A 57,671-nucleotide genomic window follows, 5' to 3' on the forward strand; every position below is an offset into this window, starting at 1 on the left:
AAAGCCATGCCACCTTTGCCAGCCTAAAATTAAAAAAGGTACGATCAGGAGACCTGTCGTACCCAAACCTCCTGATGGAGGGAGCGTTCTTACTCGCTTAACGCTAAGAGCGTCAACGGAATGGAACTATTGTAGAAGAGCCGGGGCTGGGATGCAAGGGCGGATAGGCTGGCTTCAATAGGCGCCATCCCGTGCCAGGACCACCTTGATGGTGCGCAACAAAATGACGATGTCATACCAAAGGGTCCAGTTTTTGACGTACCAGGCATCCAGATCGGCGCGGTCGGTAAAAGTGGTTTCCGAGCGGCCACTGACTTGCCAGAGGCCGGTGATACCCGGCTTTACCTGGGCGTACAAATTGATACCTTCGCCATAACGGTCTATTTCCCGGGACAAAAGGGGGCGTGGTCCCACCAGGCTCATCTGGCCGAGCAGCACGTTGAACAGTTGCGGAAGCTCATCGAGGCTGGTGCGACGCAGGAAGCTGCCGACGCGGGTAACCCTGGGGTCATTACGCAGTTTGAAGTTGCGGGCATATTCAGCGGCAATAGTAGGGTTGTTATGGAGATATTCCTTGAGTCGATCTTCAGCGTCATGCACCATGCTTCTGAACTTGAAACAGCGGAAGGTTTTGCCATTACGACCGACCCGATCCTGAATGAAAAAAACTTTTCCACCATCTTCGGATTTTATTTTCCAGGCCAGGATCAGTAACAGCGGTGAAATGAGCAAGGTGATGAGGCTGGCCGCAATCAGATCAAAAATGCGTTTCAGAATACGTGGACCCGGGCGGGCCAGATTGTCACGCACCCGCAGCATGAAAATTTCCTGGCTGAAAAAGTGCATCACCTCCAGGCCAAAAAGGGGCAAGCCCCGCAGCGGTGGCGCAATGGTCAGGCGGGGGTATCCAAAACCCAGGGTACGCACCAGTTTTTCCTGGGCTTCCCACTGGTCCATATCCAGGGCCAGAACGACATGGGGGCTACCCAGGTCTTCAAGCTGACCTATGGGATCATCGCTTAAAGGTTCCATCCGAACATGAGGATAATGACTTTTATCTTCAAGCAAAGTGGAGTTGTAGGGAATAAGGATCCGGTCGATGGAGTATCCCAACAGTTCTTCACTTTTCAGGGCACGCATGGCTTCTACGGCGTTCCTGCCGCAGCCGATGACAATGACGGGTTTAACCCAGGCGCCCAGTCGGGCAAGTCCCCAGCGTATGCTACGACGGGCCACTGGCAAAAAGACAAAGACAAGCCCCCAGGTGGAAAACAGCCACAAGCGGGAAAGGGGCCACTTGCCGATAAAGGCCACGGCCGCATTCAGGGCAATGAAAATGGTGAGAACTGAAATGATGTCGCCGGCCTCATCCCAGAAAGCTTTCCTTTGATTGTAATGCCCTTTGATGGCGAAGCTGATGATGACCGACACGGTCAGCAATAAAAAAAGCAACAAATTGATTTGCGCCAGACTTCCCCACCAGTGCTGCAAGACCCAAAGCGGGTTGAGGTCATAATAAATGGCGTGGGACAGCCGGGCAAAATAAAACGCAGCAAGAAAAGCCAGAATGTCACCCACGGCCATGATGGATGGGGTCCAGCTGGACCATTGAAATGTTGAACTTTTTCTCATGGTGTATCTGATAGTCGCCATTATCTATTTCCTGAGAAGACACTTGAGGAAGATGCTGGTCCTGATGGTGCGCTGCAGGACAGCATGATTTCTTAGTGAATCGGTCACAGGAAAACACTATTACAGCCAGCTTATCCTGTGCATGAAGGTAAGAGCAATGCTTTTCTAACCTATCGGACTTTCAAGCCGAGGCTCTCAGAAATCCTTGGGTTGGTGACAGAAAAGACACAGACATAATCTCGTCCATTTTTTTGTACATTACATCCAAGGAAAAGCGTTCAAGTGCTGATTCCTGACCCCTTCGGGCCATGAGCGAAGATTGATCAGGTGCGTTCAAGATCGCGCTCAAGGTGTTATGCAGCGCTTGTGAGTCTCCGGGGGGATACAACATTCCGGTTACCCCGTTTTCGATGATTTCATCTGGTCCTCCTGTGGCTGTGGCCACAACAGGCTTACCAGCAAGCATCCCTTCCACAATGACACGCCCGAAAGGTTCTGGGGCAACAGAAGTATGCGCAATTATATCGCAAAGTTGCATGAGCTCGGGGATGTCCTTTCTAAAGCCGATCATTTTTACCCGATCTTGTAGTCCAAGTTGCTGAATATCCTGTTCAAGCCGTTGGGCATAGGTTTCTTCTCCGAACATTGAACTACCTACAATAACACCTTGCACGTCTGGCATCAGAGCGAGCGCTTTCAAAAAAACATCCTGACCTTTCCAGGGAGCCAGTCTGCCAAATACACCGATAAGGGGACGGCTATCCAACCCCAGATGTTTTCTCAGAGCCTGACGAGAATCGGTAGTTGAATGATCTGTATAATGTTTTTTACAAAAAGCGTTATAAACCAGATGCACATTTTTAGTGCGACCAGTCAATTTTTGTAACGCCTTTTTTGTGGCTTCCGAGTTGACCAATATTTGCGAAGAGTTTCGAGTAATGTATTTTGCAGCCATAAGCTGCGCTTTACCAAAGTGTTCTGAAGTCAGAATATCATGTAGGTACCAGACAACGGGTTTGCGTGCGAGCTTGCCAGCCAGCACAGAAACCAGTGCTGCTTTTTGTGAGTTGGCAAAAATAAAATCATATTGTGTAGCCTCACTGGCAATAGTCCGGGATAATTTGATCAGTGAAGCGGCGCTGGACAACGGGATGCGCGATGATCTGCGGACATTCTTTATGCTGCTCGACATATTGACTATCTGGGTATCAATATGTCGTGACCGAAGTTCAAGGTGAAGTGGCCCATCTTCAAAAAGAATAACCTTACCTTCCTCACGATAGGGATATATAATATCTAGAAGGGCAAGTTCACCGCCACTGAGTTTTGCCGTCTGATCCACAAATAGAATCTTCATGATATTGTCTCCCGATAAATATCAGCAATCTTTGGAGCTATAACTTTCCAGTCAAAGTTTTTTGCATATGTTTGGCATTGTTCGAAGGATGGAGTTGGTATTCTTCCTAAAAAAATGTCAGTGATTGCTTCAGTAATGGATTCTGGTTTAGAGTTTTTGGTAACCCAGTCAGAATGGAAAGGTCTAATGGTCTCAGGCAGGCCTCCAACTGGTGTGACCAAAACGGGTGTTCCAGTTGCCAATGATTCCAGAGTGATTAGTCCAAATCCTTCGAGTGCAATACTAGGAACAATAGAAAAATCGGCAGCACGATATGCGGTTACAAGATCATTTTCGGAAACAAAACCCATGAACTGGATATTGTGTTCCACACCAAGATCTTTCGCCATTTCCTTTAGTTCGCTCATGATCTGGCCTTTCCCGGCAACCATGATCAGGATATCCGGGAATCTTTTTCGCAGTAGCGCCAGTGTCATTATCACATTATCCAGACCCATTCTTCGTGAGAGTCTGCGGACAGCAAAAATGATGGGTCGGTCCAGAGGCCATCCCAGCTTTTCGCGGGCAGTTTTTTGGTTGTATGAAAGAATGAATTTATCTGTATGAATAGCACCGGGAATGATTGATATTTTATGTTCATCAATGCCATATTTTCGGCATAAAACTTCTTTGAAAGCAGAAGAAAGGACTATGATACGATCCGCTTTTTGATATATTTTTTTTTCCAAAATGAATTTCAGGTCAGATTCTCGTTGGTTTTTTTCAACGGCAGATTCCTGAGCCCAAGGGCCATGAAAATGAACGACCAGTGCTTGCCGGGACAGTATGTCTGCCGCTGAAATTCCGTACAGGGCAAAATGGATACTTACGAGCTCGGGTTTAAATTCCTTGATGGATTTTTTTATAGCAACTCTGGCTTTGTACCAGCGCTGGAGCAAAGAACTGTCTGGTTGAGAAAAAGCGCGAATCTGACCATGTGTGATTTTTTCTATTTCACGGCTTCCAACCACCAGCCCTCGGCAGGACACATTTGTGGCAGGCAGGCTCATCATCAAATCATGATAATATCTTTCCAATCCACCTGAATGTTCCGGCAACCAGGAAGAACCCAGTTGTAAGGCACGTAAGGCCCTGGGAGTATTGGTTTCCTGGATCATAATTCGTCCCAATGTGCTCGATACCAGGCGATGGTTTTTTGCAGCCCTTCCGGTAAAGACGTAGTCGGTTGCCAGCCGAGTTGCTGTCGTGATTTGTTGATATCCAGGTATTTGATGGACGGCACGGCCCTTTTTTCGCCAGAAAAAATGGGGGTGCGTTCGGTGTCATCAAATACTCGGCTGGTCAAGCTGGTTACCTCTTTGGTAGAAACGGGAACGCCTGTCCCAAAGTTGAAGGCCTCGCCTGCCACTTCATCCAGTTTTTCAGCCAGGTGAGTATAGGCCTTGGCCATGTCACTGATATAAAGACAATCAATTTGTGAGCTGCCATCATCCCGTGAACCAAAATCATAGGTGTCATTGGTGATGAGATTTTTGATGGCCCGAGGCACGATGCGACTGAAATTGGTATCCCCGGGGCCGAAAGTATTCATGAAGCGACAAACGGCAGCTTTCATACCATATATATGCGCATAAGCTCTGACAGCTACATCTCCGGCCACTTTTGATGGCGCATAAATATTAGCCGCAGGTAAAGGCGGATGGGTTTCTGGAATAGCCTGATTGGTGGTGGTGGCTCCGTAATAAGCCCCGCTGGAAGCGAAAACCAGACGCTCTACACATTGTGCGGTCCTGACGGACTCAAGAACATTGTATGTCCCTTGGGCGTTGACGCTCAGTGTTTCCAGAGGGAGTACATTGCTGATGGGCACAATAGGCTGCGCCGCTAAATGAAATACCGTATTGATTTCGAAGCGTTGCAAGGTTAAGCGGAGTAAGTCCATATCCCTTATATCGCCTTGTATAAAGGTGGTTCTAGCCTTCATCCCCGAGAGCACAAGATAGGAATTGGCAGGTAACCAGCGATCCAGAATATAAACTCTGGCCCCCAAGCCGAGGAGTAACTCACAGAGATGAGCCCCTCCAAATCCAGCCCCACCCGTAATCAGGCATTTTCTTCCGCTCCAGAATGACTGCATCTCAACATCCTTCTGCCCGGGTTTGCATGTAACTGCGATAAAACTGGATGGTTTCGCGCAAGGTGTCCATGAAATCGGACTGGACGGTAAAGCCGGTAGCCTCTTCAATTTTCTTGCCATTCAAATGTTGTTTGGTGATGGCATGCACAGTGGATCCACTCTGGCGCACGCGAATGGATATGCCATTGTTCATAATTGTTTCGGCGCGTTCCGCATCAAAAGTTTTCTCTACTTCAGCAGCTTGTTCCACGATGGTTTTCAGCATTTGCGGGGTCGGCATATAGGTTCCGGCGGCCAGATTGTAGACATCCCCACGACATTTTTGCTGCTGGGTAAGCAGGAGGATGGCTGTTACCAGATCCTGAACGTAAAGGTAGTCGCGATGATGCTCGATGGCGTCAAAATAGAGTTCAGGCGCCTCTGGCTCTGCAGATCCGAATATACTGGCCATGGCCTTGGGCAGGAGACGGTAACCCATGTTGAAGTCGTATGGGCCATAAATGTTACACATGCGCAAGGTGACGGTTGGCAATCCGAAGGCCTCGTGATAGGTCCTGGAAAACACATCAGCAGCCAGCTTTGCTGAATCATACACACCTATTCCGCGTAACGGAGTCGAATGTTCACTGTAGGAATCTTCTTCCATTTCTCCGTAGACTTTATCGGTGGATGACAGAAAAATCATATTGGGTTTGTAGGGCGCGAGTCGACACGCTTCCAAGACATTGACCCACCCCATGGTATTGGCCATGATCGTGTCGTAAGGAGCGGATATGGCTTTTTCAATGACCGAAGCATAAGCCGCAAAATGGTAAATAAAATGAAAGCGGCCTTCATGGATGATTTCTTTCATGGCATTGGCGTCTACCACATCTGCTTCGTGGACAAGAATCTTCGAGCGGAGATCCATGGATGCACAATTCAGGATCGAATCGCGGTTCACATCCGTATTGATATCGATGACTGTTACATTGGCACCAAGCTCGACGAGCCGTTTTGTTACATGGCCTCCTACAAAGCCGAAGCCTCCGGTGACCAAGACATTCTTGGAATCAAAAAATTCGGTCAGGTGATCATAGCGGTTGAGGTGCTGGTTGCTGTTCATGTTTTATGTACTCCGGTGAATGGTTTGTTTTGCCTTGCTGGTCAATAAGCATATTATGTGCCACTCACATAAAAACAGTGAAAACAAAAGGTTGTGTTTTTATTGCAGGATCTTGCTGCTGGGAAGAGTGTTAGAATTTTGTTACATAAAAAGAGAAGAAAGCCTATAAATTTTACAACTTGATGATGGTAATAGAAAAAAATAATAGAGGGTGGATTGCGGAACTGTGCCGCACCCTCAATATTTCATTTGGTTGCTTGAGCACCTGAATAGCTTCTCAGTGGTTCTCGAATGGTGCGTAGTTGGTCAGTAAGGCAATTGAATTATATGGAATATTATAGAATTTATTGTTTGCGTACATAATTTTTAAGAACTTTACGGATGGCTGTTCTATCTCTTAGGATGGGATCATTTACGTGTGTAACTTATTTGTAACAAAAGTCCAAAACTTAGAGTTTGCTGATAGCAAAATCAGAGGTTGTGCGCGTGGGGCAAGAATTTTTGGGAAGGCCTGCTAATACTGCTTCAAAAAAATTAGTGTAGAATCATATGATAAAAATATTTACGGAAATACCCACATCGGGCATGAAATGTGCTTATTAACTGTATTCTTTGATGTTGCGACAGTGGCGTGGGGATTATTTGCAAGAATATCTGGACGAATGCACTTGTATTGTTTATCTGTGACACGTAGTGAAAGATGTAAAGGGAACTGGCTAGTGGGGATAGTATTTTATGTATAAGAAGCTTTACAGATTGATGGTTTGGGTATTGCTGCCAATGTTACTGGCGGGTTGTGCTACCGATGGGCTCAGCCAGCAAAAGGTTGCTTATCGTAAAATGCCGAGCCCAGTCCTTACCAGTCAACCTGTCGCGTTGTCGCCAAAAACGGTAGATCAACTTTTGCACCGACCATTGGCCTATCATCTGGGACCCGGTGATGTAGTCTCGGTATCTGTGTATTTGCACCCGGCTCTTTCCGCTACTGCAGGATCTGGTTCGGTGGGTATACCTGGAGCCTTGGTGACTAACGGTGGCAATATTCAGTTACCCATGGTGGGGCTTGTGCATGTGGCTGGACTGACAATGGCAGAATTGCGTATCAAACTGGAAAAGCTTTATAGCCAGTACATTATTCAACCTGATGTTTCCGTACAGCTTCAGGTGGCGCATAGCATTCGCTATTACCTCCTCGGTGAATTCACGGCTCCTGGACTGAAGTTTTCTGATCGTGCCTTGACTTTGCTGGATGCCATGGCCCTTGGAGGGTCGGTTAATTTTGCAGAAGCCAATCTGCGCAGTGCCTATGTCGTCCAGGATGGCAAGAAGCTGCCCATCAATTTTCATCAATTACTGAATGAGGGTAATCTGGGCGAGAATATTGAGTTGCAAAGTGGTGATACGGTTGTAGTGCCGAGCATAGCCAGCATGCGGGCTTTTGTGTTTGGCGCAGTGGATAAACCCGGTCCGGTGCCCTTCGTTGACGGGAGACTGAGCCTGCTCCAGGCCTTGTCATCTGCAGGTATGAATACCACGGCATTGACCAACGCGCAGTTGCGGGATATTCGAGTCATTCGTTCAGAAGGGACCAGCGGACAACTGATCACGGTCAACGCGAATGCCATACTGCATGGAAAAGCTGCGCCATTTTATCTTAAGTCGGGTGATGTGGTTTTTGTACCGCAGACTGTAGTGAGTAGCTGGAATCAGGTCATACAGCAGATTTTACCCTCTTTGCAGGCGATTTCAGGTTTACTGAATCCCTTTGTATCCATCAAGTACTTATCGCAACCGAATAATTAGGAATAAATATCGTGGCTGATCAAAATGATAGAATGCTTTCACCGGATAATGTGGACACCCTATGGCGCCCATCAATTTCCAGTCATCTCGATAGTGGAGATGAAGGAGAAAAAATTGATCTGTCTGCACTGCTTCGTTTTCTAAAAAAACACTGGAAATGGCCAGTGGGGTTGGCACTTGCCGGAATTATTCTGGCAGTTTTGCACACCCTCTTTTCAGTGCCAGTATTTGAATCTTCCGGTTCAATCTATCTGGGAAATGCCGAAAAAGATCAGGCAGCAGTTTCATCTGCCACTGAAGGTTTGTCGCTCGTCCCCGGTTTGGTGCAGGCACCCAATCTGGAAACGCAAGTACAGATTATGCAAAGCCGCCAGGTAGTGGAAAAGGCCATAATGCAATCCGGAGTAAATGTGTCCATCATGAATCCAGACCAAAGTGCTGTGATCCATTTCTGGTACTGGCTAATCAATGGTCATTCCTTTGGTGTTTATGAAAATCAAAAAACCGGATTGCATGCTACTATGGCTGAAGCAGTAAATCCTGACCTCTATGGCCAACACCTTGAGCTGAAATTTGCCGATGCGGGCCGTTATCGGATTTTTGCAGGAAAAAAATGGATACTGAGTGGTCAGCTGGATGAGACGGCCGTTAGTCCCTATCTGCGGATCCTTATTAAAGCTAATGCTCCGGGATTCATCCCCAAAGCCAATCGTTCCTATCGCTTGACGATCCGTTCCCCTTTGTCGCTATATAAGGCCTTTGCAGGAAACATTGCGGTCAGCCAGTCTAGCAAGGATAGTGGCGGCACTGCTACTCTGAGCTATCTGATCTACCTGAGCTTCCAGAATCCCAATCCCTTCGTATCGCAAAGATTTCTGAATGGTCTGATGTTGAGCTATCTGGAACAAACCCATGCCTGGGCTACGGGCCAGTCTTCATCGACCTATGATTATTTGAATGGGCAACTGGAAAAAGTGCGTTCTGCACTGGAAACGGCCGATAGTAATCTGGCCAAATATCAAAGCCATAGCGGTCTTTTGTCGGTGACTTCCAACGCCCAGGCGATGATTACCCAGATGGCCAATTATGAAAGTCAGCGCAGTGCACTGGAACTTAAGTTGAAAAATCTGCAGCAAGTAAGCTCAGAGCTCCGTGCGCAGGGCGAAAAAAAGGTCGACCCCTATTTGATGAGTTCGCTCAACGACTCAGTGCTTAATGGTCTATCCGACAAGTTGGTGACAGCTCAGAATCGTAAAGCTTCCCTGGAGACCATGTACACGCCCAAAGCCCCGGAAATGCAGCAAGTAGATAAGGAAATATCTGCCATACGTTCGGCCATTGCCAGTGTAATATCTAATCAGGAGACGCAAGCGCATCAGCAGCTCGACTCTCTGGATACGGTGATTGAACAGTATAAAGGCAAGATGGGGCAATATCCCAAAGAAGCTTTGCAGGTACTCTCGTTAACACGTTCTACAGAAGTTCTGGGCAAGTTATATATGTTTTTGTTGGAGAAGCAAAAAGAGGCGGCGATCAGCAAAGCTAGTACCATCACCAAAAACCGTATCCTCGACACTGCAATGGTGCGTCATGTGCCGGTTTCTCCAATGGCGTCTAAAAACATTCTTATTGGCGGTTTTCTTGGGTTATTGTTTGGGCTAGCAGTGGTTTTTGCACGTTTTCTGATGCATAAGGGCTTCCACTCAGAGGAGGAGATCCTGCGACGCTACGTTGCCACGCCAATGTTAGGCACCCTGCCTGAATACAATGGATTTCCTAATGCTGATATCAGGGCAAAATTCCCGGCAATTTCAATTTCTGACCCTCGTTCTGGATATGGGGAAGCCATGCGTTTGTTGCGCAGTAAACTATATCTGTTCGCAAGAACGAATGGCGCAGGAAAAATCCTGATGTTTTCTTCTGCTGATCAAGGTGCAGGAAAAACAACAATAGCCAGTCAGTTGGCCATGACTTTGGCGGAAGATGGAAAGAAAGTACTACTCATTGATGCTGACCTGAGAAATCCGCAGTTACATCAGATATTTGATTGTAAACAAACTCCAGGATTGTCTGAGTATTTGATGGGTAAATCCGATCTGGAATCATGTACCCGAGTTATGACGCGATTCAATGTTCCATTGAACCTTATGACTGCGGGTCAAATCCCCGGGGCTCCGGTAGAGTTGGTTGGTAACAGCCGCTTTACAGATCTGATGCAGGATGCTCGATCGCAGTTTGATTTTGTGCTCCTGGATACGCCATCCTATCCGTTGGTGGCGGATGGGCTGATGATTTCCCAATGGGTTGATCGTCTGATTTCAGTGGTTCGAGTGGGTACAACACCACGAAAGGCTTTTCAGGATCATATGCAAGGTGTGGCGCAAATTGGTTGCCCACTAGCTTTGGTGATAAACGGGATGCGATCAACTCATGGAGTCACTTTTCATGATCATTCGAGGCCGACTTTCTTTGCTGTCCTGGATGATCGGGTGCGCGGATTTGCACGTTCATACCTGATAAAACGCGGATAGAAGAATGAAAGTTTCTATGATTTTTACGGCGTCGGCAGTTCAAGGAATGCCGATATGGTAGCAAGCCTGAAACGGAATACCTTATATAACCTGATGGGTAGTCTAGTGCCTGTGGCCGTTTCTCTGATCACGGTTCCCTTGTTTCTGCATTTGATTGGTGTGGATGCATATGGTGTATTGGCTATTGTCTGGTTGTTTCTGGGATATTTTGGGGTTTTTGATCTCGGCTTGGGAATGGCATCTGCCAATCAGTTTGCAAAGCTGGATGATCACAGTCAAGTTGTCAGTGTATTCTGGACAGGAATATGGACCAACCTGATTCTGGGAACGGTTGGAGCTTTAATTCTCTTGTTTCTGGGTGAGTTTCTGTTTGAAAATCTGTTCAAGATGTCTCCTTCTATGCATGCATCAGTGGCGAGTGCTCTACCCTGGCTGGCGCTGGCTGTCCCAGTGATTACCGTGAGCGGAATTTTTTCGGGATTTCTGGACGGGCGACAAAGGTTTTTCATGTTGAATGCCTTGGGCGTTGTCGGTACCTTTTTTTTACAGTTGATGCCTTTGTTGACGGCATACTTACATGGCCCTGACCTTACCTGGATTATAGCAGTGACGGTCCTTTCCAGGCTGGTTTTTGGCGCTATCCCCATGGGTCTCGTAGCCTTTTACCTCTTAGGCATGGCCAAGCCAGAATTGCCACAGTGGCGATGGATAAAAACGCTGTTAGGTTATGGTAGCTGGACGACCCTGTCTGGTATGGTGGTGCCACTAACCGGGGCAATGGACAAATTTATGCTGGGAAGCTTGGTAGGGCCTGCGGCTGTCACTTTTTTTGCTATTCCTGAGCGCTTGGCAAGGCAAGGTGCTGTAGTGCCCGGCGCAGTTACCAGAGCTTTGTTTCCAAAATTATCTGCAGGAAATGAGCAGGACGCCAGAGATGCGACGGCGCAGTCCCTAGATTTGTTGCTTATGATTCAGACTCCCATGATCTGCGCGCTTATTCTTATCCTTAAACCATTTTTAGGTATTTGGGTAGGTTGGACTGTAGCTGATAAAGCTGGTTCAGTTGGCTTGATTATAGCTGCGACGATCTGGTTAGCTGGCTTGAATTATTTCCCTTCTATGCTGTTGCAGGCCCGCGGCCGCCCGGATATTGCCGCAAAATTGCGCGTCTTGGAGGTGCTTCCATATCTCCTGGTTCTGTGGATATCAATTCATTACCTCGGCCTGATCGGCGGTGGTATCGGATTATTGTTTGTAACATCCTTGGATATGGTGTTTTTATTCTGGGGAGCCAAACTGGCCCTATTTAGAAATTGGACATTTTGGCAATCATTGGCCTGGATTTTAATCTCGGAGTGTCTGGCTTGGAATTTTTTCAGAAGCGATATGATTTGGTATGTGGCTTCACTGCTTTTGGTTGTTATGTCTGGAGGGTGGGCAGGTTATCGATCATCGGTTATCAGGAATGTGCTTCGTTCTTTTTTGGACAGAATTAATATCCGCATGTTGAAAGCTGTGGAAAAGTGATGCTGGGTATTAATCTATGCATTATGTTAAGAAATTAAAGGTTATGATAAAAGGATGTTTTTGAGATGAGCATGAATGCTAAGATAACTGTTGCCGGGAATTTGAGTGTGTGTGTATGCACCAGAAATAGGCCAGAAGAATTGGCAAAATGCATTGCCTCAGTTAGGGGCTGTGGCAACTCTATATATGAAATAGTTGTTTCTGATGATAGTACGGATAACAGAACTAAAGAAATGGTGCAAAACTATTTCCCAGATGTTGTATATATTCGAGGGCCCAAAAAAGGCTTGGGTGCCAACCGAAACTGCGCTATTGAGCATTCCTGCGGTGAGTTTTTGATTTTTCTGGACGATGATTCTGAGATAGCTAAAAATTTTGTATCTGCGGTTGATAAGTTTGCTGATGAGAATAATCTTGATTTGCGCAAAACCATGATTACGGGCAATCAGGTGGAGGGCGGTGTGAGTATTCAACCTCACGATCAGAGTTTTTTGGGTTTTCAGAACGTGCCTTATATGGATGGTGATGTAATTAATACGGTAAATATTATGGCTACTGTTTTTCCACGAAAACTTGTTAGTTCTGTTCGATTTGATGAATTGCTTGTTTATGGTTATGATGAAGTTGATATTTGTGCCAGATGCAGACAACAAGCTGCGGTTGTCAGATATTGTCAAAAAGCCAATGTTTATCATTATCCTTCAGCTGTAAACAGGGACTATTACACCCCATATACTGAGGCTTCAAGAATATATGTTACTTTTAAACGCTATAGAATCGAAAATGATATTAAGATTAAATCCTGGTGTTTTTTGGTGGCGGCCATGGTCCATCTGTTGCTTTCAAGGGTTAAGCGTGAAGGTTATAAAGGTGTTTCAAGTTTTTTATCCATCGCGACAAAAGCTCTGGGTTATATACGAACAAATGAAAAGTTATCGAGTTCTGTGAACGCAGTAAATAAGTTTTCACACTGAATCTTGGGGCAACTTGATGAGAATTGGCGTTTTGATTAATGGTGGAAACAGACCGAAAGACCTGGAGCGTCTTCTGCAATCATTGATGGCCCAGATTCGCAGACTGGAAAGTCTGTGTATTTTGATTCACCCCCGCGATACCGAATCCGTTAAACTCTTAGAAACCCTGGTTGGTTCGGCTATTTCCTGGACCCTAGTTTATAAAGATCACTCTGGGCCTATGGCTGCCATGCAAAACGCACTGCAGATGATGACTTGTGATGTAGTGGCTTTTACCCACGATGATGCCGCGCCTCGAGTAGATTGGCTGGAGAAGGTTGCAAGTACATTGATAAGCAAGCCTGAATGTGCAGGAGTGGGGGGTAGAGACCTGCCAGTATCTGCATTCTCGCAAAATCTTCCGCCTGTCCAAATAGTAGGAAAGGTAACCTGGTATGGCAAGATCATCTCGCAATACCATCTGCCTTGTATCGGTGGCCGAAATGTGGATTTTCTTTCCGGCGTTAATATGGCCTATCGGCATGATATTTTGAGGACTACAGGGCTAAACCAATGCTTGCAGTGGCAACAGGATACCTGTTGGCATTGGGAGCTGGCACTGGGGATGGCGCTTAAGGAGCAAGGTTGGAAACAATGGTATGATCCTGAGATGGTTGTGGAACATTATCCAGGCAAGCTGTTTTCAGAACAAAAGGATAGTTACTGGTCTGCTGCTGCACGAAAACGTGCCTTCAACGAAACTTACATTCTTATGAAATATCTTTCTATTTTTGGACGTTTCTTCTGCATGTTTTACGCTTTACTGATCGGTAGTCGTGACAGTTATGGTTTTGTGCAGTGTTTCCGCCATTGGCCGCAAGAAGGGAATTTGGCACTTCGTAAGTGGATGGATACCATGCGCGGGCGCTATGCAGGTATGGCGACATGGTTGTATCCCGGTTCATGCCAAGGCCTGCAGGAGTGAGCATGCAATTATCGGTCATGATCCCCACATACCGCCGGCCGAAGGATTTGGCGCGATGCTTGCAAGCGCTGAGTGAACAACTGCGACCTGCCGATGAAGTCATCGTTGTGGCGCGGAGGGAGGATCAGGACACGCTTGATGTGCTGAATGGTCGTGTGGCTGCTAGCTTACCTTTACGAGTTGTTATTGTGGATCTGCCCGGCCTGGTTACGGCGATGAATCTGGGTCTGGAGGCGGCACGCGGGGATGTCTTGGCCATTACGGATGATGACTCGGCACCTTTTCCAGATTGGTTGCAACGTATAGAGCTGGCTTTTGAACGGGATGAGACGCTGGCAGGAGTCGGGGGCAGAGATTTGATTAGCCCGAATGGGGTACTGATTGATCATTCGGTTCGCAGTGTGGGAAAAGTACTATGGTATGGGAAGGTGATCGCGAATCATCACTTACGCCTTGACCATGCGCAATATGTGGACTTGCTCAAAGGTGTCAATGGAGCCTACCGTCTTTCCTTGCTCAAGGAAATCGGCTTTGATCGACGTTTGTATGGACGTGGGGCTCAGTGGCACTGGGAACTTTCACTGGGGTTGACTTTGCGTCAAAGTGGTTGGCGTTTGTTATACGATCCAGAAATACGTGTCAATCATTATCCGGGTCAGCTTTTTGGGGATCGTTCCCGCGATGCATATAATGTCGAGGAAACACGAAATCGCTGTCATAATGAAACCTTGGTACTGCTGGGCTATTATCGGAATATTAACCGGTTGATATTTATTTTCTGGGCTACATTGGTTGGAACCAGTGAAAGTTATGGTTTCGTGCAGTTGCTGCGTTATGCGCCAAAAGAAAAAATGCAGGCCTTGGCCAAGTGTAGGGATAATTGGTATGGTCGCTATATGGGAATACGCTCATGGCTGCGACATTGAAAAATTTTGGCCCCGGTGTTGATACGAGTCAGTCAGGGCATGAAGTCTGGATTTATATTCTCCTGTTCTGGACTTTTCCATTTGCATTTTATTTTGCCCATTTAAGCTCCTTAACCAATTATTTGTTCCCGGTTTTAGGTTTTCTACTGGGCATAAAGTTATACCGCGATTTCCCTAATCTGTATGTGAGTCATATGTGGTGGCTTTGGTTTGTGACACCGGAAATCAGACGGCTGGTGGATTACCAGATTGGTTTTCAACCGGTGGATCCCATTATGCTCACCCCTTACTTGGTAACGGGCTTGGCTTTTTTTACCGTGTTAAAGTCTTTGCCGGCATTACGTCGAAAAACCCTGTTTCCTATGGCTCTGGTAGTTTTGGGCGTGCTCTACGCCTACATTGTCGGGTTGGTTACGGCAGGTATCATGCCTGCTACCTATGGCTTGCTGAACTGGTTATTGCCGGTTTTATTCGGTTTGCATATGGCGATTCGTTGGCAGGATTATCTGCGTGTGCGTCGTACTCTATTCCATACTTTTGTATGGGGAACTTTGGTCATGGGTGGCTACGGACTGATTCAGTATGTTCATCCTCTGCCATGGGATACCTACTGGATGACGGCTTCAAAATTGTTGAGTATTGGTCGTCCTGAACCATTCCATGTACGTATTTTCAGTACGATGAATTCGCCTGGACCTTTTGCCTTTGAACTGATGGGGACCTTGTTGATGCTCTTCGCCGGCGGTGGTTTCTGGCGAATTCCTGCGGCTGTTTTTGGTTATCTGGCTTTTTTGCTGTCTATTGTGCGTGCTGCCTGGGGAGGGTGGTTTATAGGATTAGTCTATATTCTGTCTAGATTGAAGCCGGTTCATCTGCTGCGATATCTCATGGGCATCCTGGTCATTATTATCTTGGCAATGCCCATGTTGCTTTACAAGCCCGTTTATGAGCGTTTGGAGGCACGCTTCAATTCCATTGAGAATGTCAAACAAAATGCCAGCTATCAAGCCAGGGTAAAGTTTTATGGCGAATTTTTTCTGAAGGCATTTGAAACGCCTTTGGGAAGTGGAATAGGCAGCACCGGTACGGCCGCACGCCTCAGTCAAAAAGGACATGTGGTGAATTTTGATAGTGGAGTCATGGAAATTCCTTATGTGCTGGGCTGGGCTGGTGGAACCCTCTTTTTCCTTGGAACCATCTGGACACTGATTTATATATTAAGTAGTGAGTGGGCCAAGAAGGATCCCTTTATAGCGATCTCATCTGGGATAAGTCTCGCGGTATTCTCGACCTTGATATTTGTGGATACATTGATTGGCAGTACCGGCATGTTGTTCTGGGCATTTGCCGGTACGGCCATTGCCGGAATTCATTACCGCCAGGTGAGAGGAATGGAAAATGCCTGAAGATAACTTTCACGCTTGTGCAGGGAAGTGGTAAGGGCATGCGCATCCTGCATATCACCAATCACGTTCTTGAGATCGGCAATGGGATTGTCAATGTCGCCGTGGACTTGGCCTGTACCCAAAGCGAGATGGGGCATGAAGTGTTTTTTGCTTCCGGGGGTGGAGAGTATGAAAACCTTTTGAATCAACATGGGGTCAAACATCACGCCATGGGGTTCAGCAAATCTTTGTTGCGAACTCCGAAAATGCTAATCAATCTACGTAGAATCATGGCAGAAGACCGACCGGATGTGGTGCACGCCCATATGATGACAGGCGCGCTGCTCAGCAAACTGTTGCGTTTAGGGCGACGCTACAGGCTGGTAACACATGTCCATAACGAGTTTCAAAAAAGCGCCAGGGTCATGTCCGTAGGTGATGCAGTGATTGCGGTCAGTGCTGCTGTCAGCCGATCGATGGCAGAACGGGGTATTCCGGTCAAAAAATTGCATGTCATCCGCAATGGAACCATCCACAGTCCGCGCGTGTGCTCGGTGGAGGCCAAAACATTGCAGCATCCAGCCATTGTTTCGGTTGCTGGAATGTATGAAAGAAAAGGAATTCGTGACCTGATTGAAGCATTTACCAATCTGCCGAGTGAAATTCCTGGCCATCTATATCTGGTTGGTGAGGGTCCAGATCGGAAGGTTTTTGAGGATCTGGCAAAAAAAAGCTCCCGCAGAGATCAAATTCATTTTGAAGGTTTTCAGCCGCAGCCACAGTCCTACCTGAAAAGTGCAGATATATTTGTGTTGGCCTCCCGCAAGGATCCGTTTCCTCTGGTGATTCCTGAAGCACGAGAAAACGCATGTGCCATTATTGCATCAAAAGTGGATGGCATACCAGAAGCGTTGGAAGATGGGCGGGCAGGACAATTATTTGATCCTGGAGATGTCAATGCGCTGACTAGCTATCTTTACCAGTTTCTGTGTGACCAGGACTTGCGAGCACAATTTGCCGAAAGATCCCATACCCATATTGACTGGCTTACGGTTCAACGTATGACTGATGAAACTTTGAACTTGTATGAGAAGGTCATGCTGTTATGAAAACATTATGCATGATAACCCATAAGTTAAAAAAAGGAGATGGTCAAGGCCGGGTTAACTACGAGATACTGTTGGCTGCCCATGCTGCAGGTTATATCATCACGCTTCTCGCCAGTGAGTGTACTCCAGAAGTGCAGGGGTTGAATGGAGTCACCTGGGTGTCTATATCTGTAAGGGGTTGGCCAAGTCAGTTATTGCGTAATCAGATATTCGCGCTGAGAACCTGGTGGTGGTTAAAACGCCATGCTCATAAATACAATTTGATACATGCTAACGGATTTATCACCTGGTACCCGGCAGATGTTAACTCTGCACATTTTGTTCATGGGGCATGGCGTCATTCTCCATACAATGAATCTAATACGGAAAAAGGTTTCAAAGGACTTTATCATCGCCTATTTACCTGGCTTAACGCCAAGTTAGAACGTCGCTCCTATCGACAGGCGCGTTGGGTTACTGCAGTTTCGCCGAAAGTTGCCGAAGAATTGATGGCGATCGGCGTTGATTCAGAGAGAATTATGGTCATACCCAACGGGGTTGATATTCAGGAGTATTGCCCTGGAACGAGTTCACGGCAGGTCCTTGGTTTAAAAGATAAAATACCAGCTGCTTTGTTTGCGGGGGATTTGCGTTCTTCGCGGAAAAATCTCGATACCGTTTTCCATGCATTGGTCATGGCAAAATCTTGGCATCTGGTTGTGCTGGGTTATCTCGAACAAAGCCCTTATCCCGAATTGGCAAAGGAGATGGGAATTGCTGATAGGGTGCATTTTATGGGTTATCGCGAAGATGTGCCACAATTCCTGCGATCTGTGGATTTGCTAGTCTTCCCATCTCGTTATGATCCTTGGGCCATGATTGTTTCTGAAGCTTTAGCTTGCGCTGTACCCGTAATTACCGCCAAAACAGTGGGTGCAGCTTTTCAGGTCCCGGTAAATGGCGGATGGATACTGGATAATCCGGATGATTTTAAGTCTATCGCCTCCATTCTTGAAAAGTACGCGCAGTTGAACGCGGATATTAAGGCTGAAATGGCGAGTGTGGCACGAGCATCTGCAATAGAGTTCGCATGGCCCTGCATCACGAAAAAATATTTGCAAATTTATGATGTCTGTCTGCAACTGAAGTGTGATGTAATTGTCAATAATAGGAATTGATATGAACGCAAAATGTTCTAAAAATAACAATAGTAATCCGATAGCTACTATTATTATTCTGGCGTGTCGTCGTACTAAATTTATCGCCAAGGCTATTAGTTCTGTTTTGGAACAAACCAGAACAGATTTTGAGCTTATAATTGCTGACGATTCTAATTCAGAGGAAATCAAAAAAATATGCTCCGGATTTTCTGACCAAAGATTATCTTATTATGCTAATAATGAATGTCTTGGCGTACTCAAAAATTGTGAGAAGTCATTATCAATAGCCAGTGGAAAATATGTATCTTTTCTGAGTGATGATGATTTTATTGATCCGGAATACTTGGCCATAATGGTCGGAGTTATGGAGAAATATAAAAATATTGCTCTTGCTTTTTGTGATAATTGGATTGTTGATGAAGACGGCATAAGAGATTTAGAAAAAAGTGATAAGCATGCGATTTATTGGAAACGAAATGTTCTTCTCGGTGGTGAGCTGAAAAATCCGGTTGGTGCCTTATTTGATGGATCTATTATAATAGGAACCGCAAGTTTATATAGAAAATCAATGGTCAACTCTTCAATGGCGTACAAAGATGTTGGAGTTTGTGCAGATTTGTGGGCTGCCTGTGTTTATGTGCATTTTGAATTGCCAATTTACTATGTCAATAAACGCCTGCTCAGTTATCGGGTGCACAAGGATTCGGAAACCAACCGTGGTAATTCTGCTCTACCAGATTCTGAGCGGTTTATTTATAACTTCATTCTTCAAGAAGGATGGTTTCAGGAAAAGAAGGACCTTATTTATAAAAGGCTTGATGATGCGACCTTTAGAAGCGCAAAATCTCGCTTGATTAATGGGCAGCGTGATGAAGCGCGAAAAATCTTTCGTACTGGTTTACGCAAGTACAGATCTTATAGATGGATTTTAGGGTACGCCTTGTCCCTCATGCCGAATCGCATGGCTTCTGCCTTACTTAACTGGATGCAGAAGAAGGATTTTTATAGAAATGTGCGTGTTTCTTAACTATCCTATGATCTCGTGAAGTGTCGAGATCTGTCTCCCATAATCACCGTACACACGCTTGTTTAATTAAGGAATACAGTTTGAGACGTGTTGCCATTGTTCATGATTGGTTAACAACATACGCGGGGGCTGAGCGCGTTTTGGAACAGATGCTGCTGATTTTTCCCCAGGCCGACTTGTTCAGTGTCTGTGATTTTCTTTCCGATGAAGAACAAAAATTTTTGCAGGGGAAAGTACCCCGGACTACCTTTATTCAGCGGTTGCCTGGCGCCCACAAGCTCTATCGTCATTACCTTCCGCTCATGCCTCTGGCTATTGAGCAGTTGGATATGTCCGGCTATGACCTGATTCTGTCTAGCTCCCATGCTGTAGCCAAGGGAGTGCTGACCGGACCGGACCAGTTACATATCAGTTATATCCATACACCGATTCGCTACGCCTGGGATTTGCAGCATCAATATCTCCGCGAATCCGGACTGGAAAAAGGCTTAAAAGGTTGGATTGCCAAGTGGCTTTTACACAAAATCCGTATTTGGGATGTGCGCACTGCCAATGGTGTGGATCAATTTGTTGCGAATTCTGCGTTCATTGCCCGCCGTATCTGGAAAACCTACCGGAGACAAGCGGCAGTGATATTCCCTCCGGTTGATGTGGAAGCCTTTGCTTTTCGTCCAGATAAGGAAGATTTTTATCTCACGGCATCGCGCCTTGTGCCCTACAAGCGGGTCGGCCTTATCGTGGAGGCGTTTACCCGGATGCCTGATAAGCGGCTGAAAGTCATCGGCGATGGCCCTGAACGGGAAAAAATCGCACAAATGGCTTCCGGATCTCCTAACATAGAAATTCTCGGATACCAGTCAGCACAAGTCTTGGCGCAACTGATGGGAGCTGCTCATGCTTTTGTATTTGCCGCCGAGGAAGACTTTGGTATTACTCCCGTAGAGGCTCAAGCCTGCGGCACACCGGTGATTGCCTTTGGCAAGGGCGGAGCGTTGGAGACTGTCGTGCCATTAGCAGCGGAAGGTGCAGCGACCTCTGCTGCAGCCACTGGTTGTTTTTTTTATGAACAATCAGTTTCTGCCATCATGGCTGCTGTGGAGCGCTTTGAGATGGTTAGAGAGGCCATCACCCCGGCTGCTTGTAGAGCTAACGCTCTGCGCTTTGCCCCGGAGCGTTTCCGTAAAGATTTCATGAGCTTGGTGGAGCAGGCATGGACCCGATTTCATGATGGTACATAAAGCACTTTCCTGAAGCGCGCTGCTGCAGGATGAATCTGCTATGGCTTTCTATGCGAAAATCCATCAGCATCTTCCACACCCATATATGGTAATATAATTCTATCGTCAAAATTTCAGGATCGTCATGGTAACCAACGCTCCAACTCCACCCCCCACCCCCAAGCGTCGCCTCGAGCCCCTCTGCGATAAAATCTCCCTGCCAGTGATTCGCGCCGTGGTGGATGATTTTTACAACCGCATTCAGGTCCATCCTACCTTGGCGGAACCTTTTTCCATTGTGCAGGATTGGGATTTGCACAAGGATCGTCTGGTGCATTACTGGTGGACGGTTTCAGGTGGGCTGCCCTATAAAGATTATCGCTATGCTCTGGGGGACAAGCACGCGCCGGTGGGGGTGACCAACCCTCTGGTGGATGACTGGCTTGCCCTGTTCCATGAGACCATGCTGGATCACATGGATGCCGATCTGGCCAAACGCTGGCATGGCATGGCGGCAGGCATTGGCGAGTCCCTGCGCCTGATGTTTGCCCCACGGGAGTCTTAAGCCCGCTTCAATCGGCGCGCGCGTTATCCAGAAAAAAGCGGTAGGCAGGATTGCCGCTTTCGGAAACATGCGAATAACCCACCTTGGACAGCATGCTTTCAAATTGCGGCAGATCACTGTCGGGTACTTCAAATCCCGCCAGCACCCGCCCCAGATCGACGCCATTATTGCGATAGTGGAACAGACTGATGTTCCAGTGCCCCCCCAGCTTTTCCAGAAACGCCATGAGGGCGCCCGGCCTTTCCGGAAACTCAAAGCGGTAGATTCTTTCGTTCCGGGCTTCCCGGGCATGGCCCCCGACCATGTGGCGAATATGGAGCTTGGCCATTTCATCCTGACTCAGGTCCAGAGCTTCGTGACCGGTATCCCGCAATTGCTGGAGGAGGGCTGCAGCATCTTCCCGGTCGCGAATGGCGACCCCTACAAAAATATGGGCGCGATCGCGGCGATGCAGACGATAATTGAATTCAGTCACCACCCGCTGGCCAATGGCGGCACAAAAGTCGCGAAAGGCGCCGGGGGTTTCGGGAATGGTGACCGCAAACAAGGCTTCCCGGGCCTCGCCCAGTTCGGCGCGCTCGGCAATGAAGCCCAGCCGGTCAAAATTCATGTTGGCCCCCGAGAGCAGGGCGACCCAGGCCCCGCCCTGACCGGGGTCTTCGCCGGCCTTGCGTTTGAGTCCGGCCAGCGCCAGGGCGCCGGCAGGTTCCATGATGGAGCGGGTTTCATCAAATACATCCTTGATGGCAGCGCAGATTTCATCATTGCTGACGCGAACAATTTCATCCACATAGCGCTGACAGAGAGCGAAAGTATGTTCGCCGACCTGTTTGACGGCTACGCCATCGGCAAATATCCCCACCTGGGGGAGTACAATCCGCTTTCCGGCCGCTAAGGATTGAAACATGGCATCGGCCTCGAAAGGTTCGACGCCAATGATGCGGATTTCCGGAACGATGGACTTCAGATAAGCCGCCACCCCGGCAATCAGCCCACCACCACCCACCGGTACAAATATCGCCTCCAGACCAGTACCGCGCTGCCGCAAAATTTCCGCACCCACGGTTCCCTGACCGGCGATCACCAGAGGATCATCAAAGGGCGGGATGAACACCATGCCGGATTGCTCGACCAATTGAAAACAGTGACTTTGCGCGTCGGAAAAATTGTCGCCGTGCAAGATGACCTCCGCGCCCCGGGCCCGCACCGCCTGGACCTTGATTTCCGGCGTGGTGGCAGGCATGACGATAACGGCGCGAATGCCGAGCTTCTGGGCGGAGTAGGCGACACCCTGAGCGTGATTGCCGGCGCTGGCGGTGATCACCCCGGCGGCCTTTTCGGCAGCAGAGAGCTGGGCAATCTTGTTGTAAGCCCCGCGCAACTTGAAGCTGAATACCGGTTGCAAGTCCTCGCGCTTGAACAGGATTTCCCGCTGCAGGCGCGCGCTCAGTTTGGGGGCGGTTTCCAGCGGGGTTTCCCGAGCGACATCATACACCCGGCTGCACAGCACTTCCCGAAGCAGGTTTTTCACGATTTGGAGGGCTCCCGGGGCTGAAGTTGCATGAGTTGGCGAAATTCGGCGATGTCCGGGGCCAGGGCGGCATTGGCTTTGGCTTCCATGGCTTCATAGCGGCGCAGTACTTCTTCCCCCATTTCCGTCAGGTGAGCCCCACCACCATGACTGCCACCGGTGGCGGTGCTGACCAGGGGGCTGAGGAAGCTGTGATTCATGGTGTCCACCAGTAACCAGGCGCGCCGATAGCTCATCTGCATACAGCGGGCCGCCGCCGAAATGGAACCGGTTTCGCGAATGTGACGGAGCAATTCGGCTTTACCGGGACCCATGGCGATGGCTTCCGCCAGTAAAACCCGCAAGCGTGGCTGCAACTGTTCGCTCATGCGCTGTTCCTCCCCTCAAAATAATTCAGCAGTGTGTTCGGTAGCCAGTCCAGATGCCCGGGAAAAGGCCCGGTCATAAAGCCCACATGGCCACCATGCTCGGTGACATAAGGTGTTATGGCCGGACTTAACACCGCCGCACGGACACTGGCGATGGGCACAATCGGGTCATCCGCGCTGTGCAGGAGCAAGGTAGGCACCTGGATGTAGCGTAACAGCGGCGCTGATGAGCCTTTTTCCCAGAACACCTGCGCGCCGGCAAAGCCATGCACGGGTGCGGTAAAATATTCATCAAAATCATACAGGTTTCTGGCCAAAAAAACCCGGGTCCAGTCGGCCATTTCCGGGTGACGCTGCTGAAAACGGCGAGCCGTTTTTTTCATGTTGATCAGAAAGTAACGATTGTAAAAACGAATGGATCCCTGTTGCAAAAATTCCGCCGTGGCAGCCAGGTCAACGGGCGCGCAAACCCCCGCTGCTTTACTCAGGACCTGTTCGGCGCTGCTACCCTGTTCACCCAGATATTTCAGCAGGGCATTGCCGCCCAGGGAGACCCCCACGCCATAGCGCTGGCGGTCGGGCAGGAGTGCGGCGACCTTTTCCAGCATCCAGGCGATTTCCGCACTATCGCCGGCATGATAACTGCGGGGGAGGCGGTTATCGATGCCGCCACAGCCCCGGAAATTGATGAAACAACCCGCCCAGCCCCGTTGCTGCAGGGCCACCGCCAACGCCAGGGCGTAATGCCCCCGGGAACTGCTACCCAGACCATGAAACAGAATGACCACAGGTGCTCCTGACGGCGCATCAATCCAGTCAACGGCAATCTGGTCCTGATCGGGGGTGGTCCAAAGCTCGCGACGGAAAGATACCTTTCCAGAGTGTGCGAAAAAGGGCGCCCAGATGGTTTGCATGTGGCCGCCCCGGGCCCACCAGGGTGGCTGAAAGTCACAGAACAACGCTAGTCTTCGATGTAAGCGTCGTGCTGACGGAGGTAAGCCTCAAGCTCATCGATGCAGCTCCCGCAGCCACCGCCGCATCCCGCATGGACCATCAACAATTCCATGAAAGGAAGGGGCTCAGCGCGTTGGCGCTCCAGAATTTCCATAAATGTGGCCGCCGAACAGCAGCAATAAGGGCTGTCATCGACTTCCTCGGGTGCGGCAGACATGGTAAAACTTTCACCTCTCGGCAACTGATGCTGGAACAACCTCATACAGTAGCCATTGCGCGCATAAGGTGCAAGACTTGCAACATGATTTTATCGATAGTTTTTCGCTGCTGTGGTTTTTTGGGCTCTGGGGCTGGTAAACTTTGAATCATCCTATAAAATGCGTGTATTGGCTGAACTGGAGCAGTGGTTATGGATGAGGCAGGACTTTGCGGATGAGCACTGTCATAAAAAGTTCATAAAACTGCCGCACTATTGTCACATTTGTGAGTCATAATAAGGAAGGTTTGCTATCGTTTTTGCACGGAGAGTCCTGCATGTTAAGCACTCAATCTCACGGCAGTACTGATCACTTGACCAAGAAAAAAGATCGTTCCCTGCGACTTTATCTGGCCCGTCATCAGGACGAAGTGGAGGCGGCGCAGCGTTTGCGTTATGAAGTATTTAGCGCCGAATATGGCGCCCAACTCAGCGGCGGCCCTGGTATGGACCAGGATGAGTATGATCCCTTCTGCGAACATCTGATTGTCGAAGATGAGAACCGCCAGGAGGTAGTCGGGACTTATCGCCTGTTTCTCCCCGAAAAAGTCCCCTCGGTGGGTCGTTATTATGCCGAAACCGAATTTGACCTGTCCCGCCTGCTCGCTCTGAATGCCCGTATCATGGAACTGGGTCGCTCCTGCGTGCATCCCGACTATCGCCAGGGAGCGGTGATAGCTTTGCTCTGGTCGGGATTGGCCGAGGCCATGTCCATGTGGCAGATCGATTATCTGATGGGTTGCGCCAGCGTCCACAGTACCGATGGCCCGGCGCTGGGCGCTCTCTATCAGCAGCTGCAGCAATATCTGACCCCCCAGGAGCAGCGGGTGTTTCCGCTGCGGGCAGTGCCGGGCTTTGATATGCAGGCGCAAGTCGCGCCTGCCTCTCTGCCCTCCCTGCTGAAGGGTTATTTGCGGGCGGGAGTTCGGGTGGGGGGAGAGCCTTTCTGGGATCCTCAATTCCACTGTTCCGACTTTTTTGTCTGGTGTGAATCGAGCCTCATTACCCCCCGTTATCAGCAGCGCTTTCTGGAACCGGTGGGTCCCAGAAAATGAGATGGCGTAAACAAACGCCCGCACCGGTGCTGATTCACTATCCGGGGCGGCGTTTGCGGCGCTTGCGCCCCAATGCCATGCGCCGCTTCTGGCGTCTTCCTTTGCTGGTTTTTTATCTGCTGCTAGCCTATCCGCTGGCGCTGTGGACCTGTGCCCGCAAGGCGCAGCCTGATGCCATGAGTTATCGGGCTTTTGCCTGGTGGAGTCGCCGCGCCCTGCGGGTTTTGGGTATCCGCCTGCGGGTGGACGGTAAAATCCCGGAGCAGCCGGTCATGGTGGCAGCCAATCATGTCTCCTATCTCGACATTCTTGCCCTGGCGACCTTGATTCCCGGCCGTTTCGTGGCCAAAAAGGAAATGCGCAACTGGCCATTTTTCGGAATCATGGGCGAGTGGTTAGGGACTCTGTTCATTGATCGCAGTGACGCCCGCGCCAGTCAACGGACCATGCGCCAGGCCAGCGACATCATTGTGGCGGGTACCAGTGTGGTGCTGTTTCCGGAGGGGACCACCAGTGATGGTAAAGCTGTGGGTGAATTTTACGCCGCGCCTTTTGAAACAGCGGCTGTTGCCCGTGCCGAGACCATTCCGGTGGCACTGCGCTATGAGGATGTGCTGCGCCCGGGACAACCCGATGTTTTGTGTCCTTTTATTGGCGACGACAGCCTGTTTGGGCATCTCTGGCGACTGGCGGCGGCGGCTCCCTTGACCCTGCGTGTGGAGTTTCTGCCGGCCCTTCCACCTGAGCTGGGACGTCGGCAGTTGGCTCAAAATGCCCGTCAGGCCATCAGTGATGCCTTGCAGCGCATGGAGCAGGGCGCTTCCGTCACCTATCTGCCGAACCACCGTTCCCGTCGCCATCCTTTCCGTGATGCCTGGGCCGCCTGGCGGCGCGGTCATGGGGCCTGAATGTATTCTTGCCCCGACGGGGATGGCATAGGGGATTTTTGCTCCAACGTTCCTTGCCTGTTGTTCTAAGGCTCATCCCGCTGTCAGGCGAAAACTCGCCCTACGGGCTCAAACAGTTCGCCTGCCGGGCGCGGGATTTCACCAAGAACAACAACGGCGCGGAACAAAGTCGCGGCAAATCCCCTATGCCATCCCCGACGGGGCGCGACTAGATCACTCAGTATCAAACGGTTTGTTTTGCTTGACCCCAGTGGTGGACCGTGTCAATCAGGGTGCTGACATTTTCGATAGGAGTTTGCGGAGTAATACCATGCCCCAGATTGAAAATGTGCCCGGCTCCGGGTCCGTGACTTTCCAGAATCCGCAGGGCTTCCTGGCGCACTCCGGAGCTGCTGCCATAGAGCGCAATAGGATCCATATTGCCTTGCAGGGCGACTTTCTGCCCCAGACGCTGGCGGGCTAAAGCTAGTTCCGTGCTCCAGTCGAGACCCAGCACATCAGCACCACTGTCGGCCATGGCTTCCAGCCAGTTACCGCCGCCCTTGGTGAAGAGGATGACGGGAACGGTCCGACCCTCGGCCTGCCGGTGGAGTCCGGCAATAATCCTGGTCATATAGGCCAGTGAAAATTCCCGGTAGGCAGGAGTGCTGAGGCTGCCGCCCCAGGTGTCAAAGAGCATCACCGCTTGGGCACCGGCAGCAATCTGGGCATTCAGATAGGCGGTGACTGCATCGGCAAGATGAGCCAGCAAGCGATGCAGGGTCGCCGGGTCGCTGTATAGCAGTCCCTTGATATGGATGAAATCCCGACTGCCACGCCCTTCGATCATGTAGCAGGCCAGTGTCCAGGGGCTGCCGGCAAAACCGATGAGGGGTACTCGTCCGTCAAGTTCACGACGGATCAGGCGCAGGGCATCCATGACAAAACGAAGTTCCGTTTCCGGGTCGGGCTGGCTGAGGCGGGCAATATCGGCCGCCGAGCGCAGAGGATTCGCAAAAACCGGGCCTTCGCCTTCCTGAAAACTCAAGCCCAGCCCCATCACATAAGGGATAGTGAGGATATCCGAGAAGAGAATGGCCGCATCCAGGGGAAAACGGTCGATGGGTTGCAGGGTGACTTCGCAGGCCAGTTCCGGCGTGGTGCAGAGGGTCAGAAAGTCACCGGCCCGGGCGCGGGTGGCGCGATATTCGGGCAGATAACGCCCGGCCTGACGCATCAGCCAGACCGGTACCTGATCCACTTCCTGCTGCAGGCAGGCGCGTAGGAAACGGTCATTGTGAAGGACTTTAGTCACGCCTTAAACGCCCAGGTGGTCGAGAATCCCTTCGGCCGCCTTTCTGCCCTCATCTACGGCAGTTACTACCAGATCCGAACCGCGCCGCATGTCGCCCCCCGCAAAAATCTGCGGATTACTGGTCTGAAACTGAGCATTGGTGCGAATCCGGCCGCGCTCGTCAATTTCTATCCCATGTTCGCCAAACCAGGTAGCCGGGGAGGGGTCGAAACCAAAGGCAATGATGACCACATCGGCGTCGAGGATCTGTTCGGAGCCGGGCACCAGTTCAGGATGACGGCGTCCTTTGGCATCGGGTTCGCCCAACTGGGTTTCCACCATGCGCACCGCCTTCACACTACCTTGTTCATCCCCGATGATTTCCACTGGTTGGCGATTGAAGAGGAACTTCACCCCTTCCTCCCGGGCGTTCGCCACTTCCCGACGGGAGCCGGGCATGTTTTCCTCATCACGCCGATAGGCGCAGATAACACTGCTCGCTCCCTGGCGGATGGCGGTACGCACACAGTCCATGGCGGTATCGCCGCCCCCCAGTACCACGACTTTTTTACCGGAAAGGTTGAGATAGGGCAGGGTCGGGTCAGGCAGCTGCATCAGATGCCGGGTATTGGCAATCAGGTAGGACAACGCCTTGATGACGCCGGGTAACTGCTCGCCGGGAAGATGTCCGGTTTTGGCGGTGTAGGTGCCCATCCCGAGGAACACTGCATCATAGTCATTGAGCAGTTGCCCGAGAGAAATGTCTTTACCGATTTCCGTACCCAGTTGAAACTGGATACCCATTTCCTGAAGCAGATCAGCGCGGCGGGCGATGACTTCCTTTTCGAGTTTGAAGGGCGGAATCCCGAAGGTGAGCAGCCCGCCCACCGCTGGATAGCGATCATACACCGTCACTTCAGTGCCCGCGCGGTTGAGGATGTCGGCGCAGCCCAGACCCGCAGGTCCGGCACCCACCACGGCCACTTTTTTGCCATTGGGACTGATTGGGCCGATTGCGGGACGCCAGCCGCGCGCCAGGGCTTCCTCGCTGATGAATTTTTCGAGGTTGCCGATGGTCACAGCGCCATAGCCGTCATTGAGAGTACAGGCGCCTTCGCAGAGTCGGTCCTGGGGACAGATACGTCCGCAGATTTCCGGCAGGGTGTTGGTTTGGTGCGAGAGTTCAGCGGCTTCTTCAATGCGGTTTTCGACAATGAGCTGCAGCCAGTTGGGAATGTAATTGTGTACCGGACACTTCCATTCACAATAGGGATTACCGCAATGCAGGCAACGGTCAGCCTGCAGTTTGGCGCTGTCCAGGTCAAAGCTTTTATAGATTTCCTTGAAGGCCTCGCGACGTTCTTCCACGTCCAGCTTTTTCGGATCCTGCCGGGGGTCTTCGATGAAGGCAAAATGGCTCATAATGGTTCCTCGGTTGGGCGCGGAGAATCAGCTGGCTTCTTCCAGCAGGACATCGAGCTTCGCCGCCTTGGGCACGACGAGCCAGACATCACGAATGAAATGGGACCAGTCCTTCAGCAGGCTGGCCGCGTACGTGCTGCCGGTTTGCGCCACATGGGTTTCCACATGACGGCGCAGCAGGGCGGCATAACCGCGCATGGATTCGGTTTCGATACGATGGCAGTTGACCAGTTCGCCATTGACCTGATCCGCGAACTGCCGGGCCTGATCGCGCACAAAAGCCAGACCGCCGGTCATGCCTGCACCGAAGTTGACACCCACGGAACCGAGAATGATGACCTGACCACCGGTCATATACTCGCAGGCATGATCTCCCGCACCTTCAATAACCGCTACGGCACCGGAGTTGCGCACTGCAAAGCGTTCTCCGGCGCGTCCGGCAGCAAACAGGTGGCCTCCCGTCGCACCATAGAGGCAAGTGTTGCCCATGATGGCGGAATCCTGACTGGCATAATGGGTGCCTGCGGGCGGGGCAATGACCAGGGTGCCGCCATTCATGGCCTTGCCCACATAGTCATTGGCATCGCCGTGCAGTTGCAGGGTCATGCCCTGCACGCAGAAGGCACCAAAAGATTGGCCAGCGGTTCCGGTCAATTCGACATGAATGGCATCGTCGCGCAGTCCGTTATTGCCATAGCGTTGGGCAATTTCTCCCGCCAGACGCGCACCGATGGAACGGTTGACGTTGCGAATGGGGTAATGCAGGCGCGTAGGTATCTGCTCTTCGAGAGCCGGTCGGGCATCCTTGACCATCTGTTCGGCCAGTTCGCCTTTGTCAAAGGGCGGGTTGCGGTCCTGGGTGTGATAATTGACATCGGCATTTTCCAGCTGGGCATTGGCGAGCAGGGGCAGCAGGTTGAGGCGCTCCTGCTTTTCTGTCTGGGCTCCACCGACTTCCAGTAGCTGGCTGGCGCCAATGAGTTCATCAAAACGCCGGATACCCAGCTCGGCCATGATCTGCCGCGCTTCTTCAGCCACGAAACGGAAGTAGTTGATGGCCATTTCTGGAAGGCCGGTAAAATGTTTGCGCAGGGTTTCATCCTGGGTGGCAATGCCGGTGGCACAATTGTTGAGATGGCAGATACGCAGATATTTGCAACCCAAGGCAATCATCGGCGCGGTACCAAAACCAAAGCTCTCGGCCCCCAGCAGAGCGCCCTTGATGACGTCCAGGCCGGTTTTGAAGCCGCCGTCGGCCTGCAGACGTACCCGGTGGCGTAACTGATTGCGGCGCAGGGTGACCTGGGTTTCGGCGAGTCCCAATTCCCAGGGCGATCCGGCATATTTGACCGAGGTCAGGGGGCTGGCGCCGGTACCACCATCATAACCGGCAATGGTGATGCGGTCGGCATAGGCCTTGGCAACGCCGGCAGCAATGGTTCCGACACCGGCTTCCGACACCAGCTTCACCGAGACATAGGCCCGGGGATTGATCTGCTTCAGGTCAAAAATAAGCTGGGCCAAATCTTCGATGGAGTAAATGTCGTGGTGGGGCGGGGGGCTGATCAGCGCCACGCCTTCCTTGGCATAGCGCAGGCGGGCAATGATGCCGCTGACTTTATGTCCGGGTAGCTGGCCACCTTCACCGGGTTTGGCGCCCTGGGCGACCTTGATCTGCAACTCTTCGGCATTGACCGCATACTCCGGCGTCACACCAAAGCGGCCAGAAGCTATCTGCTTGATCTTACTGACCTTGTTGTTGTGATAGCGGGCCGGATCCTCCCCTCCTTCACCGGAGTTGGAGCGACCGCCGATGCTGTTCATGGCAATGGCCAGGGCTTCGTGAGCTTCGGGTGAAAGGGCACCCAGGGACATGGCGGCCGTATCGAAGCGCGGGGTGATGGATTCGACGGGCTCCACTTCACTGAGAGGAATGGGTTGGGCGGAATTTTTGAGCTGCAGCAGATCGCGCAAATTGGTCACCGGACGTTCGTTGACCAGACCGGCAAACACCTGATAATCCGTATATCGCCCGGATTTTACCGCTGTTTGCAGGCTTTGAACGACATCGGGGTGATAGGCGTGATATTCGCCGCCGTTCACATATTTGAGCAAACCACCGACGGGCAGGGTTTTTCTGGGAATGAAGGCGTTGCGCACCTGCTGGCGGATATCGTCCTCCAGAAGCTCAAAGCTGGCGCCACCAATCCGGCTGACGGTCCCCTTGAAGCAGCGCTCCACCACCAGTTCATCCAGACCCAGAGCTTCAAAAAGCTGGGTACTGCGATAAGAGGCAAGGGTGGATATACCCATTTTCGAGAGGATTTTATAGAGCCCCTTGTCGATGCCTTTGCGGTAATTTTCCAGCGCTTTGTTTTCGGTCAGAGGCTGGCTGAAGGCGTGGCGTTCCAGCAGACTGCGGACAATGGCATAGCTGAGGTACGGATAAACGGCGGTTGCCCCGTAACCGATCAGGGTGGCAAATTGATGGGGGTCGCGGGCATGGGCGGTAGCCACCACAATGTTGGCCCGGGTCCGCAACCCGGCGTCAATGAGGGCATGATGCACCGCGCCTACGGCCATGAGCGCCGGAATGTAAAGACGATCCCGCTCCAGGGCATGGTCCGACAGCACCAGGATGACCGCGCCATGGCGCACAGCGGTAATGATTTCTTCGCAGAGGGCTTCAATGGCGCCGCCCAGATTGCTATCGGCGGCGGAATAGCAGAGATCGAAGCTCTGGCTGCGAAAGGCCGGTTCTGTGCGGCTGGTCAGGGCCGCAAAAGTGGCATCCGACAGGATTGGTGAGTGAATTTCGATGCGGCGGGCATATTCGGGACGTTCGGCAAACAGGTTGCTTTCGCTGCCAATCACCGTATTCAAAGACATCACCAGCGCTTCGCGCAGAGGGTCAATGGGGGGGTTGGTCACCTGGGCAAACTGCTGGCGGAAATAATCGGCAATATGGCGTCTTTGGGTGGACAGCACCGCCATGGGGGTATCATCACCCATGGAACCCACGGCCTCCTGGGCGCCCTCTGCCAGCACCCGAATGACCTGGTCTTCTTCCTCAAAGCTGACGCCAAAGGCTTTTTCACTGGTCAACAAGTCGGCAACCGGCAGGGCAGGGGTCAGGTCCTGGTCGTCACGGTGCAGGTGTTCGGCATATTCATCCAGCCAGGCCCGGTAGGGGTGGCTGTTCATGATTTCGGTGTCAATACTCTCGGAGTCCAGGAAACGACCGGTCGCCATGTCCACGGCCACCAGTTGACCCGGGCCGACCCGGCCCTGCACTTCAATGTCCTGATGCTGGTAGTCGAATACGCCCACTTCCGAGGCAATGTTGATGATACGGTCTTTGGTGATGACGTAACGTGCCGGACGCAGGCCATTCCGATCCAGGGCACAGGCGGCAATGCGGCCGGTATTCAGTACCAGTCCGGCGGGACCGTCCCAGGCTTCCATGCGCATGGAGTGATATTCATAAAAAGCGCGCAGGGCGGGTTCCATGTGCGGAACATTATGCCAGGCCGGGGGAACGAGCAGACGGATGGCCTTGAAAAAATCCATGCCGCCCTGCACCAGCAGTTCCAGATGTTGTCGAGGCTGAAGGAATCGCTACCACCGCCGACGGCGGGGAGGACTTCAGCCATGGGCAGGAGATCGCTCTGCAATTGGGCTTCCCGGGCCTTGGCCCAGAGCCGGTTGCCCTGTACCGTATTGAGTTCGCCATTGTGGGCAAGCATCCGGAAAGGCTGGCAGAGGCGCCATTCCGGCCAGGTATTGGTGGAAAACCGCTGATGATAGGTAACCAGTGCCGAAGTAAAGCGGGTATCGCACAGGTCGGGATAAAACACCGGCAGATTTTCCGGCAGCACCAGTCCCTTGTAGCCGATGACCTGGGATGAGCAGGTGATGGCGAAAAAGTCCTTGTCGGCGACAAACTGCTTTTCCACCCGGCGGCGCAGGCGATAGAGCAGGCGTTCATGGGTGTCCTCGTCCTGCTCTGCGGGCAAGCCGATAAACACCTGCCAGACGGCGGGCAGACTGCTCAGAGCTTCTTCGCCGCAGGCGGAGGCGTCAGTAGGAACCTGCCGCCAGCCCAGACTGCTTAGGCCGAGATCCCGGGCTTCATGGTCGAGAGTCGCGCGGATATTCCCAGCCAGCGTGGCATCCTGGGGTAGAAAAAACTGACCAACTCCGAAATGCGCGGGCAGTTCAACGCCCATCTCCGCTGCTATGCTTTGGAAGAAAGCCCGGGGCATTTGTACCAACAAGCCGCAGCCGTCCCCGCTTTTACCATCCGCCGCGACCGCACCGCGATGGGTCAGTCGTGCCAGAGAGGCAATGGCTGTGGCGACAATGGCATGGCTGGCCTGATTATCCATCTGGGCAATCAGTCCGAAGCCGCAGGAATCTCTTTCAAAGTCGGAGGAGTATAAGCTTTGCGTCATGTGGTCACCTGGTCTGTTCCGTCACCCTGTCGCCGAACTGCAAAGCAGGGCTAGACATTATAGCGGGCTTATGGACGAGGTCCAAGAGGGCGAGTTTTGAAATTTTGCGTCCGGCCTCAGGCTTCCCCGTGGGGATCAAACAGGCGGTCATATTCGGCGATGGCAAAGCGGTCGGTCATGCCGGCAATATAATCCGCGACAATGCGCGCCCGGCTATTTTCCTGCTGATCGCTGTTTTGAATGCGCGCCTGATATTTCAGAGGCAGCAGGCGGGGGTCTTCGCGCAGGGTATGGAAAAGGCGGCGCACCAGGCGCTTGGCTTTTTCCGCCTGACGATGCACCCGGGGATGCCGGTACATGCGCTGAAACAGATAGCTTTTCAATGCCTTGATTTGCGCCGCGATTTCCGGGCTGTGGGCGGCCAGTGGCCGGGGGCTGGCGCGAACGGCGGCAATGCTGGTGATTTTGCCGTTCGCGATGCGCCGACGGGTTTCCGCCACCAGATCATGAATCAGTAGGTTGATCAGGCGGCGGCCAGTTTCATGACGCAAAATGGTCGCGCTGGCATCGGGATACCGGGACTGCACTTCGCCATAAATGTCCCCGTACAGAGGATTGCTGCAGAGTTCCTGCAAGTCGAGCAGTCCGGCGCGCAGACCATCGTCAATATCATGATTATTATAGGCAATTTCATCGGCGAGGTTGGTGATTTGCGCTTCCAGACTGGGCTGGGTGCCGTTCAGGAAGCGTTCGCCCACATCTCCCAGGTCGGTGGCTTTGCTTTTAGCGCAATGTTTGAGGATGCCTTCCCGGGTTTCAAAACTGAGATTCAGGCCGGGAAAATCGCCGTAACGGACTTCGAGACGATCCACAATGCGCAGGGACTGGATATTATGCTCGAAGCCGCCGAGATCATGCATGCATTCCTGCAGGGCATCCTGACCGGCATGGCCGAAGGGAGTGTGGCCCAGATCATGGGCCAGGGCGATGGCTTCCACCAGGTCTTCATCCAGACCCAATTGCCGGGCGATGGCGCGACCCACCTGGGCAACCTCCAGGGTGTGGGTGAGGCGGGTGCGATACAAGTCGCCCTCATGATTGACGAATACCTGGGTTTTGTATTCCAGACGACGAAAGGCGCTGGAGTGAATCACCCGGTCACGGTCCCGCTGGAAAGGACTGCGACTTTCCGGCGGGTCTTCCGGATACTTGCGACCGGGACTACTCCCGGCATGGGCTGCGTAAGGCGCCAGTCTGTCTGGGAAGGGGAAATTATCCGCCAAGGCCGTTATGCTCCTGCTCCTGTATGGCCGATTCGCCCGCTGACTCGTCGATGACCCGCTGCATAGTCTCCGCCAGAAGTGGCAGGCGGGCGGCAAACAGGGCATAGGCCGCGTCCGCATATTCGCGAATTTCATACTGGGCGTCTTTTTTGCGGCGCAGCTTGAAAAAGTTCATGAGGCTGCGGAAGTTGATGGTCCAGTACACGTCGGAATAGGCGGCCACCGGCATGACATTGCGCAGGAGTTCCCGGGCCCGGCCCCGGTAGGGATCACGCCCCCCTTCTTTGGGCGCCAGTTCGCCCGATTCCCGGGCCTGATCAATGCGCGCACAGGCGGCGCTGTACTGGGTTTCGTACCACTGGAACAGTTGGCTCATGAGGGCTTCATATTCCGCCAGCGCCGTCTCGTCAAGCACGGCGTAACCATCCACAGTCCTGGCAGCAGCATCAGGAATGTAGGCGACAGAGATGGGTTTACGGTAACGCATGGAAAACTCATTCCAGCTGGAAACCCGGTGCTTGACCCACTGGCGCAACACAAAAATGGGAGCGATAAAGCGAAAGCGGAAATAGATGGTTTCAAAGGGGGTGCCATGTTGGTCGCGGAGCAATTGATAGAGCAGCTGACGATCGCGCTCGCTGAAGTCCTGACCACTTTTGAGGCGCTGGTTGGTGGTGCTGATGCGGGCGGTATTGATGATGGTGGCTTCATCGCCCCAGCTCTCCTCCAGTTCGATGAAGCCGAAATTACCAATACGGCGGGTTCCTTCGGGGTTGATGGCCATGCGTTGGGCCATTTCTGCCTGTAATTCTGCGGTGGCCTTGTTGATTTCATTCATGCGCTGCGCTCCATAAAAGCCTGCAGGGTCTGGGTAATGGCGGCAGGAGGGACATCGCCGGTAATCAGGGCGCTGCCGATACTGTTCAGCAGAATGAAGCGAATCTGTCCGGCTTCTGCCTTTTTATCCACTTTCATGAAGTCCATGTAGGTGGAAATCTCCAGCCGGGGAGCAAAGGTAGGAAGACCTGCCGCCTTGATGAGTTTGTAGATCCGGTTTTGTTCACTTTCCCGGAGCAGGTCCAGACGCCGGGACAAATCGGCGGCCATGACCATGCCGATGGCGACAGCCTCGCCATGCAGATAATGACCATAACCGCTGGCCGCTTCAATGGCATGACCAAAGGTATGACCAAAATTGAGAATGGCGCGCAGGCCGCCTTCCAGCTCGTCCCGGGCGACGACTTCCGCCTTGTCCTTGCAGGAGGTCTTGATGATTATTTCCAGGGCTTCATTGTCCCGGGCGAGGACGGCATCCAGATGATCTTCCAGCCAGGAGAAAAAACTCAGGTCATTGATCAGACCATACTTGATGACTTCGGCGAGTCCTGAGCGGAATTCCCGTTCCGGCAGGCTGTCGAGGGTGTCGGTATCAGCAATGACGCAGCGCGGTTGATAAAAGGCGCCGATCATGTTTTTGCCGAGAGGATGATTGACTCCGGTTTTGCCGCCGACGGAAGAATCCACCATGGCCAGCAGGGTGGTGGGAAACTGGATGCAGGCCACTCCCCGTTGATAAACAGCGGCGGCAAAACCGGTGATATCACCGACCACACCACCGCCCAGGGCGCAGAGGGTGCAGTCGCGTCCGTATCCGGCTTTGAGCAGTTCACCGGTGATGGTCTGAACATGGTCAAGAGTTTTGCTCTCTTCGCCAGCGGGCAGGGTGATGACCAGAGCGTCCTTGTGCAGGGACTTCAGGGTGTTTTGCAGAGTCTTCAGGTAGAGCGGACCCACATTCGTATCGGTAATGATGGCCACTGGCCCCTTGCCCAAGACCGGGGCGATGAGGCTGGAGTCGCCGAGAATGCCGCTACCCATGTGGATGGAATAACTGCGCTGACCAAGTTCTACACGAAGACTTTGCATATGTTCTAGGCTCTTGAGGTCGGATTTACCCTGCCATTGTTGATTTTCTGAGGCTGACAGGCAAGAGTGGCAATAAGGAGACAGCCCCTTTTTAAGCAGGATAGGCCTGTAAATGCCTTAGAATCCGCCGCAGTACCTGGTCGGAACGCAAGCCGTCACCACTCACCCGCCAGTGCGCCGTTTGCTGATAAATGTGGTTTCTTTGCCGGGCAAGCTGCTCCAGACGGGTTTCCAGGTCAGTATTTTGCAGCAGAGGACGGTTACGGTCGTGGCGGACTCTTTTCAATTGCTCTGCCACACTGATATCCAGATAAATGACCCGCCCCATCTGGCGCAGATGACCGCGATTGCGGGGATCGAGCACCGCTCCGCCACCGGTGGCCAGTACCATGGGATTTCCCTGTTCTACCAGGTCGGCGATGACTTTGGCTTCGCGTTCGCGAAAGCCGGTCTCGCCCTCGATTTCAAAAATGGTGGGAATATCCACCCCGGTATGACTGACGATGAGCTGGTCACTATCCACATAGGGAATACGTAAACGGGCGGCCAGAAGCCGCCCGATGGTCGATTTGCCCGAGCCCATGGGCCCGATGAGGACCACCGTTCCCGTCATTGCCCGAGATTGCTGTCGCTACTCGCGCCGGCCAGATCATCCTGGGCATCGCCACCGATGACTTTAGGCGTGATGAATACCAGCAATTCGGTCTTGGCAACACTATCGACGTTACTTTTGAACAGCCAGCCCAGCAGAGGAATATCCTTCAAGAGCGGAATACCGGTCTGGTTGTGGTTGGTGGTGTCGGTGTAGATCCCGCCGATGACCACCGTCTGACCATCGTTGACCAAGAGCTTGGTTTTGACTTCCTGAGTCTGGATGGGAATGCCGGATGGTAGTGCATCTGCATAGTTGGGCTGATTATTTTGCGCCGTTACATCCAGGGTGATTTTGCCATTAGGGGAAATATGCGGCGTTACATCCAGGCTCAACTCGGCTTTCTTGAAAGATACCGAGGTGGCGCCGCTGCTGGTGGATTGCTGATAGGGAATTTCCTGACCCTGAGAGATGACCGCCTTTTCATTGTCTTCGGTCAGCACTTTCGGACTGGAAATGATCTTGGCTCGGTTGTCCACCTGCAGGGCCTGGAGTTGTAGGTTGAGAATCCGGTTGCCGGCTGCGGTGCCCAGGGCAAATCCCAGGGAAGCCGGTGTGGCGCTGGCCAGTGCCGTGCCCGCATTGGAGGCGGCGAGGTTGGCCAGAGCAGGGACGGTAAAACCCGTACCTGTGGTAGAGCTACCGCCGCTGCTGCCGGAGATGGGATAGGAACCGCCCTGAGTTTCCGTGGTGCCGGTGGCACCGGTACCGGAAAGGTTGACTACGCCGCCCGCACCATTGGAAGTATAGGTACCCCCCCAATTGACGCCCAGAGAATGGGCGGCGCTGGTGGTGATCTGGACAATGCGCGCCTCGATCAGCACCTGTGGTACCGGCTTGTCGATTTTGGCGATCAGTTTTTTGATGTTGTCGATATCCCGGGGGGTATCCCGGACCAGCAGGCTGTTGGTGCGGTTGACGACGGCTACGCTACCGCGTGGTCCCAACAGGGAATTGCCGATGATGCTGGATTTGGGCAGCCCCAGAGCATTGGCCAGGGATTGCTGCTGATTGGCACTAATCTGGTCGTTCGGCTCGCCGGGCTGATTATGGTCAAAACCCTGCAGCAGTGCCGCAATGCTGGAAGCCTTGGCATATTTGATCTGAATCAGCTGGGTTTCCAGGGGCTCCAGCTTGCGCTTGCTGGCATCGGCCTTGAGTTCGGCCTCTTCCTGGCTGGTGATTTGATTGGCCGGGGCCACCCAGAGGATGTTGCCGATATGTTTGACCGCCAGCCCCTGAGATTCGAGAATGACCTTGAAAGCCTGCTCCCAGGGTTCATTTTTCAGGCGGATGGACAGGCTGCCCGTGACATTGTTGGAAACCACAATATTCTGGTGGGTAAAGTCGGCGATGACCTGCAAGGCATCACGTACGCTGATATTCTGAAAATCCATGCTCAGACGCGCGCCGGCATTGGGGTTTTGCGCGGCGGTTTCGGTCTTGGGATGGACATCAATCAGGGTATGCTGGCCGAGCTGGTAAGCCGAATATTCATAGGGACCATGGATGGCAAAAACCAGGCGGGTATTGCGTCCGAGGGGATAACTGTCCACGTATTGCACCGGAGTGCCAAACTGGGTCACCCCGAAACGATGGGTATAACTGGCGGGCAGGGTGGTATTTTTGAGCTCCACTACCAGGCGGCCATCTTGCCGGGTCACATTCATTTCCGGTTGCGGGCCGGCAATGGATAAATCAAGAATGCCGCCGCCCTGTTTGCCACGTTTGAAATTCAGGCCATTGACGGTAGTGCCATAGGTCATGACCGGAGCAACTGCATTCTGAGTAACGGCAGCCGGTTCGGCAGGACTGCTGACTGCTGCGGGTGTGGCAGCCACCGGAGTGGGGCTGGCGGAACCTGCAGCGACTGGAGTTGTGGCTACAGGTACTTTGCTATCGATCAGTGCCAGACGATAGCCCCCCACCGTGGGTTCCATCATGACCGCCTGGGGCGTTTTGAGGAGTAAATCCAAGCGGGCATTCTGTCCCTGATTTTCGGTCAGTACATTTTCTACCGCTCCGCTGGGCAGAACCGTGCCTACTGAGGGAAGAAAACGGGCATCGTTAAAATCAATTTGCACCCGATAGCCGCCGTTAAAAGTATTCACGTCGTAAGCAGGACGGGAATCACTATGAATGATGAAAGCCGTACCATGCTGGTCCGAACTGGGGGTAATGCTGCTGATCAGGCTTTCGGCCCAGGCTGCGCCGGAACTCAGGCACAGCGCAGCGGCCAGAATGGCGCTGGTCGCTGGCCGCAGACAGGGCAGTAGGGGACGGCTGCGGAGTTGAAGGCGGGCATTTGTGCGCATCTTTTTGCATTCCTCTATGTTCTTCGGGTTCAGGCTCGTCATGTTCAGTTACCGCTCTGCATGTGCAAAATGGTTTGTTCTTTCTTGTAGCCCCCAAAAGCATTGGGGAGGTACTGCTCGATGGTGACGGATTGTTTGGTCAATGTGTCATCGATGCCCGTAATGCGCCCGTCATGGGTACCGATATAACTACCGATGGTGGCGCGATAAACCTTGTTGTCGGGAGTCTGAATGACCGCCCATAACTGGCCGTTGGCCGAACGCATGATACCGGTCACGTTCATGCTGGAGAGCGCATATTTTTCCAGCGGTTGCACCGGACCATGAGACGCCGGACGGGGGCCGCTATTACTTTCTGCAGCAGCTTCCTTGCGCAACAGAATCTCGGAAAAACTGGTAAAGGGGTCACGATTGGCCAGATTGTTGTAAACAGTGGGCTGATAGGCCGGAGTTTTGGGCAGGGGTGTAATATGGTCGTTGGTTTTGGGTCCATTGGCGACGAAAGCGCGCAGATGGCTTAAATCATCACTATTGGAACATCCCGCCAGTACCGCGAGGCTGGCACTGATGGCCAGAACACTGCGGATTTTACGCCAAACACTGCTGCAGTTGCGGGCTGCGTTCGTTTTACAGAAACTCGCTATGCTCGTTTTACAGAAACTCACTGCGTTCGTTTTACAGAAACTCACTATGCTCGTTTTACAGAAACTCACTGCGTTCGTTTTCATGGCTTGCTCCCGTCCTGGGCTGCGCCGGTCTTGTCATCGCTATCCAGGTAGCGATAGGTGGTTGCCGTACATTGCATGACCAGTTGCTGGGCTGCCAGTGCTTTGGCTGCCGGAGTGCTACCGGTGTCGGGAACCCGGGAGATGTCAATGCCGCTGATGGTGACAATACGCGGCATGGCGGCCACAGCAGCGGCGAAGCGGCCGATATCGTTGTAGGTGCCCACGACCTTGAGTTTTACCGGAATTTCCGCATAGAAATTTTTGTTGATTTCACCCGTAGGCTGAAACAGTTCAAAATCCAGGCCGCGACTACGTCCCGCCAGGGTGACATCATCCAGCAGGGAAGGGATTTGGGTCCGGTTCGGAAGCTGTTCCAGAAACTTCTGAAAGCGTACGTTCATTTCCTTGATTTGCGCCTGATAGGCCGGTAGGGATGCCGCCAGCAGCTGTTTCTGCCGAATCTGGATTTTCAGGCTTTCTTCCTGGGTTTGCAGGGCGTCGTACTTGTCATTTTCGGGAGAAATGAATTCAAACCAGACGATAATGCCGAGAATCACAATAATGATCACAATGGCGATCAGCTTGGTTTTCAGGGGCCAGCGGAGGATATCATCCACCTGGAGATTGCGTAATTCGTCGAAAGTCACGGCTGGACCTCCTGTTTGCCCGAGGTCTGGGCACTTTTATCGGCGGCAGTGGGTTTGCGGATGGTCATTTGCAAGGTGAATTGACCGACGTCCTCACTGCCCAGTTTGGACTTGCTGATGATGTTCAACTGGGGATCGGTAAATATTTTGGAGGACTGGATATTGCGCATGAAGGCCGCCACCTGATCATTGTCTTCGCTATAACCATTCACCGTCAGGGCATCGCCGGATTGCTGGAGATGGGTCAGGAAAACGCCGTCCGGTGTTTCTGCAGCGAGGGCGTTAAATACCTGAACGACCATATCCCGCTTGGCCTGAAGATCGGTAATGATGCCTTCCCGGGCCAGTAGTTCGTCGCGTTTTTTGCGCAGGTCGGCAATCGAGGCAATCTGGGTATTCAGTTGATTGGTGACGCCCTGCAGATAATCGACTTTCGCTTGCTCTGTGTCCACGCGAGCGCTGAAAATGCTGTAAATCCCGTAGTAGAAAGCAGCAGCAAGAAGCAGGATGCCAATGAGGGCGGCACCCAGTACCTGACTACGCTGGGCGCGGCGGGCTTCGCGATAGGGCAGTAAATTGATGCGAATCATGCCGAAATCCTCCGCAGAGCCAAGCCACAGGCAACTGCCAGGGACGAACGGTCAGCATCCATGAAACGCCGACTGATTTGCGGGGATAATTCCATGCCGGTAAAGGGGTCGGGCACAAAAACGGGATAACTCACCAGTTGTCTTAATTGATCGGCCAGTTGCGGAATTTTGGCACCAACACCAAAAAGATGTACGGTGGCTGTCGGGACATCGGGCATGCTGGCCTGAAAAAAGTCCAGGGAACGGAACAGCTCCTGGGCCATGTTACGGGCAAAAGGCTGCAGCACATCTTTTTCATATTCGGGTGGCAGACCGCCGAAGCGTTCCATGCGCTGGGCATCATTGCTGTCGAGGTTGTAGCGGCGCTGAATTTCTTCCAGAAGGCGTCCCAGTCCAAAATTATGTTCCCTGGAGTACACCGGATGTCCGTCCTGGAATACGTAAATGTTGGTGGTGATGCTGCCGATTTCGACCAGCACGATTCCCTTGCCACTCAGGCTCTTGTCCTGGACTTTACTGCCGGACAGATGTTCATACAAGAGCCATAAGGCAAAGGGTTTGACGTCCACGATCTGCGGCTTGAGGCCAGCTTCTTCGATGACCGCCGCCCGGTCTTCGACATCTTCCTTTTTGCTGGCCACCAGCAGGACGTGATTATAACCCTTGCGGCTGTCGTCCGGACCCAACACGGAAAAATCAAAATTCACGGCATCAATACTGTAGGGAATATATTGGCTGCCTTCATAACGAATCTGGTCTTCAATACCCACTTCATCGAGGTCGGCGGGCAAGGAAATGACCTTGACGATGGCAGAGTTGGCGGGAAGGGCTGTAGCCACGGCTTTGGTACGAATCCGCGAGCGTTCGAGAATGTTGCGCAGAGCCCGGGAAACCGTTTCGCTATCCACAATATCCCGATCACTGACGGCACCCGGCGGCAGGGTTTCGGAATCAGCATGCTCGACCCGGATTTTCCCGCGACTTTGGGCGAGAGAAACGAGTTTTATGGCATCTGCACTGATGTCCAGGCCCAGCAAAGGAGAACTTGGTATGCGTAGCACGTCGATTTCCTTATTTTATGGTCTGACCAATGTTATAATATTTGCCTTGCAAACAGGATGATGAATTATCTGCAGGACCAGTATCATTTTTGCAACTTGCGGTGGAAATTAGCAGCATTCCGCATTCTGTCAAGGCGCGCAGCAGTAAAAAGTGCTACTGAGCGCTGTAACCCGCATATTTTGAGGTCAATCGTTGAGAACAGGATGAGTGCAGAACAGCAATTAGTCGATACCCGCTGGATGCGTCTGGCGCTGGATATGGCGGTGCAAGCGGTGGCAGCGGGGGAGGTGCCGGTTGGTGCGGTGCTGGTGAACTCTGCCGGAGAATATCTGGCAGGGGCGCATAACGCCCCCATTGCAACGCATGATCCCAGCGCTCACGCCGAAATGCGGGTGTTGCGTGCTGCTGGCCTGCAGATGGAGAATTATCGCCTGACGGGGTCCACGCTCTATGTGACCCTGGAGCCTTGTATCATGTGTGCCGGGGCCATGCTCCATGCCCGGGTGGACCGGGTGGTGTACGGGGCGGCGGACCCCAAGGCCGGCGCGGTGGAAAGTCTTTATCAGCTGTTTGATGATCCGCGTTTCAATCATCGGATTCAGGTGGAGGCCGGGTTGCTGGCCGAGGAGTCGGCGAAGCTGCTGCGCGATTTTTTTCGGGCGCGGCGTGCCCGCCCAAGCGAGGAAACATGAAGCATCTCAGTACCGAATGGAAAATCACTGCGGGCGGGCGAAGGTTGCATGAGCTGACCGAAGCCCTGCAAGCCTGGTTGCAGGCGGTCGGAGCCCGGGAAGGGCTGGTCAATCTGTTCGTGCCCCATACTTCGGCGAGCCTGATCCTTCAGGAAAATGCCGATCCGGATGTGCAGCACGATATTCTCGACTATTTTGCCCGTCTGGTCCCCGATGATGACCCGCATTTTTGCCACTGCAATGAAGGGCCTGACGATATGTCCGCGCATTTGCGCTGTGTCCTGACCCAGAATAGTCTGGTGATACCGGTCAGGGAGGGGCGTGCCGCCCTGGGTGTCTGGCAGGGTGTGTTTTTGTTTGAGCATCGTACTCGCCCTCTCAGCAGGCAGATTTTGCTCAGTTTTCAGGGCATGACAAGAACGTGACAGGAGAAAAGTGAATGTCCAGCTTTACGGAGCGGTATCGGGGAATGCTCTGGGGAATCAAGGAGTGGTCGCGTTGGGATACTTTCGTGGAAACCCTCAGTGCTCATGCGGATGATGGTTGGTATGTGTATTTTGTGGGTGTGGATTATCCGCATGCGCCTCTCAAAGCCGCACTTTTTCGTCAGCGCCTGGAGGCTATCAGTGCTCTCCTGCATCAGGACCATCGCGAAAAATATCTGGGGATCGTGTATGTGGATGATTTTGACAATCCCCAGCTGATCAAGATTTATGATCCCAACAATCTGGGTGCATCTTGTGGCAGTAGTGGCAAACTGGTGCCTCCGGGCTGGATTTTATCGCGTATGGCACCGGATGATCTGGGTGACTTTATTGTTCCCGAAGGGCGTAAACGCTGGTGGCGGGAGCTGCCGCAAAGCTGAGCGCATTGCCATGACGCGTTAGCCTTTTGTACTCTGTATAAATTCCAAGCCGAGGAGAACCCATGGAAGCAGACCTGAAACCCCTGGAATTTGAGGGCATTCGCCGATTACTGGAAAAATTGTGCGCAACGCCCTTTGGTGCCGATGCGGCCCGTAATCTGGGGCCAGCACCCACAGTGGGCGTGGCTCGGCAGTTGCAGGATGCCATTAGTGCTGCACGCCTAGGTCTGGAATCCGGGGAGGGTCCGGTACTGCCGGAATTGCCCGATGTGCGTGCTGCCATCCGCCAGGTGTCCAGTCCGGGGGCGGCTTTGGCAGGCACGGCATTTCGTAATCTGGCCCTGGTGTTGCGCGTGGGCAAGGAGTTACGGCCTTTTGTTGAAAAGCGCCCCGGACTTTTGCCCACCGGGGCGGCGCGTCTGGATGCGGCTGCTGACCTCCTGCCCAAAATCGACGCGGTATTGATGCCCAATGGCAGTGTGCGCGAAGACGGTAACGCCCAGCTCCGGCAATTACATGCGGAGCTAAAAGCCGAGCGTGATCAGATTCAAAAGACCATGCAGTCCCACCTGTCAGCACCGGGAGCCAAGCTGCATTGGTCTGGTCAGCGCGCCTGTGTTCATCTGCCCGATGGCGCTACCGATCAGATTCGCGGCGTGCGCCGGGGAACCGGACCCGGTGGTCACGGCTATCTGGTTGAGCCCATGGAGCTGGTGGCGAGCAATAACCGTCTGGAGAAAATTGCGGGCAGTATCGAGCAGGAAAATCAGGCGATTCTGCGTGCGCTGAGTGATGAGGGGCGGGACCGTCTGGTCGGCTTGCAACATCTGGTGGAGTCACTAACCTGGCTGGATCTGGCCATTGCCGGAGCGCAGTTATCCATTCATCTAAACGCCAAGGCGGCTGAAATGGTGGATGCGCCCGTTTTGACGCTGGAAGAAGCCTATCATCCGCAACTGATTCTTGCTTACGCCGAAAAGCGCGGCCCCCAACCTAAGCCCTTGTCGGTGCAGATCAATGCGGATTGCCCGATTCTGGTGGTGACCGGGCCCAATACCGGCGGTAAGAGTGTTTCCCTGAAAACCGTCGGGCTGTTGACGGTGATGGCCCACTGCGGGCTGCACATTCCGGTCGGCGGAAGGGCGGTTGTCGGGAATTTCACCCGGATTTTTGTGGACATGGGCGACCCGCAAAGTGTGGCCTTTGAGCTTTCCACTTATTCCGGACATGTGGAAGTGCTCAAGCGGCTCCTTGCCGATGCCGATGACCATACCCTGATCCTGTTGGATGAATTGGGTACCGGGACTGATCCGGAAGAAGGTGCGGCTCTGGCCATGGCGGTGCTCGATCACCTGGCGGAGCGCGGGGTGCGGGGTATGGTGACCACCCATCTTACTCCTCTCAAATCTTTTGCGGATCAGCACGGATCCCTGCGCAATGCGTCCATGCGCTTTGATCATGAGCGTCTGGAACCGACTTACGAACTGGAAATTGGTGTGCCCGGGCGCTCTCTGGGGCTGGTGATCGCCGCCCAGCGCGGCCTGCCCGACAATCTGGTCAGCAAGGCCCGCCATTATCTCGAAACGTTGCATCAGCATTCCTGATGGCTGGCTATAGATGCCGGACCAAGTACGCCAAGGCTTTTTTATTTGACCTGTCCCGGAAAACTGTCTAATTTTTTGCGCTGATACTTTATTCCCTGAGGAGTATGACGATGACTTCCCCGACCAGCACCCCTGAGCGCCTGGACGCGCAATCGCAATCTGACACCCTGAGCGGTGCCGAAATTGTGGTGCATGCCCTGCGTGACGAAGGTGTGGAATTTGTATTTGGTTATCCCGGTGGCGCGGTACTTTACATATATGATGCGTTGGACAAGCAGGAAGCGGTGCAGCACATCCTGGTCCGGCATGAGCAGGCGGCGGTGCATGCCGCCGATGCTTACTCCCGGGTGACCGGCAAGGTCGGTGTGGCTCTGGTGACCAGTGGCCCCGGAGCGACCAACGCTGTCACCGGCATTGCCACGGCCTATATGGATTCCGTACCCCTGGTGGTGATCAGCGGGCAGGTGCCCGTCGCCCTGATTGGGAATGACGCCTTTCAGGAAGTGGATACGGTGGGTATTACCCGTCCCTGCACCAAGCACAATTTTCTGGTCAAGGATGTCAAGGATCTGGCCAGTACCCTGAAAGCCGCTTTTTATCTGGCGGCAACCGGCCGGCCCGGCCCGGTGCTGGTGGATATCCCCAAGGATGTGACCGCCCATCAGTGTGCCTATCATTATCCTGACAAGATTTCCCTGCGGTCCTACAAGCCGACGGTCAAAGGTCATCCGGGACAGGTGCGCAAGGCCATGCAGTTGATTGCCAGCGCCCAGCGGCCCATGTTTTACACGGGTGGTGGTGTGGTCCTGGGTAACGCGTCGGAAGAACTACGCAAGCTGGTTCGCGCCCTGAATGTGCCGATTACGCACACCCTCATGGGCCTGGGCGCCTACCCGGCGACGGATCCCCAGTTTGTGGGCATGTTGGGTATGCATGGAACCTATGAAGCCAACATGGCGGTGCAGCACTGTGATGTGCTGGTGGCTCTGGGCGCACGCTTTGATGACCGGGTTACCGGGAATCTCGCCAAGTTCGCTCCTCATGCCAAAATTGTCCATGTGGACGTGGACCCTTCTTCCATATCCAAAAATGTCCGGGTGGATGTGCCTATTGTCGGCGATTTGCAGCAGGTGCTGACGGAAATGAACCAGGTCCTGGGTGAATTGGATTCACTCAATGACCGTCATGCCATGCAGGCCTGGTGGGGACAAATTGAAGAATGGCGTAAGCGTGACTGCCTGCATTACCAGCAGGATGAACTGATCATCAAGCCCCAGTTTGTGGTGCAGAAGCTCTATGAACTCACTGCCGGGGAGGCCATTGTCACCTCGGACGTGGGCCAGCATCAGATGTGGGCGGCGCAGTTTTATGGTTTCGATCAGCCCCGCCGTTGGGTGAACAGTGGCGGACTGGGGACCATGGGTTTTGGTCTGCCTGCGGCCATGGGTGCCCAGGTGGCAGAGCCTGATGCGACGGTGGTCTGTATTACCGGCGATGGCAGTATCCAGATGAATATCCAGGAACTGTCCACCTGCCAACAATACAAATTGCCCCTCAAGGTGGCTTGCCTCAACAACCATTATCTGGGCATGGTTCGCCAGTGGCAGGAGTTTTTCTATGAAGACCGTTACGCCATGAGTTATGTGGATGCCTTGCCGGACTTCGTCAAACTGGCGGAAGCCTATGGTCATATCGGTTTGCGCGCGGACAAGCCTGCCGACGTGGAACCGGTCATCCGCGAAGCCCTGCGCCTCAAGGACCGCATGGTATTCATGGATTTCCGGGTGGATGCCAAGGAAAACGTCTATCCCATGGTGCCGGCTGGTGCCGCTCTTTCTGAAATGATCCTGGTCTGAGCATGCGTCATATCATCTCCATTTTGCTGGAAAACGAAGCGGGCGCTCTTTCACGGGTGGCGGGTCTGTTTTCGGCGCGCGGTTACAATATCGAAGCCATGACCGTCGCCCCCACCCACGATGCCAGTATCTCGCGCATGACCGTAGCCACCAGTGGCTCGGAAGAAATCATGGAGCAGGTGCTCAAGCAGTTGAACAAGTTGGTGGAGGTCATCCGCGTCCATGATCTCAGCGAGGGTCCGCATATAGAGCGTGAACTGATGCTGATCAAGGTCCATGCGGTGGGGCCAGACCGGGAAGAGGTGAAGCGTCTTTCGGATATATTCCGGGGGCGCATCATCGATGTGACTGACCGGTCCTACACCATTGAACTTACCGGTCCGGGCGACAAGCTGGATGCCTTCATTCACGCCCTCGATCCGGGTATGGTCATCGAAGTGGTGCGCAGTGGTGCCAGCGCCATCAGCCGTGGTGCCAAGGCTATCTGACCTTCCGGATTCATCATTCATTTTTGTACTTACGCAGAGGTTTACATGAAAGTTTATTACGATAACGATGCTGATTTGGCCCTCATCCAGAAAAAGAAAGTAGCCATCATTGGTTATGGCTCCCAGGGTCATGCCCATGCCCTGAATCTCAAGGATTCCGGTGTTTCCGTGGTGGTGGGGCTGCGCAAGGATTCCACTTCCTGGGACAAGGCCGTCAAGGCCGGACTGGAAGTGAAAGAAGTGGGCGATGCCGTAGCCAGCGCCGATGTGGTCATGATCCTGACTCCTGATGAAGGCCAGGCGGCCCTATACCGTGATGAAATCGCCCCTAAAATCAAGCAGGGCGCGGCGCTGGTTTTCGCGCATGGCTTTAATGTGCATTTTGGTCAGATTCATCCTCGTGCGGATCTGGATTGCTTTCTGGTGGCTCCCAAGGGTCCCGGCCATCTGGTGCGCTCCACCTATACCCAGGGTGGCGGGGTTCCGAGTCTGATTGCGGTGCATCAGGATGCCAGCGGTAATGCGACGAATATTGCCCTGGCTTATGCCAAGGCCAATGGCGGTACCCGCGCCGGGGTCATCGAAACGAGCTTCCGCGAAGAAACCGAAACGGACTTGTTTGGTGAGCAGGCAGTACTCTGCGGTGGTGCCACGGCCCTGGTTCAGGCTGGTTTTGAAACGCTGGTGGAAGCCGGATACGCGCCGGAAATGGCCTATTTTGAGTGTCTGCACGAACTGAAACTGATTGTCGATCTGATGTATGAGGGGGGCATTGCCAATATGCGCTATTCTATCTCCAATACCGCAGAATATGGGGATCTCACCCGGGGTCCTCGAGTTGTCAACGCCGATACCAAGGCCGAGATGAAGAAAATTCTCACGGAAATCCAGACCGGGCAGTTTGCCAAGGAATTCATTCTCGAAAACCAGGCCGGTAAGGCGACCATGCAGGCCATGCGCCGGATGGGTGCGGAGCATCCCATTGAAGTGGTGGGCGACAAGCTGCGTTCGATGATGACCTGGATTGGTCAGAACCGCATTGTGGATCGTTCCCGCAACTAGGATTGTTTGATTTTTTTGAAAAATATCCGGGCGAATCCCTCGGGACAAAGTTCTTGCCCCGAAGCGGTTCGCCCTTTTCTCATGGCCCCGGTCCTGCTACGCTCCGCCCATGAAAACTGATTATCCTTATCCCATTCTGGCGCGTGAAGGTTGGCCTTTTTTACTGTTGTTTCTGGCCCTCGCCATTGTCCTGCAGATTTTTCTGACAGGTTGGTGGCTGTTTTTTTCAGCGCTTTTTTATCTCTTGTTTCTGTTCAGCCTGCAGTTTTTTCGCGATCCCCGGCGGCCCCTGCCGGATTTGTCGCCACATTCGGTGCTCTGTCCTGCCGATGGCCGGGTCATTGCCATTGAACAGGTCGAAGATCCTTATCTCTCCCGTCCTGCCCTCAAGATCAGCATTTTCATGAATGTGTTTGACGTGCATGTGAATCGGATGCCGGTCAGTGGTGTAGTACAGAATGTCTGGTATTTTCCGGGACGATTTTTCAATGCGGCCCTGGACAAGGCTTCCTTGGAAAATGAGCGCAATGCGCTGTGGATTAAAACCGTCGAAGGTCAGGATGTGACGGTGGTTCAGGTGGCGGGCCTGGTGGCGCGGCGCATTGTTTGTCATGTTCAAAGGGAAAATAGCGTCGTGATCGGGCAGCGATTTGGTTTCATTCGCTTTGGCTCGCGGGTCGATACTTATGTGCCATTGGATACCCAGGTCCAGGTGCGCATTGGCGAAAGAGTGCGTTCCGGTGCCCAGTGTCTGGCGACCCTGCCAGTGACGGCCCCATGAATCCGCGCTATCCCCGGCGTGGGGTCTATGTGCTCCCTAATCTGTTTACCACGGCCAGCCTTTTTGCCGGTTTTTATTCCATTGTCGCTTCCATTCACGGTCATTACCGGACAGCCGCTATTGTCATTTTCATCGCTATGATTCTCGATGGTCTGGATGGCAGGGTGGCGCGCATGACCCATACCGAAAGTGCTTTTGGTGCGGAATATGATTCGCTGGCGGATGTCATCGCCTTCGGCATGGCGCCCGCTGTCCTGGTCATGCTCTGGGGGCTTCAGGACTTTGGCAAATTCGGCTGGCTGGGTGCGTTTGTGTATATTGCCTGCGGTGCCTTACGCCTGGCGCGTTTCAATACCCAAGTCCATAGTGCCTCCAAGCGCTATTTTCAGGGTTTGCCCATTCCTACTGCGGCGGCGGTCCTGGCCAGCCTGGTCTGGGTGGCTGTCGGTGAGGGTTACCCCTGGCTGACCCAGGTGAGTGAATATATCGCCCTGGGCCTGGTGTATGTATTGGGTCTGCTGATGGTGAGCAATGTCCGTTTCCGCAGCTTCAAGGACTTTGACCTCCACGGGCGGGTGCCCTTTGCCCTGGCTATTATCGTGGTTCTGGTAGTAGCTCTGATTGCGGTACATCCCCCTCTGGTGCTGTTTTTGGCCGGAATTTCTTACGTGCTGGTGGGTTTGATTCTCACCCTCTGGCAGATTCGCAGTCGTCGTCAGAGAAGGCGGCGGGGAATGCATTCGAACTGATAGCAAAGAATCCGGGAATAGGCTGATGCGCGTCCATCATGAGCTGTTATCACGCGAAGAATTACCGTTCTTAGCCTTGTGGCTGGTATTGCTGAGCATTCCTCTGGCTATTGCGTTGACCAAGTTTGCTGCCGTGATTTTTCTGCTGGCTTTTGTCTGGGCCGGATATATTCGCAATCTGCGTCCCCATGTGTTTTTGTTGTCAGTCGGCCTGATTTCGCTGATCAACATCTATGATTTGTTTCATTATCATTTGTTTGCTGATCATCTCGGTCCGGTAAGACATATCTGGTATTTGTGGTTTTTGCCGCTGGTGGCTGCCATGCCCTGGAGTCGACAGCGTTTTGTTGATCTGCTCAGGGCTTTTATTCTGGCCCTGACTGTCAACGGCTTGATTGGTGTTGCCCAGGCTCTGGGCTGGCACTTTCGCAATTTGTTGGGTCAGGGACCCATCGGTCTGGCGCAGACCCATATCACTTTCAGCATGATGCTGGCTTCCGGTTTGTTGCTGCTGCTCTTTGCCATCAAGGATAAAAAACTATTCTGGAGTCCGAGGATCGCAGTATTTATATTCCTGTTATTGCTCTGGCAGTTGATGTTCACCATTGGTAGAACGGGTCAGGCAGTGTTTTTTATACTGGCACTGCTCGTATTGCTGTGGATGTTTCCCCGATATCGAATAGCAGGTGCTTTGAGTGTGTTTGTTGTGGCGGGAATTGCCTTGTTGTCACCGGTATTACGGAGCCGCTGGGTTCAGGCGGTTTACGATGTGTACCTGTTTTTCAATGGCTGGGTGATTACCAGTGTAGGCTTACGTCTGGTTTATGCGCATTCCGCACTGCAGATGTTTGCCGAGCATCCGTTTTTCGGGGTGGGTGCCGGACAATTTCGTGCCGCTTACTATGATCTGGCCCGGCGTGGTCTGGAGCCCCGGTTGCCGCCCGTTGTGGATAGCATGATTGGACCGAATAATTCTTTCCTGGCCTATTTGTCAGAATTAGGTTTGTTTGGATTTATCCCGCTGATCGTTTTAATGGGATATTTATGGATCAGAGCATGGCGACAAAGTGAGCCTCTTCTCCGCTATGTGCAGGTGGTAACCTGGCTTTGGTTTGTCCTGGGTAGTTTTGCCGATACCTTCATTTGGCTGGAAGGGCAGGCCATACCCTTTGCCATTCTGATGGCCGTGCACTATGTGTCTCCCAAGGAGGAAACCCCCGTGCCAACCTTGGAGGGCGTCCACTGATACACCAGATTTTTCCCGCGCGCATCTTCCTCAACCATAATGAGATACTGGCCGTTTTTACGGCGCAGGGCGTGAATGGCGTGGATCATGTCAATCCAGCCGCTTTGGCTGCCTACGGATTCTCCCGGTGAAATAGTCCCCACTTTTTTGCCATCTTCAAGGCGGAATATGGTGACCACGGCATCCTTCCCGTGGGTTGGGAATACTGCGACGGTAAACAAATAATCCCCGGCAATATCAAAAGCCTTGGGGGGCAAGTCATGTCCATCCAGGGGGGTATTTATGGCCCAGCGCAGTTGCGGGTGGGCGCTTGTCCATTGATCGTAGCGGGCAATGACGGCGCCAATGAGTCCCCAGCTTTTTTTCGGTTTTTCATTGGTGTATCCACCTATATACAGGCTATCGCTGGCGCTATCGTAATGTGCCCGGGTCACCCGGGTGAACAGGGAAGGTATGGGGTAGCGAACCGGTTCCTTGAACTGAGGTATTCCTGCATCTGACCATGATGCGAAGGCATAATGCCAGATATGCTGGTCAGGCGTTTGACCGCGCCAGATCCCCCCCCCGGCATCGACATTCCAGGCAAAGCCATCCCCTTTGACTGCGGCGACCGGATAGGCGATTTGACTGGGTGATGCTTCAAAAGCATACAGATCATATCCGCCTCCCGTCTGCCCCATGGTATAGAGGAGGCGCTTGCCCTGGATATGGCGTATTTCTGTTGAGCAGGCGTTTTTACCCATGATCCTTGGGTCATGGGGATAGCGAATGGGGTCGAGGGTAATGGCGGTAGCTTTCCAGCCCGTTCCGGGTGCCTTTGCGGGGTCATAGGAGAATATGGATTCGGGTCCATATACAACCGTCCCGTCATGAAGGGGATCGAAACAAAATGCGGTGACCCAGGCATATTTGGAGAGTTCCCAGCGCGGCTTATTGTGCCGGTCCAGAGAGCGAATGACTACGGGTGAATTCGGGTTAGGCCCGAAGCACATGCCCACATACAGGTTCCCCTGGGTGTCCATGCCCGCCCCACGCAAGGCAAAAAACTTGTCGGGTGCCATTTCTCCGGGAGTCCCCGCGCGCAATCCGCCTTCGAGTCCATGACGAGCGACCAGCCGGGGTGTAGAATCAATGTTGTATTGCAAAACCTGTTGGCTGGGACCGTTGTCGCAAACCAGCAGGGTATTATCCGGACTGATGGAAATGGCGGTAGCCTGATTCATATGGGGAATAGTCCCCGGCAGTCTCTGCACATTCATGCTGACGTGGTGGATACTGCCGCCTTGTAATATCCATAGGGTATTTTGCGCATCTATGGCTATGCCACGCACTCCGCTTATAGCCAGTTTCCGTTCAAGGCGCATATCTTCCGGCTTGCGGATCTGGATGATTCCGTCTTTACCGGCAATTACCAAAAAACCGGACCTGGCCGTCATGGCCGTTACCAAGCCCGTTTTTTCATAGCCTTGGTAATGAATGGCAGACTGGATATTGCCAGGTTCAGTCCAGCGAAATTGCAGCAAGTGCCCAGCGGTGTTGCTGATAAAAATCCAGCCGTCAACAGCGGCAACGCTGGTTCCTGCGGTTCCCCATCCCCAGGCATCGGCTTTGCCTTCACCCTCAGCCATGAGGCACTGCTGGTTGGTGTCGCCATCTTTATAAAGACCTGTGCAACGTCCTGCTTCGTCCCATGAAGAGGCAGTCAATACCGTACCATCCCCGGTGACCGTCATAGCCACGATTTCATCCTGTACCCAGCGTCCTTGACCATTACTTCCCTTGCCGGCAAAACTATTGCCAATCCACGAGGTGAGATAGTGGCCGGGCGGCGTTTCGAGGTTGGATCCTGCGTAGGCTCGGGATATCAGTTTGCCGGAATGCAGAGCCAGCTCCGCCACGGGTATGGAAATGGCCCCTAATCCGAGCAGCTTCAGGAAAGTGCGGCGGTTGTGCATGTATCCCCCGTCAATAATGGGTGCTGAAGTCGTCAAGCTGGTTCACGAAGCCTGCAAAAGCGCTCTCTGAATGTCACCAATCAGCCCGCAAAAGTCAACGTCCTGTTACTGCGGAAACGTGTCGAGAAAGGTCTTTAGTACCAGTGCGCCATTGTGCATTTTATCTTGGGCGGCGTAGAGAAGAATCAGCGGACTGCCTGCGGCGCTATCCAGCAAGCGCTCTGCCTCGATGGTCTGTTGGGCTAACTCCTGCAGATAGCGTTGGCGAAACTCCTCCCAGAGTGAGACATCATGATGAAACCACTGGCGCAATGCAGTGCTGGGCGTCAAAGCCTTGGGCCAGGCATCCAGAGGCAGGTCTTGCTTACGGACCCCGCGTGGCCAGAGACGCTCGGCCAATACCCGAAAGCCGCTGGGCAAGGGGCGTTCATACACGCGCCAGGGAATGATTTCGATGCGTTGTTGCTTATCCATAAAGTCATTCTAGTCTTTGCCTGTGGTCTTGTCGAAAATGATTCGGCGTTGAATTGTTACATATTGGTTTCAATCATGAATTTTATGGCGCTAGAATTTTTGCGACGCTTTCCTGCAGCGCTGGCAGAACTTCCTCGGCAAACCAGGGGTTGCGATGCAGCCAAAGGGTATTCCGTGGACTGGGATGGGGCAGGGGAATCAGGTCCGGCCCATATTGACGCCAGTTGCCCACTAGCTCCTGCAGGGAACCGCGCGTGTCCGGAAGATGGTACTTCCGGGCGTACTGGCCGATGACCAGCGTCAGTTCGACTTGATTTAAATGATGGAGAAGCGGAGCGCGCCAGTGTTGCGCGCACTCCGGCAGGGGCGGTAGGTCCCCTGCACGGCCTTTTCCGGGATAACAGAATCCCATGGGGACCAGTGCAAACAAATGCGGATCGTAAAACTGCGTGCGGCTGACTCCCAGCCATTCGCGCAGACGCTCGCCACTTTGATCATCAAAGGGAAGTCCGCTGGCATGAGCGCGCCGCCCAGGTGCCTGGGCGGCAATGAGGATCCGCGCCTGCGGGTGGATTTGCAGAACCGGACGCGGCGCCTGGGGCAGCGCTTCAGCACAGATTTCACAATGCTGGAGCTTATGCAGTAATGCCGTGAGTTCCGGTTTAGTCATGGATGGGTGCTCTCGCTGGTGCAGTTGCCTGGCGCGAGTACGATGTACCAGATCATCATGCGCCACTGCAAGCTGTGCGCGCTACTTTCCGGATCCAGTTCAGCATCCTCACATATCGGATAAAACTAGCCAGAAAGGCCAATCAGAACCTGAGACTCACCGTTAAATTGCGAATGTTCCCGGTAATCCTCATTCCGTACCATTTTATGATGCCCACAACTCAGGCATTGTCGTGACATGGATATGAGTTTGTCCATTACATCTCCATACATTGTCGCGGTGCGGATTTTGATGCAGTATCGCATATATATAGATGTAGAAGGGGTGCGAAATGAGAACCACAGTAACGATTGATGATGTACTCTATGAAAAGGCATTGGAAGTTGCTGATCCTGGCATGGAAAAAGCTGATCTATTCCGTGAGGCCATCAAGACCTTTGTGAGAGTCCAGTCTGCCAAACGGCTGGCTGCCCTGGGCGGGACCATGCCGCAGATGCCGGATATTCCCCGCCGCCACGAGTTTACCGGACAGTGAAAGGTGTCTTGGTGGATACATCAGTGTGGGTTGATCACTTCCGGCATCGCCATGATGCGCTGGTGGAATTGCTGGAGCGCGATCTGGTGATGGTTCACCCTTTGGTTTTGGGCGAAATCGCCTGCGGGACCCCACCCAATCGGGATAAATTGCTGTCCGATCTCGACCGTTTGCAGACCACTCAACAGGCCACGGTAAAGGAAACTATGGTCTTCATTGGGCAGGAGCGACTGTTTGGCTTGGGCTGTGGACTGATAGACATGCTTTTGCTCGCATCGACACTGATAACGCCGGGGACAGAACTGTGGTCGCGGGACAAACGGTTGTGCGTATTAGCGGAGCGGTTTGGCGTGATGTACCAGCCTTTCCTGCATTGATCCTGCCAAGGTTTACGCCTACATTACTCTGAATGGGCAAGAGATGGCTTCGTCAGCGGCAAAAGCTGTTTAACAATACTGACGGTTTCTAAGGCGGGGCCATACCGCAATCCATCGAATATGCTTACGGCGCGGTCTGAAAACCTCAGAGGCAAAACGTAATGTCTCATAACAGCCATTCCCTGGCAGGCGAAAAACCCAGCAAAACCAGGCCATCCGCCCTGGTAGCTTCGGAACGTGCGTGGCGAAATGCTTCAAGGTCAGATGCCCCGATTATCAACCGCTCCATTACGATACCTTTAGGCAGGCGCATTTTGCGCAATGGTGCAGCTCGCCAAACCGATTTGGCGGGACCGCATGGAGCCGATGTGGACCTTGACCAAAGCCCTGGCATAATGGAAATCTCTGGCAGCAAGCCGGGTGATGCTTTATTCTGCGCGTTGTGGGGTGTCAAGAGGGCAGATCAGGCAGGAAAAAGGTTTGGTATCCAAAGACTTGCTCAAGCGTATCACCCTGGATATTGCCCGCATCCTCCTGGGCCTTGAGGTGGAACAGGCCGAGATCGTGGAAAGCAGCCATCCCCGGGTGGAAGAGCGCCGTGCCGATCTGGTGGCGCGCATGGCCTGACCGGCGGGTTAGTTTTTGCTGCACATCGATGTGCAGAACGGCAACGATGGGCAAATGCCCTGCTGGATGCTCCGCTATCGAAGTGATTTGTGCCTGCAATGCACGAGTGCAGCGCGAGACCAAATGCAGCACAAAAACGGGCCTCAAAATCTACCTAACTTTATGCTTTATATGGTGCGCCTGAAGGGACTCGAACCCCTGACCTACGGCTTAGAAGGCCGTTGCTCTATCCAGTTGAGCTACAGGCGCATGAATGAGCGGATGCTTGTATAAGCCCACTATTGTAAAGTAGGCATCAACATCAGGGAAGGGTAGGTTTGATGGAATGATGTCACGTTATCCAAAGTGATACATGATTCCTGCGGAGGTATAAATGGATAAACGCTTCATTCTGGAAAGCGAGTTCGCGCCCCAGGGCGACCAGCCAGAGGCCATTCGCCAGTTGGTGCAGGGCATGACCGATGGGGAGTTTTTTCAGACCCTGCTGGGGGTGACGGGTTCCGGTAAAACCTTTACGGTGGCTAATGTCATTGCCGCCACCCAGCGTCCGGCCATCATCATGGCGCCCAACAAGACCCTGGCGGCACAGCTTTATGCGGAGATGCGCGCCTTTTTTCCACACAATGCGGTGGAATATTTCGTCAGCTATTACGATTATTATCAGCCCGAAGCCTATGTGCCGTCTTCGGATACGTTTATTGAAAAAGACGCTTCCATTAACGACCACATCGAGCAGATGCGCCTTTCTGCAACCAAGGCCCTGCTGGAAAGACCGGATGTCATTATCGTAGCCACCGTTTCTGCCATCTATGGTTTGGGCGATCCCGCTTCCTACCATGGCATGATTTTGCATTTGCGGGAATCCGAC

At 52.8% G+C, this 57,671-nt stretch carries 51 protein-coding genes, 1 tRNA gene and 1 pseudogene (1 of these 53 running past the window's edge); 28 read left to right on the forward strand and 25 right to left on the reverse strand.

Annotated elements, in window-relative coordinates:
* Window positions 1–174: 174 nt before the first annotated feature.
* The 5 genes from wbaP to AC2VLR_RS09735 form a co-directional block, all read right to left on the reverse strand.
* Window positions 175–1,653, reverse strand: coding sequence for an undecaprenyl-phosphate galactose phosphotransferase WbaP (gene wbaP / locus AC2VLR_RS09715; protein WP_486881948.1), 1,479 nt, complete (start codon window positions 1,651–1,653; stop codon window positions 175–177).
* 160 nt (window positions 1,654–1,813) lie between these two features.
* Window positions 1,814–2,989 (reverse strand): glycosyltransferase family 4 protein, encoded by a 1,176-nt coding sequence (locus tag AC2VLR_RS09720; RefSeq protein WP_486881949.1) that lies wholly within the window; start codon window positions 2,987–2,989, stop codon window positions 1,814–1,816.
* Window positions 2,986–4,146 carry a glycosyltransferase family 4 protein gene (locus AC2VLR_RS09725; protein ID WP_486881950.1) on the reverse strand — a complete coding sequence of 387 codons (1,161 nt, stop codon included), beginning with the start codon at window positions 4,144–4,146 and terminating at the stop codon, window positions 2,986–2,988. The genes AC2VLR_RS09720 and AC2VLR_RS09725 overlap by 4 nt, the downstream gene beginning before the upstream one ends.
* Window positions 4,143–5,246 (reverse strand): NAD-dependent epimerase/dehydratase family protein, encoded by a 1,104-nt coding sequence (locus tag AC2VLR_RS09730; RefSeq protein WP_486881951.1) that lies wholly within the window; start codon window positions 5,244–5,246, stop codon window positions 4,143–4,145. The genes AC2VLR_RS09725 and AC2VLR_RS09730 overlap by 4 nt, the downstream gene beginning before the upstream one ends.
* Entirely contained in the window at window positions 5,128–6,231 is a 1,104-nt protein-coding gene (locus tag AC2VLR_RS09735; protein WP_486881952.1) for an NAD-dependent epimerase/dehydratase family protein, read from the reverse strand. Before AC2VLR_RS09735 ends, AC2VLR_RS09730 begins: the two co-directional genes overlap by 119 nt.
* A gap of 840 nt (window positions 6,232–7,071) precedes the next feature.
* Here AC2VLR_RS09735 and AC2VLR_RS09740 point away from each other — a divergent pair.
* The 12 genes from AC2VLR_RS09740 to AC2VLR_RS09795 all read left to right on the forward strand — a co-directional run bounded on the left by AC2VLR_RS09740 (window position 7,072) and on the right by AC2VLR_RS09795 (window position 21,398).
* Window positions 7,072–8,034, forward strand: coding sequence for a polysaccharide biosynthesis/export family protein (locus tag AC2VLR_RS09740; protein ID WP_486882009.1), 963 nt, complete (start codon window positions 7,072–7,074; stop codon window positions 8,032–8,034).
* 11 nt (window positions 8,035–8,045) lie between these two features.
* Window positions 8,046–10,565, forward strand: a complete 2,520-nt coding sequence (locus tag AC2VLR_RS09745) for a GumC family protein (RefSeq protein ID WP_486881953.1) — start codon at window positions 8,046–8,048, stop codon at window positions 10,563–10,565.
* Between the two features lie 54 nt (window positions 10,566–10,619).
* Entirely contained in the window at window positions 10,620–12,092 is a 1,473-nt protein-coding gene (locus AC2VLR_RS09750; protein ID WP_486881954.1) for an oligosaccharide flippase family protein, read from the forward strand.
* A 65-nt stretch (window positions 12,093–12,157) separates the two neighbouring features.
* On the forward strand, window positions 12,158–13,066 hold the full coding sequence (locus AC2VLR_RS09755) for a glycosyltransferase family 2 protein (RefSeq protein WP_486881955.1): 909 nt from the start codon (window positions 12,158–12,160) through the stop codon (window positions 13,064–13,066).
* A 16-nt stretch (window positions 13,067–13,082) separates the two neighbouring features.
* A complete protein-coding gene (locus tag AC2VLR_RS09760) occupies window positions 13,083–14,030 on the forward strand; it encodes a glycosyltransferase family 2 protein (RefSeq protein ID WP_486881956.1) in 948 nt (315 codons plus the stop codon).
* A 2-nt stretch (window positions 14,031–14,032) separates the two neighbouring features.
* Entirely contained in the window at window positions 14,033–14,956 is a 924-nt protein-coding gene (locus tag AC2VLR_RS09765) for a glycosyltransferase family 2 protein (RefSeq protein WP_486881957.1), read from the forward strand.
* 212 nt (window positions 14,957–15,168) lie between these two features.
* A complete protein-coding gene (locus tag AC2VLR_RS09770; protein WP_486881958.1) occupies window positions 15,169–16,362 on the forward strand; it encodes a hypothetical protein in 1,194 nt (397 codons plus the stop codon).
* A 38-nt stretch (window positions 16,363–16,400) separates the two neighbouring features.
* Entirely contained in the window at window positions 16,401–17,450 is a 1,050-nt protein-coding gene (locus AC2VLR_RS09775; RefSeq protein WP_486881959.1) for a glycosyltransferase family 4 protein, read from the forward strand.
* The gene (locus AC2VLR_RS09780; RefSeq protein WP_486881960.1) at window positions 17,447–18,607 is read left to right on the forward strand and encodes a glycosyltransferase family 4 protein; all 1,161 of its coding nucleotides are present in this window, start codon (window positions 17,447–17,449) and stop codon (window positions 18,605–18,607) included. Before AC2VLR_RS09775 ends, AC2VLR_RS09780 begins: the two co-directional genes overlap by 4 nt.
* Window position 18,608: 1 nt before the next feature.
* The gene (locus AC2VLR_RS09785; protein ID WP_486881961.1) at window positions 18,609–19,616 is read left to right on the forward strand and encodes a glycosyltransferase; all 1,008 of its coding nucleotides are present in this window, start codon (window positions 18,609–18,611) and stop codon (window positions 19,614–19,616) included.
* An 80-nt stretch (window positions 19,617–19,696) separates the two neighbouring features.
* Entirely contained in the window at window positions 19,697–20,854 is a 1,158-nt protein-coding gene (locus tag AC2VLR_RS09790; protein ID WP_486881962.1) for a glycosyltransferase family 4 protein, read from the forward strand.
* Between the two features lie 124 nt (window positions 20,855–20,978).
* Window positions 20,979–21,398 (forward strand): truncated hemoglobin, encoded by a 420-nt coding sequence (locus tag AC2VLR_RS09795; RefSeq protein WP_486881963.1) that lies wholly within the window; start codon window positions 20,979–20,981, stop codon window positions 21,396–21,398.
* 7 nt (window positions 21,399–21,405) lie between these two features.
* On the opposite strand, the gene ilvA is transcribed toward AC2VLR_RS09795, so the two are convergent.
* Genes ilvA through AC2VLR_RS09815 form a run of 4 tightly spaced genes read right to left on the reverse strand, consistent with a single transcriptional unit; the run spans window position 21,406 to window position 24,468 of the window.
* Window positions 21,406–22,929 carry a threonine ammonia-lyase, biosynthetic gene (gene ilvA, locus AC2VLR_RS09800; protein WP_486881964.1) on the reverse strand — a complete coding sequence of 508 codons (1,524 nt, stop codon included), beginning with the start codon at window positions 22,927–22,929 and terminating at the stop codon, window positions 21,406–21,408.
* The gene (locus tag AC2VLR_RS09805) at window positions 22,926–23,297 is read right to left on the reverse strand and encodes a winged helix-turn-helix domain-containing protein (protein WP_486881965.1); all 372 of its coding nucleotides are present in this window, start codon (window positions 23,295–23,297) and stop codon (window positions 22,926–22,928) included. Before AC2VLR_RS09805 ends, ilvA begins: the two co-directional genes overlap by 4 nt.
* Window positions 23,294–24,211 carry a YheT family hydrolase gene (locus tag AC2VLR_RS09810; RefSeq protein ID WP_486881966.1) on the reverse strand — a complete coding sequence of 306 codons (918 nt, stop codon included), beginning with the start codon at window positions 24,209–24,211 and terminating at the stop codon, window positions 23,294–23,296. Before AC2VLR_RS09810 ends, AC2VLR_RS09805 begins: the two co-directional genes overlap by 4 nt.
* A gap of 47 nt (window positions 24,212–24,258) precedes the next feature.
* Entirely contained in the window at window positions 24,259–24,468 is a 210-nt protein-coding gene (locus AC2VLR_RS09815) for a (2Fe-2S)-binding protein (protein WP_101537134.1), read from the reverse strand.
* Window positions 24,469–24,785: 317 nt separating this feature from the next.
* Here AC2VLR_RS09815 and AC2VLR_RS09820 point away from each other — a divergent pair, with 317 nt between their 5' ends.
* Both AC2VLR_RS09820 and AC2VLR_RS09825 read left to right on the forward strand, forming a co-directional pair.
* A complete protein-coding gene (locus tag AC2VLR_RS09820; RefSeq protein ID WP_486881967.1) occupies window positions 24,786–25,562 on the forward strand; it encodes a GNAT family N-acetyltransferase in 777 nt (258 codons plus the stop codon).
* Window positions 25,559–26,470: a lysophospholipid acyltransferase family protein gene (locus tag AC2VLR_RS09825; RefSeq protein ID WP_486881968.1), complete on the forward strand. Its 912-nt coding sequence runs from the start codon at window positions 25,559–25,561 to the stop codon at window positions 26,468–26,470. Before AC2VLR_RS09820 ends, AC2VLR_RS09825 begins: the two co-directional genes overlap by 4 nt.
* Before the next feature lie 223 nt (window positions 26,471–26,693).
* Here the strand turns inward: AC2VLR_RS09825 and hemE are convergent, their stop codons facing one another.
* From hemE to pilM, 12 genes and pseudogenes are all read right to left on the reverse strand, one after another.
* Entirely contained in the window at window positions 26,694–27,764 is a 1,071-nt protein-coding gene (hemE, locus tag AC2VLR_RS09830; RefSeq protein WP_486881969.1) for a uroporphyrinogen decarboxylase, read from the reverse strand.
* Between the two features lie 3 nt (window positions 27,765–27,767).
* Window positions 27,768–29,165, reverse strand: coding sequence for an FAD-dependent oxidoreductase (locus AC2VLR_RS09835; protein ID WP_486881970.1), 1,398 nt, complete (start codon window positions 29,163–29,165; stop codon window positions 27,768–27,770).
* A gap of 27 nt (window positions 29,166–29,192) precedes the next feature.
* Window positions 29,193–33,619, reverse strand: a pseudogene (gene gltB, locus AC2VLR_RS09840) (glutamate synthase large subunit).
* Between the two features lie 116 nt (window positions 33,620–33,735).
* Complete coding sequence (locus AC2VLR_RS09845; RefSeq protein WP_486881971.1) at window positions 33,736–34,902, reverse strand: deoxyguanosinetriphosphate triphosphohydrolase; 1,167 nt, start codon at window positions 34,900–34,902, stop codon at window positions 33,736–33,738.
* Window positions 34,892–35,740: an FAD-dependent thymidylate synthase gene (gene thyX, locus AC2VLR_RS09850; protein WP_486881972.1), complete on the reverse strand. Its 849-nt coding sequence runs from the start codon at window positions 35,738–35,740 to the stop codon at window positions 34,892–34,894. Before thyX ends, AC2VLR_RS09845 begins: the two co-directional genes overlap by 11 nt.
* The gene (gene aroB / locus AC2VLR_RS09855) at window positions 35,737–36,828 is read right to left on the reverse strand and encodes a 3-dehydroquinate synthase (RefSeq protein WP_486881973.1); all 1,092 of its coding nucleotides are present in this window, start codon (window positions 36,826–36,828) and stop codon (window positions 35,737–35,739) included. The genes thyX and aroB overlap by 4 nt, the downstream gene beginning before the upstream one ends.
* Window positions 36,829–36,919: 91 nt before the next feature.
* Window positions 36,920–37,441, reverse strand: coding sequence for a shikimate kinase (locus AC2VLR_RS09860; RefSeq protein WP_486881974.1), 522 nt, complete (start codon window positions 37,439–37,441; stop codon window positions 36,920–36,922).
* Window positions 37,438–39,795, reverse strand: a complete 2,358-nt coding sequence (locus AC2VLR_RS09865) for a type IV pilus secretin PilQ (protein ID WP_486881975.1) — start codon at window positions 39,793–39,795, stop codon at window positions 37,438–37,440. Before AC2VLR_RS09865 ends, AC2VLR_RS09860 begins: the two co-directional genes overlap by 4 nt.
* Window positions 39,796–39,839: 44 nt before the next feature.
* On the reverse strand, window positions 39,840–40,460 hold the full coding sequence (locus tag AC2VLR_RS09870; RefSeq protein ID WP_486881976.1) for a pilus assembly protein PilP: 621 nt from the start codon (window positions 40,458–40,460) through the stop codon (window positions 39,840–39,842).
* Between the two features lie 59 nt (window positions 40,461–40,519).
* The gene (locus AC2VLR_RS09875) at window positions 40,520–41,170 is read right to left on the reverse strand and encodes a type IV pilus inner membrane component PilO (RefSeq protein ID WP_486881977.1); all 651 of its coding nucleotides are present in this window, start codon (window positions 41,168–41,170) and stop codon (window positions 40,520–40,522) included.
* Window positions 41,167–41,760, reverse strand: a complete 594-nt coding sequence (locus AC2VLR_RS09880) for a PilN domain-containing protein (protein WP_486881978.1) — start codon at window positions 41,758–41,760, stop codon at window positions 41,167–41,169. The genes AC2VLR_RS09875 and AC2VLR_RS09880 overlap by 4 nt, the downstream gene beginning before the upstream one ends.
* Window positions 41,757–42,821 carry a type IV pilus assembly protein PilM gene (gene pilM / locus AC2VLR_RS09885; RefSeq protein ID WP_486881979.1) on the reverse strand — a complete coding sequence of 355 codons (1,065 nt, stop codon included), beginning with the start codon at window positions 42,819–42,821 and terminating at the stop codon, window positions 41,757–41,759. Before pilM ends, AC2VLR_RS09880 begins: the two co-directional genes overlap by 4 nt.
* Before the next feature lie 204 nt (window positions 42,822–43,025).
* Between pilM and tadA the strand changes: the two genes are divergently transcribed.
* The 10 genes from tadA to AC2VLR_RS09935 all read left to right on the forward strand — a co-directional run bounded on the left by tadA (window position 43,026) and on the right by AC2VLR_RS09935 (window position 52,165).
* Complete coding sequence (gene tadA, locus AC2VLR_RS09890; RefSeq protein WP_486881980.1) at window positions 43,026–43,514, forward strand: tRNA adenosine(34) deaminase TadA; 489 nt, start codon at window positions 43,026–43,028, stop codon at window positions 43,512–43,514.
* Window positions 43,511–43,939, forward strand: coding sequence for a secondary thiamine-phosphate synthase enzyme YjbQ (locus AC2VLR_RS09895; protein ID WP_486881981.1), 429 nt, complete (start codon window positions 43,511–43,513; stop codon window positions 43,937–43,939). The genes tadA and AC2VLR_RS09895 overlap by 4 nt, the downstream gene beginning before the upstream one ends.
* A gap of 14 nt (window positions 43,940–43,953) precedes the next feature.
* Window positions 43,954–44,379 (forward strand): hypothetical protein, encoded by a 426-nt coding sequence (locus AC2VLR_RS09900; protein ID WP_486881982.1) that lies wholly within the window; start codon window positions 43,954–43,956, stop codon window positions 44,377–44,379.
* Between the two features lie 62 nt (window positions 44,380–44,441).
* Entirely contained in the window at window positions 44,442–45,983 is a 1,542-nt protein-coding gene (locus AC2VLR_RS09905) for an endonuclease MutS2 (protein WP_486881983.1), read from the forward strand.
* 110 nt (window positions 45,984–46,093) lie between these two features.
* The gene (gene ilvB / locus AC2VLR_RS09910; protein WP_486881984.1) at window positions 46,094–47,839 is read left to right on the forward strand and encodes a biosynthetic-type acetolactate synthase large subunit; all 1,746 of its coding nucleotides are present in this window, start codon (window positions 46,094–46,096) and stop codon (window positions 47,837–47,839) included.
* A gap of 2 nt (window positions 47,840–47,841) precedes the next feature.
* Entirely contained in the window at window positions 47,842–48,327 is a 486-nt protein-coding gene (gene ilvN, locus AC2VLR_RS09915; RefSeq protein ID WP_075323110.1) for an acetolactate synthase small subunit, read from the forward strand.
* A 45-nt stretch (window positions 48,328–48,372) separates the two neighbouring features.
* Entirely contained in the window at window positions 48,373–49,389 is a 1,017-nt protein-coding gene (ilvC, locus tag AC2VLR_RS09920; protein WP_101537153.1) for a ketol-acid reductoisomerase, read from the forward strand.
* 109 nt (window positions 49,390–49,498) lie between these two features.
* Window positions 49,499–50,170: a phosphatidylserine decarboxylase gene (locus AC2VLR_RS09925; RefSeq protein WP_486881985.1), complete on the forward strand. Its 672-nt coding sequence runs from the start codon at window positions 49,499–49,501 to the stop codon at window positions 50,168–50,170.
* Window positions 50,167–50,919 (forward strand): CDP-diacylglycerol--serine O-phosphatidyltransferase, encoded by a 753-nt coding sequence (gene pssA, locus AC2VLR_RS09930; RefSeq protein ID WP_486882010.1) that lies wholly within the window; start codon window positions 50,167–50,169, stop codon window positions 50,917–50,919. Before AC2VLR_RS09925 ends, pssA begins: the two co-directional genes overlap by 4 nt.
* A gap of 25 nt (window positions 50,920–50,944) precedes the next feature.
* Entirely contained in the window at window positions 50,945–52,165 is a 1,221-nt protein-coding gene (locus AC2VLR_RS09935) for an O-antigen ligase family protein (protein WP_486881986.1), read from the forward strand.
* Here the strand turns inward: AC2VLR_RS09935 and AC2VLR_RS09940 are convergent.
* The 3 genes from AC2VLR_RS09940 to AC2VLR_RS09950 form a co-directional block, all read right to left on the reverse strand.
* On the reverse strand, window positions 52,111–54,120 hold the full coding sequence (locus tag AC2VLR_RS09940) for an SMP-30/gluconolactonase/LRE family protein (protein WP_486881987.1): 2,010 nt from the start codon (window positions 54,118–54,120) through the stop codon (window positions 52,111–52,113). The two genes, AC2VLR_RS09935 and AC2VLR_RS09940, sit on opposite strands and share 55 nt — an antisense overlap.
* 105 nt (window positions 54,121–54,225) lie before the next feature.
* Window positions 54,226–54,594: a DUF488 domain-containing protein gene (locus tag AC2VLR_RS09945; protein ID WP_486881988.1), complete on the reverse strand. Its 369-nt coding sequence runs from the start codon at window positions 54,592–54,594 to the stop codon at window positions 54,226–54,228.
* Between the two features lie 82 nt (window positions 54,595–54,676).
* Window positions 54,677–55,264 carry a uracil-DNA glycosylase family protein gene (locus AC2VLR_RS09950; RefSeq protein WP_486881989.1) on the reverse strand — a complete coding sequence of 196 codons (588 nt, stop codon included), beginning with the start codon at window positions 55,262–55,264 and terminating at the stop codon, window positions 54,677–54,679.
* A 331-nt stretch (window positions 55,265–55,595) separates the two neighbouring features.
* Here AC2VLR_RS09950 and AC2VLR_RS09955 point away from each other — a divergent pair, with 331 nt between their 5' ends.
* From AC2VLR_RS09955 to AC2VLR_RS09965, 3 genes are all read left to right on the forward strand, one after another.
* The gene (locus AC2VLR_RS09955) at window positions 55,596–55,799 is read left to right on the forward strand and encodes a type II toxin-antitoxin system VapB family antitoxin (RefSeq protein WP_486881990.1); all 204 of its coding nucleotides are present in this window, start codon (window positions 55,596–55,598) and stop codon (window positions 55,797–55,799) included.
* Window positions 55,800–55,810: 11 nt separating this feature from the next.
* Complete coding sequence (locus tag AC2VLR_RS09960) at window positions 55,811–56,176, forward strand: type II toxin-antitoxin system VapC family toxin (RefSeq protein WP_486881991.1); 366 nt, start codon at window positions 55,811–55,813, stop codon at window positions 56,174–56,176.
* 480 nt (window positions 56,177–56,656) lie between these two features.
* The gene (locus AC2VLR_RS09965; protein ID WP_486881992.1) at window positions 56,657–56,803 is read left to right on the forward strand and encodes a hypothetical protein; all 147 of its coding nucleotides are present in this window, start codon (window positions 56,657–56,659) and stop codon (window positions 56,801–56,803) included.
* A 172-nt stretch (window positions 56,804–56,975) separates the two neighbouring features.
* On the opposite strand, the gene AC2VLR_RS09970 is transcribed toward AC2VLR_RS09965, so the two are convergent.
* Window positions 56,976–57,052 (reverse strand) — tRNA-Arg (locus AC2VLR_RS09970).
* A 124-nt stretch (window positions 57,053–57,176) separates the two neighbouring features.
* Here AC2VLR_RS09970 and uvrB point away from each other — a divergent pair.
* Window positions 57,177–57,671, forward strand: partial view of an excinuclease ABC subunit UvrB gene (uvrB, locus tag AC2VLR_RS09975; protein ID WP_486881993.1) — the 5' end (the start) only. The gene runs 1,533 nt beyond the window's last position; only the first 495 of its 2,028 coding nucleotides appear in the window; its start codon is at window positions 57,177–57,179; its stop codon lies beyond the right edge, outside the window.

Source organism: Acidithiobacillus sp. TH-A117 (assembly GCF_057473465.1).

Coding starts and splice junctions, on each gene's coding strand:
- AC2VLR_RS09780 (WP_486881960.1), top strand. CDS start 17,447: ATGAAAACATTATGCATGATAACCCATAAGTTAAAAAAAGGAGATGGT.
- AC2VLR_RS09805 (WP_486881965.1), bottom strand. CDS start 23,297: ATGAGCGAACAGTTGCAGCCACGCTTGCGGGTTTTACTGGCGGAAGCC.
- AC2VLR_RS09865 (WP_486881975.1), bottom strand. CDS start 39,795: ATGCGCACAAATGCCCGCCTTCAACTCCGCAGCCGTCCCCTACTGCCC.
- ilvB (WP_486881984.1), top strand. CDS start 46,094: ATGACTTCCCCGACCAGCACCCCTGAGCGCCTGGACGCGCAATCGCAA.
- AC2VLR_RS09825 (WP_486881968.1), top strand. CDS start 25,559: ATGAGATGGCGTAAACAAACGCCCGCACCGGTGCTGATTCACTATCCG.
- AC2VLR_RS09955 (WP_486881990.1), top strand. CDS start 55,596: ATGAGAACCACAGTAACGATTGATGATGTACTCTATGAAAAGGCATTG.
- AC2VLR_RS09820 (WP_486881967.1), top strand. CDS start 24,786: ATGTTAAGCACTCAATCTCACGGCAGTACTGATCACTTGACCAAGAAA.
- wbaP (WP_486881948.1), bottom strand. CDS start 1,653: ATGGCGACTATCAGATACACCATGAGAAAAAGTTCAACATTTCAATGG.
- AC2VLR_RS09895 (WP_486881981.1), top strand. CDS start 43,511: ATGAAGCATCTCAGTACCGAATGGAAAATCACTGCGGGCGGGCGAAGG.
- AC2VLR_RS09950 (WP_486881989.1), bottom strand. CDS start 55,264: ATGACTAAACCGGAACTCACGGCATTACTGCATAAGCTCCAGCATTGT.
- AC2VLR_RS09775 (WP_486881959.1), top strand. CDS start 16,401: ATGCGCATCCTGCATATCACCAATCACGTTCTTGAGATCGGCAATGGG.
- aroB (WP_486881973.1), bottom strand. CDS start 36,828: ATGCAAAGTCTTCGTGTAGAACTTGGTCAGCGCAGTTATTCCATCCAC.
- AC2VLR_RS09765 (WP_486881957.1), top strand. CDS start 14,033: ATGCAATTATCGGTCATGATCCCCACATACCGCCGGCCGAAGGATTTG.
- AC2VLR_RS09925 (WP_486881985.1), top strand. CDS start 49,499: ATGAAAACTGATTATCCTTATCCCATTCTGGCGCGTGAAGGTTGGCCT.
- AC2VLR_RS09720 (WP_486881949.1), bottom strand. CDS start 2,989: ATGAAGATTCTATTTGTGGATCAGACGGCAAAACTCAGTGGCGGTGAA.
- thyX (WP_486881972.1), bottom strand. CDS start 35,740: ATGAATGAAATCAACAAGGCCACCGCAGAATTACAGGCAGAAATGGCC.
- AC2VLR_RS09880 (WP_486881978.1), bottom strand. CDS start 41,760: ATGATTCGCATCAATTTACTGCCCTATCGCGAAGCCCGCCGCGCCCAG.
- AC2VLR_RS09795 (WP_486881963.1), top strand. CDS start 20,979: ATGGTAACCAACGCTCCAACTCCACCCCCCACCCCCAAGCGTCGCCTC.
- tadA (WP_486881980.1), top strand. CDS start 43,026: ATGAGTGCAGAACAGCAATTAGTCGATACCCGCTGGATGCGTCTGGCG.
- AC2VLR_RS09725 (WP_486881950.1), bottom strand. CDS start 4,146: ATGATCCAGGAAACCAATACTCCCAGGGCCTTACGTGCCTTACAACTG.
- AC2VLR_RS09730 (WP_486881951.1), bottom strand. CDS start 5,246: ATGGCAAGAAAATTGAAGAGGCTACCGGCTTTACCGTCCAGTCCGATT.
- pssA (WP_486882010.1), top strand. CDS start 50,167: ATGAATCCGCGCTATCCCCGGCGTGGGGTCTATGTGCTCCCTAATCTG.
- AC2VLR_RS09905 (WP_486881983.1), top strand. CDS start 44,442: ATGGAAGCAGACCTGAAACCCCTGGAATTTGAGGGCATTCGCCGATTA.
- ilvC (WP_101537153.1), top strand. CDS start 48,373: ATGAAAGTTTATTACGATAACGATGCTGATTTGGCCCTCATCCAGAAA.
- AC2VLR_RS09735 (WP_486881952.1), bottom strand. CDS start 6,231: ATGAACAGCAACCAGCACCTCAACCGCTATGATCACCTGACCGAATTT.
- AC2VLR_RS09750 (WP_486881954.1), top strand. CDS start 10,620: ATGGTAGCAAGCCTGAAACGGAATACCTTATATAACCTGATGGGTAGT.
- AC2VLR_RS09810 (WP_486881966.1), bottom strand. CDS start 24,211: ATGCAAACCATCTGGGCGCCCTTTTTCGCACACTCTGGAAAGGTATCT.
- AC2VLR_RS09935 (WP_486881986.1), top strand. CDS start 50,945: ATGCGCGTCCATCATGAGCTGTTATCACGCGAAGAATTACCGTTCTTA.
- AC2VLR_RS09945 (WP_486881988.1), bottom strand. CDS start 54,594: ATGGATAAGCAACAACGCATCGAAATCATTCCCTGGCGCGTGTATGAA.
- AC2VLR_RS09815 (WP_101537134.1), bottom strand. CDS start 24,468: ATGTCTGCCGCACCCGAGGAAGTCGATGACAGCCCTTATTGCTGCTGT.
- AC2VLR_RS09785 (WP_486881961.1), top strand. CDS start 18,609: ATGAACGCAAAATGTTCTAAAAATAACAATAGTAATCCGATAGCTACT.
- ilvN (WP_075323110.1), top strand. CDS start 47,842: ATGCGTCATATCATCTCCATTTTGCTGGAAAACGAAGCGGGCGCTCTT.
- AC2VLR_RS09900 (WP_486881982.1), top strand. CDS start 43,954: ATGTCCAGCTTTACGGAGCGGTATCGGGGAATGCTCTGGGGAATCAAG.
- AC2VLR_RS09860 (WP_486881974.1), bottom strand. CDS start 37,441: ATGACGGGAACGGTGGTCCTCATCGGGCCCATGGGCTCGGGCAAATCG.
- AC2VLR_RS09940 (WP_486881987.1), bottom strand. CDS start 54,120: ATGCACAACCGCCGCACTTTCCTGAAGCTGCTCGGATTAGGGGCCATT.
- AC2VLR_RS09740 (WP_486882009.1), top strand. CDS start 7,072: ATGCCGAGCCCAGTCCTTACCAGTCAACCTGTCGCGTTGTCGCCAAAA.
- AC2VLR_RS09835 (WP_486881970.1), bottom strand. CDS start 29,165: ATGAGCCATTTTGCCTTCATCGAAGACCCCCGGCAGGATCCGAAAAAG.
- AC2VLR_RS09755 (WP_486881955.1), top strand. CDS start 12,158: ATGAGCATGAATGCTAAGATAACTGTTGCCGGGAATTTGAGTGTGTGT.
- AC2VLR_RS09760 (WP_486881956.1), top strand. CDS start 13,083: ATGAGAATTGGCGTTTTGATTAATGGTGGAAACAGACCGAAAGACCTG.